The 57,671-nt window shown below is 36.6% G+C and carries 55 protein-coding genes, 1 tRNA gene and 1 pseudogene; 17 read left to right on the forward strand and 40 right to left on the reverse strand.

Annotated features, from left to right (window positions below; translation table 11 throughout):
- Positions 1-561: 561 nt before the first annotated feature.
- From H4K35_RS06845 to H4K35_RS06860, 4 genes are all read right to left on the reverse strand, one after another.
- Positions 562-888 carry a hypothetical protein gene (locus tag H4K35_RS06845; protein WP_182626642.1) on the reverse strand — a complete coding sequence of 109 codons (327 nt, stop codon included), beginning with the start codon at positions 886-888 and terminating at the stop codon, positions 562-564.
- A 430-nt stretch (positions 889-1,318) separates the two neighbouring features.
- Positions 1,319-2,161 (reverse strand): hypothetical protein, encoded by an 843-nt coding sequence (locus H4K35_RS06850; RefSeq protein WP_182626643.1) that lies wholly within the window; start codon positions 2,159-2,161, stop codon positions 1,319-1,321.
- 265 nt (positions 2,162-2,426) lie between these two features.
- Positions 2,427-2,909, reverse strand: coding sequence for an Imm30 family immunity protein (locus tag H4K35_RS06855; RefSeq protein WP_182626644.1), 483 nt, complete (start codon positions 2,907-2,909; stop codon positions 2,427-2,429).
- A 233-nt stretch (positions 2,910-3,142) separates the two neighbouring features.
- Entirely contained in the window at positions 3,143-3,511 is a 369-nt protein-coding gene (locus H4K35_RS06860; RefSeq protein ID WP_182626645.1) for a hypothetical protein, read from the reverse strand.
- 885 nt (positions 3,512-4,396) lie between these two features.
- Between H4K35_RS06860 and H4K35_RS06865 the strand changes: the two genes are divergently transcribed.
- From H4K35_RS06865 to H4K35_RS06880, 4 genes are all read left to right on the forward strand, one after another.
- Positions 4,397-4,522 carry a Fic/DOC family N-terminal domain-containing protein gene (locus H4K35_RS06865; protein WP_220497660.1) on the forward strand — a complete coding sequence of 42 codons (126 nt, stop codon included), beginning with the start codon at positions 4,397-4,399 and terminating at the stop codon, positions 4,520-4,522.
- A 465-nt stretch (positions 4,523-4,987) separates the two neighbouring features.
- On the forward strand, positions 4,988-5,410 hold the full coding sequence (locus tag H4K35_RS06870) for a hypothetical protein (RefSeq protein ID WP_182626646.1): 423 nt from the start codon (positions 4,988-4,990) through the stop codon (positions 5,408-5,410).
- Positions 5,411-5,714: 304 nt separating this feature from the next.
- The gene (locus tag H4K35_RS06875) at positions 5,715-6,086 is read left to right on the forward strand and encodes a hypothetical protein (protein WP_182626647.1); all 372 of its coding nucleotides are present in this window, start codon (positions 5,715-5,717) and stop codon (positions 6,084-6,086) included.
- An 83-nt stretch (positions 6,087-6,169) separates the two neighbouring features.
- The gene (locus H4K35_RS06880; RefSeq protein WP_182626648.1) at positions 6,170-7,060 is read left to right on the forward strand and encodes a hypothetical protein; all 891 of its coding nucleotides are present in this window, start codon (positions 6,170-6,172) and stop codon (positions 7,058-7,060) included.
- A 233-nt stretch (positions 7,061-7,293) separates the two neighbouring features.
- Here H4K35_RS06880 and H4K35_RS06885 read toward each other — a convergent pair whose 3' ends face one another.
- Entirely contained in the window at positions 7,294-7,737 is a 444-nt protein-coding gene (locus H4K35_RS06885) for a hypothetical protein (RefSeq protein WP_182626649.1), read from the reverse strand.
- Positions 7,738-7,812: 75 nt separating this feature from the next.
- Entirely contained in the window at positions 7,813-8,382 is a 570-nt protein-coding gene (locus tag H4K35_RS06890) for an erythromycin esterase family protein (protein ID WP_182626650.1), read from the reverse strand.
- 69 nt (positions 8,383-8,451) lie between these two features.
- On the opposite strand from H4K35_RS06890, the gene H4K35_RS06895 reads away from it, so the two are divergent.
- Positions 8,452-8,943 carry a hypothetical protein gene (locus H4K35_RS06895; RefSeq protein ID WP_182626651.1) on the forward strand — a complete coding sequence of 164 codons (492 nt, stop codon included), beginning with the start codon at positions 8,452-8,454 and terminating at the stop codon, positions 8,941-8,943.
- A 41-nt stretch (positions 8,944-8,984) separates the two neighbouring features.
- Here the strand turns inward: H4K35_RS06895 and H4K35_RS06900 are convergent, their stop codons facing one another.
- Complete coding sequence (locus tag H4K35_RS06900) at positions 8,985-9,419, reverse strand: DUF6591 domain-containing protein (protein ID WP_182626652.1); 435 nt, start codon at positions 9,417-9,419, stop codon at positions 8,985-8,987.
- A gap of 610 nt (positions 9,420-10,029) precedes the next feature.
- Between H4K35_RS06900 and H4K35_RS06905 the strand changes: the two genes are divergently transcribed.
- Both H4K35_RS06905 and H4K35_RS06910 read left to right on the forward strand, forming a co-directional pair.
- Complete coding sequence (locus H4K35_RS06905; protein WP_182626653.1) at positions 10,030-10,230, forward strand: hypothetical protein; 201 nt, start codon at positions 10,030-10,032, stop codon at positions 10,228-10,230.
- A gap of 2 nt (positions 10,231-10,232) precedes the next feature.
- Positions 10,233-10,709, forward strand: a complete 477-nt coding sequence (locus tag H4K35_RS06910; RefSeq protein ID WP_182626654.1) for a hypothetical protein — start codon at positions 10,233-10,235, stop codon at positions 10,707-10,709.
- On the opposite strand, the gene H4K35_RS06915 is transcribed toward H4K35_RS06910, so the two are convergent.
- From H4K35_RS06915 to H4K35_RS06945, 7 genes are all read right to left on the reverse strand, one after another.
- Positions 10,706-11,632, reverse strand: a complete 927-nt coding sequence (locus tag H4K35_RS06915; protein ID WP_182626655.1) for an IS1595 family transposase — start codon at positions 11,630-11,632, stop codon at positions 10,706-10,708. The two genes, H4K35_RS06910 and H4K35_RS06915, sit on opposite strands and share 4 nt — an antisense overlap.
- Before the next feature lie 148 nt (positions 11,633-11,780).
- Positions 11,781-12,518, reverse strand: coding sequence for a hypothetical protein (locus H4K35_RS06920; RefSeq protein ID WP_182626656.1), 738 nt, complete (start codon positions 12,516-12,518; stop codon positions 11,781-11,783).
- Between the two features lie 45 nt (positions 12,519-12,563).
- Positions 12,564-13,598 carry a S9 family peptidase gene (locus H4K35_RS06925; protein WP_182626657.1) on the reverse strand — a complete coding sequence of 345 codons (1,035 nt, stop codon included), beginning with the start codon at positions 13,596-13,598 and terminating at the stop codon, positions 12,564-12,566.
- Between the two features lie 585 nt (positions 13,599-14,183).
- A complete protein-coding gene (locus tag H4K35_RS06930; protein ID WP_182626658.1) occupies positions 14,184-14,435 on the reverse strand; it encodes a hypothetical protein in 252 nt (83 codons plus the stop codon).
- Between the two features lie 137 nt (positions 14,436-14,572).
- Positions 14,573-15,235: a HEAT repeat domain-containing protein gene (locus H4K35_RS06935; protein WP_182626659.1), complete on the reverse strand. Its 663-nt coding sequence runs from the start codon at positions 15,233-15,235 to the stop codon at positions 14,573-14,575.
- A gap of 235 nt (positions 15,236-15,470) precedes the next feature.
- Positions 15,471-15,803: a hypothetical protein gene (locus tag H4K35_RS06940; RefSeq protein WP_182626660.1), complete on the reverse strand. Its 333-nt coding sequence runs from the start codon at positions 15,801-15,803 to the stop codon at positions 15,471-15,473.
- Between the two features lie 446 nt (positions 15,804-16,249).
- Positions 16,250-16,681, reverse strand: coding sequence for a hypothetical protein (locus H4K35_RS06945; RefSeq protein ID WP_182626661.1), 432 nt, complete (start codon positions 16,679-16,681; stop codon positions 16,250-16,252).
- 306 nt (positions 16,682-16,987) lie between these two features.
- Here H4K35_RS06945 and H4K35_RS06950 point away from each other — a divergent pair, with 306 nt between their 5' ends.
- Both H4K35_RS06950 and H4K35_RS06955 read left to right on the forward strand, forming a co-directional pair.
- On the forward strand, positions 16,988-17,269 hold the full coding sequence (locus H4K35_RS06950) for a T9SS type A sorting domain-containing protein (RefSeq protein ID WP_182626662.1): 282 nt from the start codon (positions 16,988-16,990) through the stop codon (positions 17,267-17,269).
- A gap of 132 nt (positions 17,270-17,401) precedes the next feature.
- Entirely contained in the window at positions 17,402-19,312 is a 1,911-nt protein-coding gene (locus H4K35_RS06955) for a T9SS type A sorting domain-containing protein (RefSeq protein ID WP_182626663.1), read from the forward strand.
- Between the two features lie 448 nt (positions 19,313-19,760).
- Here the strand turns inward: H4K35_RS06955 and H4K35_RS06960 are convergent, their stop codons facing one another.
- From H4K35_RS06960 to folE, 6 genes are all read right to left on the reverse strand, one after another.
- On the reverse strand, positions 19,761-20,390 hold the full coding sequence (locus H4K35_RS06960) for a DUF6266 family protein (RefSeq protein WP_182626664.1): 630 nt from the start codon (positions 20,388-20,390) through the stop codon (positions 19,761-19,763).
- Between the two features lie 619 nt (positions 20,391-21,009).
- Positions 21,010-21,094: transfer RNA gene (locus tag H4K35_RS06965), tRNA-Ser, on the reverse strand.
- 193 nt (positions 21,095-21,287) lie between these two features.
- Positions 21,288-22,214: a prolipoprotein diacylglyceryl transferase gene (gene lgt, locus H4K35_RS06970; RefSeq protein WP_182626713.1), complete on the reverse strand. Its 927-nt coding sequence runs from the start codon at positions 22,212-22,214 to the stop codon at positions 21,288-21,290.
- Between the two features lie 76 nt (positions 22,215-22,290).
- On the reverse strand, positions 22,291-22,515 hold the full coding sequence (gene yidD / locus H4K35_RS06975; RefSeq protein WP_182626665.1) for a membrane protein insertion efficiency factor YidD: 225 nt from the start codon (positions 22,513-22,515) through the stop codon (positions 22,291-22,293).
- 54 nt (positions 22,516-22,569) lie between these two features.
- A complete protein-coding gene (gene cysS, locus H4K35_RS06980; protein ID WP_182626666.1) occupies positions 22,570-24,048 on the reverse strand; it encodes a cysteine--tRNA ligase in 1,479 nt (492 codons plus the stop codon).
- A 23-nt stretch (positions 24,049-24,071) separates the two neighbouring features.
- Positions 24,072-24,743 carry a GTP cyclohydrolase I FolE gene (folE, locus tag H4K35_RS06985; RefSeq protein ID WP_182626667.1) on the reverse strand — a complete coding sequence of 224 codons (672 nt, stop codon included), beginning with the start codon at positions 24,741-24,743 and terminating at the stop codon, positions 24,072-24,074.
- 510 nt (positions 24,744-25,253) lie between these two features.
- Here folE and H4K35_RS06990 point away from each other — a divergent pair.
- Entirely contained in the window at positions 25,254-25,658 is a 405-nt protein-coding gene (locus H4K35_RS06990; protein ID WP_182626668.1) for a DUF4377 domain-containing protein, read from the forward strand.
- 59 nt (positions 25,659-25,717) lie between these two features.
- Here H4K35_RS06990 and H4K35_RS06995 read toward each other — a convergent pair whose 3' ends face one another.
- The 7 genes and pseudogenes from H4K35_RS06995 to H4K35_RS07025 form a co-directional block, all read right to left on the reverse strand.
- Entirely contained in the window at positions 25,718-26,242 is a 525-nt protein-coding gene (locus H4K35_RS06995; RefSeq protein ID WP_220497662.1) for a GNAT family N-acetyltransferase, read from the reverse strand.
- Positions 26,243-26,338: 96 nt separating this feature from the next.
- On the reverse strand, positions 26,339-27,373 hold the full coding sequence (locus tag H4K35_RS07000; RefSeq protein WP_182626669.1) for an LLM class flavin-dependent oxidoreductase: 1,035 nt from the start codon (positions 27,371-27,373) through the stop codon (positions 26,339-26,341).
- Positions 27,374-27,496: 123 nt separating this feature from the next.
- Positions 27,497-28,378, reverse strand: coding sequence for a prolipoprotein diacylglyceryl transferase (gene lgt, locus H4K35_RS07005; RefSeq protein WP_182626670.1), 882 nt, complete (start codon positions 28,376-28,378; stop codon positions 27,497-27,499).
- A 166-nt stretch (positions 28,379-28,544) separates the two neighbouring features.
- A complete protein-coding gene (locus tag H4K35_RS07010; RefSeq protein WP_182626671.1) occupies positions 28,545-29,612 on the reverse strand; it encodes a hypothetical protein in 1,068 nt (355 codons plus the stop codon).
- A gap of 125 nt (positions 29,613-29,737) precedes the next feature.
- Positions 29,738-30,022 (reverse strand): GNAT family N-acetyltransferase, encoded by a 285-nt coding sequence (locus H4K35_RS07015; protein ID WP_182626715.1) that lies wholly within the window; start codon positions 30,020-30,022, stop codon positions 29,738-29,740.
- A gap of 15 nt (positions 30,023-30,037) precedes the next feature.
- Positions 30,038-30,430: pseudogene (locus H4K35_RS07020) on the reverse strand (OsmC family protein); the annotation flags it as partial.
- Positions 30,431-30,434: 4 nt separating this feature from the next.
- The gene (locus H4K35_RS07025; RefSeq protein WP_182626672.1) at positions 30,435-31,364 is read right to left on the reverse strand and encodes a pirin family protein; all 930 of its coding nucleotides are present in this window, start codon (positions 31,362-31,364) and stop codon (positions 30,435-30,437) included.
- Between the two features lie 264 nt (positions 31,365-31,628).
- Between H4K35_RS07025 and recG the strand changes: the two genes are divergently transcribed.
- Positions 31,629-33,731, forward strand: a complete 2,103-nt coding sequence (gene recG, locus H4K35_RS07030) for an ATP-dependent DNA helicase RecG (protein ID WP_182626673.1) — start codon at positions 31,629-31,631, stop codon at positions 33,729-33,731.
- A gap of 100 nt (positions 33,732-33,831) precedes the next feature.
- On the opposite strand, the gene H4K35_RS07035 is transcribed toward recG, so the two are convergent.
- Positions 33,832-34,584, reverse strand: coding sequence for an SDR family oxidoreductase (locus tag H4K35_RS07035; protein WP_220497663.1), 753 nt, complete (start codon positions 34,582-34,584; stop codon positions 33,832-33,834).
- A gap of 374 nt (positions 34,585-34,958) precedes the next feature.
- Between H4K35_RS07035 and H4K35_RS07040 the strand changes: the two genes are divergently transcribed.
- The 4 genes from H4K35_RS07040 (at position 34,959) to H4K35_RS07055 (ending at position 40,222) form a co-directional block, all read left to right on the forward strand.
- A complete protein-coding gene (locus H4K35_RS07040; protein ID WP_182626675.1) occupies positions 34,959-35,786 on the forward strand; it encodes a helix-turn-helix domain-containing protein in 828 nt (275 codons plus the stop codon).
- 160 nt (positions 35,787-35,946) lie between these two features.
- Complete coding sequence (locus H4K35_RS07045; RefSeq protein ID WP_182626676.1) at positions 35,947-36,426, forward strand: ecotin; 480 nt, start codon at positions 35,947-35,949, stop codon at positions 36,424-36,426.
- Between the two features lie 384 nt (positions 36,427-36,810).
- Entirely contained in the window at positions 36,811-38,169 is a 1,359-nt protein-coding gene (locus tag H4K35_RS07050) for a cell wall metabolism sensor histidine kinase WalK (protein WP_182626677.1), read from the forward strand.
- Positions 38,170-38,200: 31 nt separating this feature from the next.
- Entirely contained in the window at positions 38,201-40,222 is a 2,022-nt protein-coding gene (locus H4K35_RS07055; RefSeq protein WP_182626678.1) for an ATP-binding protein, read from the forward strand.
- An 82-nt stretch (positions 40,223-40,304) separates the two neighbouring features.
- Here H4K35_RS07055 and H4K35_RS07060 read toward each other — a convergent pair whose 3' ends face one another.
- Both H4K35_RS07060 and H4K35_RS07065 read right to left on the reverse strand, forming a co-directional pair.
- Positions 40,305-40,796 carry a 3'-5' exonuclease gene (locus tag H4K35_RS07060; protein WP_182626716.1) on the reverse strand — a complete coding sequence of 164 codons (492 nt, stop codon included), beginning with the start codon at positions 40,794-40,796 and terminating at the stop codon, positions 40,305-40,307.
- Positions 40,797-40,894: 98 nt separating this feature from the next.
- Positions 40,895-41,311 carry a CBS domain-containing protein gene (locus H4K35_RS07065; protein WP_182626679.1) on the reverse strand — a complete coding sequence of 139 codons (417 nt, stop codon included), beginning with the start codon at positions 41,309-41,311 and terminating at the stop codon, positions 40,895-40,897.
- Positions 41,312-41,647: 336 nt separating this feature from the next.
- Here H4K35_RS07065 and H4K35_RS07070 point away from each other — a divergent pair, with 336 nt between their 5' ends.
- A complete protein-coding gene (locus tag H4K35_RS07070; protein ID WP_182626680.1) occupies positions 41,648-41,884 on the forward strand; it encodes a VF530 family DNA-binding protein in 237 nt (78 codons plus the stop codon).
- 174 nt (positions 41,885-42,058) lie between these two features.
- Here H4K35_RS07070 and H4K35_RS07075 read toward each other — a convergent pair whose 3' ends face one another.
- The 3 genes from H4K35_RS07075 to H4K35_RS07085 form a co-directional block, all read right to left on the reverse strand.
- A complete protein-coding gene (locus H4K35_RS07075) occupies positions 42,059-43,807 on the reverse strand; it encodes a nuclease-related domain-containing DEAD/DEAH box helicase (RefSeq protein ID WP_182626681.1) in 1,749 nt (582 codons plus the stop codon).
- A gap of 140 nt (positions 43,808-43,947) precedes the next feature.
- Complete coding sequence (locus H4K35_RS07080) at positions 43,948-44,928, reverse strand: deoxyhypusine synthase family protein (RefSeq protein ID WP_182626682.1); 981 nt, start codon at positions 44,926-44,928, stop codon at positions 43,948-43,950.
- A 16-nt stretch (positions 44,929-44,944) separates the two neighbouring features.
- Positions 44,945-46,126 (reverse strand): calcium:proton antiporter, encoded by a 1,182-nt coding sequence (locus H4K35_RS07085; protein ID WP_182626683.1) that lies wholly within the window; start codon positions 46,124-46,126, stop codon positions 44,945-44,947.
- 220 nt (positions 46,127-46,346) lie between these two features.
- On the opposite strand from H4K35_RS07085, the gene H4K35_RS07090 reads away from it, so the two are divergent.
- Positions 46,347-47,072, forward strand: coding sequence for a hypothetical protein (locus tag H4K35_RS07090; RefSeq protein ID WP_182626684.1), 726 nt, complete (start codon positions 46,347-46,349; stop codon positions 47,070-47,072).
- Between the two features lie 155 nt (positions 47,073-47,227).
- Here H4K35_RS07090 and nagB read toward each other — a convergent pair whose 3' ends face one another.
- The 7 genes from nagB to H4K35_RS07125 all read right to left on the reverse strand — a co-directional run bounded on the left by nagB (position 47,228) and on the right by H4K35_RS07125 (position 57,667).
- Positions 47,228-48,004, reverse strand: coding sequence for a glucosamine-6-phosphate deaminase (gene nagB, locus H4K35_RS07095; RefSeq protein WP_220497664.1), 777 nt, complete (start codon positions 48,002-48,004; stop codon positions 47,228-47,230).
- A 301-nt stretch (positions 48,005-48,305) separates the two neighbouring features.
- Positions 48,306-48,800, reverse strand: coding sequence for a GNAT family N-acetyltransferase (locus tag H4K35_RS07100; RefSeq protein WP_182626685.1), 495 nt, complete (start codon positions 48,798-48,800; stop codon positions 48,306-48,308).
- Positions 48,801-48,918: 118 nt separating this feature from the next.
- Complete coding sequence (gene secDF / locus H4K35_RS07105) at positions 48,919-51,915, reverse strand: protein translocase subunit SecDF (protein ID WP_182626686.1); 2,997 nt, start codon at positions 51,913-51,915, stop codon at positions 48,919-48,921.
- 140 nt (positions 51,916-52,055) lie between these two features.
- Complete coding sequence (locus H4K35_RS07110; RefSeq protein ID WP_182626687.1) at positions 52,056-52,991, reverse strand: malate dehydrogenase; 936 nt, start codon at positions 52,989-52,991, stop codon at positions 52,056-52,058.
- Positions 52,992-53,071: 80 nt separating this feature from the next.
- Positions 53,072-55,012 (reverse strand): DNA topoisomerase (ATP-hydrolyzing) subunit B, encoded by a 1,941-nt coding sequence (gene gyrB, locus H4K35_RS07115; RefSeq protein WP_182626688.1) that lies wholly within the window; start codon positions 55,010-55,012, stop codon positions 53,072-53,074.
- 256 nt (positions 55,013-55,268) lie between these two features.
- Positions 55,269-55,718: a hypothetical protein gene (locus H4K35_RS07120; protein WP_182626689.1), complete on the reverse strand. Its 450-nt coding sequence runs from the start codon at positions 55,716-55,718 to the stop codon at positions 55,269-55,271.
- A 152-nt stretch (positions 55,719-55,870) separates the two neighbouring features.
- Positions 55,871-57,667: a TonB-dependent receptor gene (locus H4K35_RS07125; RefSeq protein ID WP_182626690.1), complete on the reverse strand. Its 1,797-nt coding sequence runs from the start codon at positions 57,665-57,667 to the stop codon at positions 55,871-55,873.
- Between the last annotated feature and the right edge of the window lie 4 nt (positions 57,668-57,671).

The raw sequence follows: 57,671 nt of genomic DNA on the forward strand, positions 1-57,671 counted from the left end.
ATAGCCAACTTTTGCGTCGTCTATTTATAGTACACTACCCTTAACCAGGTAACAATAGGAAAGATAGCAGATATGCACATCTACTGCTGTTTCACTTATTGGCTTAACTTCATCGTTGCATAGGCGATTCAAGAATCGAGCGGTTGTATAGCTCATTTGTGTTTTGCTTACTCCCACTCCAAACCTATGTTTTGAGTGGGAAAAGCAAACGGCAAACAATCATAATCTAACCATCAAAATGGATTGTTCAACCTTAAAAAAAATATAATCGACACACTGATCTCAACCCACATGGCCAAAAAATGTATACACTACCGATCTCGCTTGCTTTTTATTATAAATCACAAACTAGAAATAGCATAGAGGTCTTTATGAGTCAGTAGAAACAACACTTTCACTTTACATACGTCATTTGCCTTAGATGTTGCGCAAGCGTACAGTTTCTTTACCCTATTCCACAGCTCAATAAAAGATTGTTTTGGGAGACGCAATTCATTTTATTAAAGCCGTGGGATAGGCTTTTTATCTTTTTTTTCGATGAGACCGAGGCCTAGCCTTGGGCTAGAAGTTCAAAGGCCCCTTTGGCTTTGCTGAGGCTTCCTCTTTAGGTGTATTTTTAGCCTGTTGCCCTTGATGAACCAAACTGTCCCACCTCCACAATTGTTGGATAAACACAGCCGTGTTATAGGGTTTGGGGTTCTTTAGCAACGGTTGACCTTTATCCGCTCTTCCAATTGAGCTAGCGTCTTTTTCAACTACTTTTTTAGGTTGGTTTTTCCTTTCTACACTGCGTTTATTTCCCCCTTCTTTGCCTTTTGAAAACAGAGCGAGAAGAAGGAGAAAAAAAATGCCTATCGGCAAACTTAAAGATGCAAATAACCGCTTCATTTTCTTCTATTTCACCTGGATCTTATACTTTCTACAAGAAATAAGCTATCCTCACTCTTTCTTGTTTGACCTTCTATAATCGCCTTACTTTTTCTATATTTCAAATGTAATTAACTGTAATGTTAAATAAACGAACAATGCAGTTGAATTTTATCACCTAAAGAAAAAGAACGCTATTTTAACTTTTTTAAGCGAAAGTGGAATGCCTTTTGGCCTTGGATATCCTAATGAAATCCAGATGATTAGCTAAGCAGCTTTATCAATATTTATTATTTGATTACACTCATTGACTGTCTGGTAGTTTAAGTAGAAGTGTCTGCGTTTTTTAGTAAACCAGATTTCGATATATTGCTTACGCCAGTTCACTTTGTTCGGGTCAAAGACTTTATAATCCTTTTACACGATTTGGATACAGATCGTTTGATGATAGCTAAAAATCAACTTCTTCCCAGTCCTTGTCATCCATGGGTATTGTTTTACAATCAACAGTTTCTCCTGCTCTTTTCAAGCATAAGCGAATTTCCTGACGCTCCTTTTTCTTCAGTTTTAGTACGTAAAACCCTTCGTCATTAACCGCAGCTTCCTCCTTTTCTTCTCCTACAATTACGTTGTTATTCTGCTCACCCTTCACGTGACCAAAAACAACGAACTCTCCTGTTGTGAGGTATTGAGGTAGATAATCACCACTAAAGTTTTCCTCCAAATACGCCTTACTTGACTCTAAACTAATCCGCTGACAATTTTCTTCTGCCTGGCTGGAAATAGGATAAGGAAAACGCTCTGCTGTTTCTGCCCAGCTTTTTATTTGAAAACCATAGGGTTGAACCTTGTTCTTTCTAACAGCCAAGCGATCGCTAAACCAAGCGAACTCTTGATTGCTAATTAATTCTTTATCAAACAATGTTGTTATAAAAGGGGCATACTTACTTTGGATTTTTCCATCGGCATGTTGAATGATATAGTACAGCTGAGCTAATGAAGCATCCGTTAGTTCAATTTCCTGGGCTATATATCGATCTACAATAGGCAGTACGATACGTTGATTGTCTAGATCAATTTTCTCAGCCTTAGCAAAATGGTCTACTAATTCTTGATTGTTCCTATTTTCATTTGCCAATAAGGAATCCAATTCCACTCTGATTTGTTGATCCTTTTGATAAGATTTAGCAATAAGGCTATCATAGGTAGAAACTACCTTGGGTTGTGCAGTCATTTTGACCAAGATAAAGAATAGGAATACGGTATAGTGAAACGATTTAAGCGTAAACTTCATAGCTAGAGTGTAAAGGGTTTTCTACTTCGGTTTTTAGGATCAGAGAAATAGTCAGACAAGGAATCAAACTATTTTATTGGGTCCTTACTCAAATATACTTTTTTTTAACCGTTTATCGAAACATCTAGTTGGATTAAAACATATTAATTATCAAGTAGTTCTGGCACTTTAACAACAGTCCCCGTGGATAACCAAGGTAAGCTTTTATCTTACTTGGGAATCAAAAAATTCAAGGTTAGCCATGTATACTTTTATAAGAAAAAACTTAGTTTGAATGATCTAATGCACTTAATAGCAAGCGACAGGATGAACCAAATTTAGCTTCATTTCTTTGTATAATTCGCAAGAAAATAAGTCGTAATTCCTCCTTTAGTTCCTCCTTATGTTGTTGGCTAACAAGGCGCAATAAATCATCAAAACACGCCTCGCTATTGATCATTCGAAGAAAAATCAGTTCTTTCCATTCTTCAGCCTGTTCCTGAAACGAATCCATAGCGGCTAAAATAAGCTCAATATACTTGGAAAACCCTAAAGTGCTTGCATAAGATTCGATTGCATGGAGTACGCCATACATGACTTCTTCCTGTTCTGTTCGATCATCTAATACGCTTAGAAATAACGGGAGATGCTCTATTTTTTCTTGTTGATACAAGAGGGCTAAGGCTTCTTCAAATTGTTCCACTTCTTCCTCACTCGTCATTAATCTAGTGGTAAATAGCTGTAAGGCTAAGTCTTCCGTTGTTTTCATCGTTTTGTCTTATTTTTATTATGTTGACTCCTTGTCATTTGCCGTTTCGTTCTGTTTCAAAGTTACCTTTTTATACGTAACTTCCTCTACTAATTATATTCGAAAATCTAGTAGTTTGTTTTATTCGAAATACGTGGTATGATCTAAAAGTTCTGACAGCATTCCAAATAGGCCAAGTACTACCCTAAATTACACTTGATATGCATTCTTGACTAGTTAACTGTAGTCTGCTTCTAAAAGCAGCTGACTATGGAAGCTATTCCCTTGTCTTCTAAGGCTTTTACTATAGCTTCATCAGTTGAGAACAACGTCATTTTATTTAAATGAGGAAACTGATCGACATCAGAAAATGATTCAATTGTAAAAGCATCATCTTCACCATCCCAAAAAGGAGAAATAGTCCTATAAATTTCATTCCCTCCGTCTTGATTGATTTCGGTAACTAAACTCGCCCATTTTTTATGCGCTGGTAACACTTTAAAATAAGAGACAAGTTCTGGAATTGGCTCGTATCCTTCTTCATCTACGTCAATACTACTTTTCGCAGAGATACTACTTTCATTATTGATGTTATTTGATCTTTTTTTTACACCAATACCCACCAAAAATAAAAAAAGGCAAAACAATTTCAAGTCCAGCTAAACTGTAAAAAACAACTTTAAATCCTTCTACAACAGACATCGTAAAATTTGTTTTGGCAAACCCATACTGATCAAAATTTTCAATAAAGGCGTAAATAGAGAACAAATAAAGCACCAAAAGATGAGCAAATAAATAGTGAATAATGCCCAGCAAAAAAGGTTCTTTTATTCGATTAAAAAGAAAAAAACCACTTATAAACGTACTAAGTAACGGAATACAATACATGGGATTGGCTAGTGTATGGGGTAGCTCAACCCTATAAAAAAAATACAAGAAGATGAATATCGCTATCCAGGTATAAAAGGTTGAATAAGATGCATATTTAAGAGGTTTCTTGTAGTCCATAGTAGTCTAATGATTTCACTTTACAAGGTCATACAATAATACAAAAATTAAATATAACGACTATTAGAACGACAGCTCAACAATATTTTCAAAATGACTAGTTTCGAGAACAGAAAACTTCTTTATAAGTCGAGCTGCGCTCTAAATATCCGTACTTCTCTTTTCCTTTTTCTACCCTCAAAAACACCACCTTTCGGGTATAGAGATTAGCTGGAGATACGCATTTGAGTAGCAAGGGAGTCGAGTGGATTCAAAAATACATACCCAATAAAAAAGTGCTGTACTTATTGAGCAATCACGAGTATTATAAAGGTCTGATTATTGAATTATAGAAAGAGAAGCTGTTTACTATGCGATCGAATTAATTTTTAATCAATTAAAAGCTACTATCTCATTCCTTTACCCTAATTTTATAGTAATCTAAATGCACAACAGATAGTATAACTAATTATATAATTCCTGCATTACCTATAGCTACTGACTTATATACTAAAAAAGTATTGAAAAAAGGAATAGCAGCTAACAAAGCACTAGCTAAATTAAATGGAGTTTCTGAAACTATTCCCAATGAACAGATCATTTTGAATACGCTTTCCTTACAAGAAGCAAAGGTATTTTTATCATAAAAGGTATAAAACAAATCATGCAAACTTATAAAGAAATAAGTAGAACTGAATTGCCTAGAATACATTCACAGGATTTAATCAATAACCTATTTAAACATCAATATCTACCAAACTCCCCTATTTCCTCTAATAAAACTGTCAAACTTTTTCAGTTGATTTTCCTTTGAAAAAAGTGTGGTGTAAAAACATATAAATAGACGATGAACTCCTATGAATACTAGGATGGGATTTATTGCCTATGTCCTTACTCCAAATCATATTTATCTCAAACCAAGGTGTATATTCTAGTACACTCGGTTTTTTTAATTTAGGAATAAGTCCTCCTTAGACTCCCTCCCCTAACTACTAGCTATTCTAGGTGAGAAATCGTCAGTACATTTGATTTGTATCCCCTTATAGTTATCTTAATTATTTACTACATTAGCAACAGACGAATTCTATTACAATTAAACCTGACCAACGATAATGAAGAAAATAATTACATTCTCCTTCTTGCTAGCCTTGTCTAGTGTTTGCGCTCAAAGCATAACGTTCAAAGACCCTAATTTTCACAAAGCGTTACTTGATTTAGGTTTTGACACAAACAACAACGCTCAAATTGAATTGAAGGAGATTGAGCACATAGAAGAATTAAAACTTTCTGATAAAAACATTGAGTTTCTTGATGATCTTAAACACTTTAAAAACCTACGAATACTGTATGTAAACAGCAATCGAATTTCGGATATGAGTGTCTTAAATGGCAATGAAGTCATAGAGGAAATCTTCATTGGAGACAACCAACTAGGTCCACGATTAATCTTGGAAAACATGCCTAATTTAAAAGGTCTTTATGCTTTCAGGAATCAATTAAAAGAACTGAGATTTACAACCTCTTTCCTCATTTAACTTCTTTGTATATTCAAGGGAATCCAATGAAAAAACTCAATATAGAGTCTCTTGTCAATTTAAAAAGTCTGCAATTATTTGAATGTTATGATTTAAGACAAATCACAATAAATAAAAACACCTCGTTTGAACAATTTTTTCTCCATAAGATGAAGGTAAAAAATGTGGTATCTCAAAGTGAAACCACTTCTATTATCTATCTAGAAAAAGAGAAAGATGTGTATACCAAACCAAACAATGAGAATTTAAAAATATCCCCAGTCATCAAAATAAACTAAACAAACTTTGATAGGGTTAATAGAAAATGAAAAATGTTTACTTTCAATCACCGCGAGTTATAATACTTAGCATTTTTGCTGTTATTTTTGGTATATTGATCTGGTTTGTCTCTACAGATTATTATATCAAAAAAGAATATTTAATCTTTAGACAAACAGCTTTTAAAGCAACCGTACAAGATAAATTAGACAAAAATCCTACCAAAGCCAACACAATCTACCTACATAACGGTCCTGAATTAAGAATTCAAAGAACCTTATTTGATCAACTAACAATTGGCGACTCTGTGCTAAAGAAAACAGATTCGGATTCGATCTATTTTAAAACAGCTAATGGAATCATCATTGACGATTATAACCGTTTTCAAAGAGAAAAATATCAACATACACTAAAGTAGAATCTTTTGAAACACGTTCCGTTTTTAACTCTACTCCACAAATTTTAAATACCTTAGCACTATTCTAGCACAATCCAACTATCATGATCGATCCAAAACTAACCAAGATTCTATCTAAAGTTTATTTACATCAAAATACAGTAGCTTATGATAGTGATAAAAAGTTCTATACCTATCAACTACAACCCAATAATATAAAAGAAAAAGATCTTTCTTTATTGACTACTAGTGGGTATTCAATCAATCAAATTGAACATTATCAGCACAATCAAGTTGTACAGGATTTAAGAACAATCGTCAATCAAGAAGGATTAGAACACAAAATCTATCATTTATTTATCAAGGCTATTGGCACTGGACTTCACCGCGGCTTACAGCCCATCATTAGTTATGCCTACGCCAAGCATCTACCCGATCATATTTTCGAACCTTTTGAAGAAGACACTTTTCGAAGTCCTTGTAAAATATGTGGATTGCCCAAAGAAAACTGGGAGAATGATGGAAAGAACAGCCATGATTTATACATCGGCTATTGTCGTATTGGTGGTTATACAGAAATCCTTTTAGATTTAAGAGAAATCTCAACCTTAGCCCCAATTAAAGCGAATAAAAATGATATAGAGGTATTTAAAAATCTTATAGCCTGTATCGAGCAAGCCAATGAAAATGAAACACCTACAGATCTATTAAACCGAATTTCTAAAGCAAAGATACTCCCAAATAGCAACAATACCTCCCGAACTTGGTTGTTGCGTATTTTAGCTGCTTTGGGTATTTTACGCAATAAGCTCGTTGAGGATTACAGTATGCTCAATGGTTTTACGCCCTACCATCAATTACTTTCTTGGGAGAAACAACTCCATCAAGAAGCGCCAAATCACCGAACAGAAGTCAATTTCCCTCTTTCAGCTTGGCGTGGAAAATTGGGAGTTAACAAGGAAGTAGTTCATCTTATTTTGAATACAATGCAATAAATCTTAGTATTTGTCACATTCACTTTATCATGTTACTTCTGTTCGCATTCCAGCACTTTGATTTGAGCATTAAATGAAGGTTTTATTATTACATGATTACACCAAAGCCAAGGATAAAAACATCCCTTGGCTTTATTTGATTGAGCAATAAGTCTCATTCAGATTTCCTCCCTATCTACGAGCTATTTCAAGCGAGAAATCGTCGGTACATTTGATTTATTATCTATAAAACTTTATTCATCTTCACGATCAAAAACCCAACCTTTGAGTTTGTGTTTCTTATAAGCTTTACTAAAATCTTGATCTACCCAAATACCATCTTTATAACTAATTTTATCCTGATCTATATGATTTAAAATATGTAATAGTTTATATTCCGTTTCAACGAAAACATGATTTGAATATATTGAAGCATCTAATAATTCAAAGGTATTTGGATAATGCACGTGAAGTAAATCTATTACTTTTTGATTAATTAAATATATATTTACCTTGTCTGTTGGAATACAGTCCCATTTCTTTTCAATTGTATCAAAATCTAAAAAATCTATACGCATAGTTAGCTCTAACGGATCAGGTTTCATGAAAAACACATAGTGTAATGGATTTCCTTCACATAAAAGCATTCCATACATTTTATTTGGGTAATTATTATTTAAGGTTATTCTATATTTCATACTTATTTTATCACAAAATTACAGGATGAAGTAGATGATACAACGGTATTAATTCGTTCGATATCAACCTATCTCCTACCAGACTTGATACTCAGCCATTTTTAAAGGCTCATTCGTTTTAATGTAAAAAACGCCATCAAATACATTTAACCATTGCCCTGGCTTAGTGTCATAACCTAATATCATAGCATCGAAACTTTTTTCTTCAAAAAACGGTTTTTTCACCTTTATTTCATTAAAATCTAAGTATCCAAATGGCGTGTTTTGTTTATCTAAGTAATACTCTAATGAGTTGACTTTAGTTGTAATTGAAAAAGGTTCACTTCCTTGTACTATCCCTTTAACTTCACCAATTGAAGAGGTAAATGCTATGCTATATATTTTATCCGGAAAGGCCTCGAGTAAATACTCAGTAAATAATTTGAATCCTTTATACAAATCGCGATTATCTTCTTTATAAACAACCTTTTGAATTTGCTTCGCTCCATGAAAGTTAGCAATCCAAACAATAATTTTCGCACTAGGATTATTCTTTTTATGCCAAATAACATTATTAGCCATATACTTGTCTCTGATATTTACAAAAACATTTTCATTGTCAAAACCACCTAAAAAATAAAAATATTTAATGACTATCGGTAACATTATACCAAATTAAAATATTAATCATTATATAAGTTGTTTAATTGAATAAAATATAAAACAATCTATATAATGGATATAAACAAAATAAAAAGATACTTACACAAAACAAAAATTGTTATATACAAGTTTTTAGGTAAATTTATACCTTACTTTAAAAAACAATATATATATATGGCTTTAGAAGTTTTGCAAGATAAAATCAAAAATGAAATAAGTTCAGTATTAAAAAATGAATTTAATGGAGGTTTCATAATAGAAGAAATTAATGGTAATTACATTGATTCTAAGTATGAAAATATATTTCTAGATAGTGCTTCTAGCGTACGTTATAAAACAAATGATTATGTAGAATCATCACAATTATGTTTTGTTATGAATATGAAACATAATATTAATCTACCTATAAAAGTTAGTGTTATTTACTTAGATGATGATTTTGAAGTAAAATTTAGTGTTCATGAAGTTGGAACAAATGTTTTTGATGATTGTATGAAAGTTGAAAAAATATTAAAAGATAAAAAGCATATAATAAATAATGCTTTTAAAACATATAAACAATAAATATTAAAAACCCACTCCTTTATTGAGGTGGGTTTTGTGTTTTATTGAAGTTCAGCCATTGCCATATTGACCTTGTTCACCATTTTTATCATTCTATTCATTTGGCTTGTTGACATTTCAGATTTTACATTATCCATCTTATTGCCTAAATCTTCACCTTTAGACATAAGATTTGGTAAATCTTCAAACATACTCATATCGTTATTCTTGGCTTTCTTTAAATAACTTATGTAATCATTCATATAGCTTTCATAGCTATCAAGCAAATCATCAATATCTTTAGAACTTACCTTATTTATATTAGATGTTGTTTCTTCCTCTTGCTCAAAGTAATCAGATTCTTCAGATTCATCTGAATCATTAGAATCATATTGATTAATTTCTTCTTCTATTTTTGATTCATTATTCTTATTACAGCTAATAAATACAAGTGATGATATTGATAATAGACCTACAATAATTAGTTTTTTGTTCATCTTCTAAAATTTAATGTTTATTTAAATAAATCGTATTCAGTTATACACCACATATTAAGTGATGGTGCATTAATTCGGGTGAACAAAAAAGGTATTAAGGAGGTATCTTTAATCGGATAACATTAAAGAACAACAATTTTCAATCTAAGTATTGTTGTACTTAATAGATGATGATTTGTGTAGTTCTCTAATGTAGTAAGTAATTGTTTTCATTTTTTGTGGTATTTTAGGTTTATAAAATGTAAAAAAGAAGCGTGGACATTGCAAACACACTAAACCTAGGAATACCACTCCCTAAAAAAGCAATGAATACAAGCCACGCCATATCGGCATACTCTCATATACATTATTTGCTTTCTTTTATTCGAGGTGGTATTTCGGTTTAGCAATAATGCAATTAAGCACGTTTATTCTTTTCGTAAAAAAGCAAAGATAAAACTTATATTATAAAAATAAAACAGCCTAGATTATTTTTGAATCTAGGCTGTTTATTTGGATTTTTAGTTGTTAAGTTACTTATACATATATTAATTAAAATCAATATGCTATATTCTATTATACCATATTAAATTAATTCAATATATTTGTAAGTATTATAATAGTCATTATTATGGAAAAATATACACATAAAGTAACATCTTCTAATATTAAAAGAGCTAATGAAAAATTGGCAACAAATGGTGTAAGAGAAGAAACTCTAAATAATTTCTCAGGGAAGTTACAAGTTAAGATTTATGTTAGTGGAGTTGTTAAAACAAGAGAGATAACAAAAGAAAATATTAGCAATGCTTATAAACTTGCATTATTGTAATAGTGAGAAACTACAACCATATTTATAAAAAATTAGTTAATAGTGATACTGATTTAATTGGACATATAGCATATTCCTTATATAAAAGAAGTAAAATAGATTATATAGAAAAAAACAAGGAAAATGGACAAAATTTATCTGATGAGGATTTAAAGCATTTTAACGAAATTTCATCTTCTGAAAGTTATATTGATGGGTATAAATTAAAGTCGAATTTAATATTACAAAGCTTTATTAATACAATTTTGGAGGAAGAAATTAAAACCATCAAAAATGAAACTGTAAATCAACAAACAGAAATTCTTAAAGATGTGGTTACTACTCTTGTTCCTAAAAATATGAAAACAATATTTTTGGGATTGATAAGTTCCTTTTTATTTGCCTTAGTAATTGCCGCAATCGCTTTTATTATGCAGTTCTCTAATTCAACAATTTCAGTTAAGATTCAAGAAAATGCAACAGAAATTAAAAAAGACTAATACCAAGTATTTTTAACTGAACATAATAGTAATTCATCGAATATATCCACTTCATTTCTTCTATTGAATTTAAAGCAATATTCACTAAGATAGTTTTGTGTGTAATCTCTACCGATAGAGTGGTGAATACCTAAGAATAATCTTTTTGCGTTTGATATTGTTTTGTGTACCCAAGGTAGTACTTTATCAGATTTTAGATTCTTAGTATTGATTGAAGTATGACTTTTAACTAGACCTTTTAATTTGCTGTAATGCCTACCATCATCAGTAATTAAATAGGTCTTTTTTGTTTCTACTGCTTTTTCTAGTTCTTTGCTCAACGTATTGTGTTTGTAATCTTCAATATGAACCATTTTAAGGCGTTTTACAATACGATTGGCTTTGTGTTGATTAGTTTGATTAGGATTTAATTCTGATTCAACCATAACCAATACTTTTGAATTTCTCTGACTACCAACACCACGTTTTAATTCTTGCTTTTCTTTGCGTTCTTCTTTGTTGGGAACTGTTACAAAGAATCCTTCATCTAATTCAATTGAACCTTCTAGTTTATATTCTTCATCAGCTTTACACATAACTCGCCTAATCTTGTGCATCATTGACCAAATTGGCTCGTAAAACTTGTGATTTAGTTGTCTTTGTATTTCAAGTGATGAAAATGATTTTTTAGTAGAAGTAGCAAACATAAAAGCAATGTACCAATATTGGAAAGGTAGTTTTGAATTTTCCATCACAGTACCGCTTTTTAATGATGTTCTAAAACCACATTGTTTGCATTTGTAGTATTGGATTGTAGATAACCAATAGTGATGTTCACCTTTACACTTTTTACAAATTACACCTACTTTATCTCTATGATTTTTGAAGTGTATTCTACAAGATTCTTCATTTGGGAATTTTTTAAAGAACTCAAAAATATTCATTTTTTATAAATTCGATATACCTAATTTCGCAATAGATGTATCATTAACAAATCATATTAAGTTACGAATAATTAACGAGTTATGCAAGTTTATAGACAACAAAAACCGATTGAAAACACTACATTTACAATCGGTTTTTGTTGTTAAATTATCTTGGTATAAAGTTGACGATAGTCATTAAATATTTCATTCCCTCAATACCAGCATATATAGTTTGAACAGTATGCTTAAAGAAATTATCGTGGGTAGTATCAATTATAGAATTTTCAATTAATTTTATAGTCTCTAGTACAAAATCAATTTCTTCAATTGTTACATTTTCAACATCTAAATCATATATTTTGAGTAAACTATTTTCAAATTTGTCGATTTGAGTATCATCTAGCTGAAGCTTTTTCATTTCTTGTAATAAGAACTCATTACTTGGATGACTTTCTAACCCTAAAAACTTCCATTTTAGCTTTTCATTATGTAAGATGTCTCGAACTAACCCTTCTGTTTGCTTCACATCTCCCCAAAATGGCTTCCATTTACTTAAATCTCTAGACTGAGGAAAATCCTTTCTATCATTATTTTTTAATTCTAAATCAACAAATCCCGCACCTTCTAAAGCTAGGGTATTAAATCCTTTTTCTTTCATCAAATATTGAACAAGTTCCGCTTTAACCTCATAGGTTTTACCATCTCCGTGCCCCGCTTCTCCTAAGATAACTATTTCGCTATCCCCAATGCGCTGGGCTATTTCTTCAAACGAAGCTTGATCCACTTGCTCAAATGGAATCATATAAGAGGCTATTTGCTTTTCGACAGTTGCCTCTTGACAGCTGGACAACAAGGCAGCGATAGCAAGTAAAAGCACTGTAATTGTTTTGAACATCAGTAACATAAATGATTTGATTAATACTAAATTAAATTATAGAAGATTGGTGTCCTATTGTCTTTTAATCCAATCTACGATTTGTTGTTTCGGTTGTTGGTGAATGTCATACGGCTTGCTTTCCCCATCCGAGAAAAAGTGGTTTTCACCCTCTACTACTATCGCAGCTATCGCAGGATTCGCGAGGCTATTTAAGCGATTGATATTCGCTATAGGATCGACAATCACATCCTCCGAACCAATCATATAAAAGACAGGGATGTTGGTGTTTTTCAATACATCAATGCGGTCTTTTTCCACTAAATCACGCTCCACATGGCCAATTAAAAAACGAAAACGAGTAGCATATCTTTTCTTTGTATAACCGAGTTTCTTTGTCTCTTTATCAAACATTTTCCAAAAGCTTTTTTCTTTGTGATTGGCGAGGTAAAAATCAGCTAAGGCCGAGCATACGTTCTCTTTTTCTTCGCGTGTATCGTAGAGAAAGTAATCATTAAATACATTTTCACTGTGTTGTAATTGATAGAGAAATAGTTGTTTACCTGTAACAACGGGAGCAGCAAAAAGCACTAAAAAATCGGGATTAATCTTGTGTTGTAAGGCTTCCATAACTGCTATGCCCCCTAGACTATGCCCAATAAGTCCCACTTTTTTACCCTGTAGGTCTGGATGTTTCTTTAGCATGTTAAACGCACTAGCCAACTCTTCTCCCATTATTGTCGCCGAGTAGGACATATTACCTCCTTTTCCTTTAGAATTTCCCATTTCGCGTTCATCATATCGAAACACAGCAATGCGATTATCCAATAAAGCTTCCGCTAAAGGACTATGGGTATTGCGGGTATTATAGCCCGTTCCGGGTTTAATAATCACCACTTGATCAAAACCATCTTTGGGAAGAATTAAACTCCCTTCAAAAGATACACTGTCCACTTTTTGTCTATAATCAAAGGCAGGCACATTAAAATTGATTGTGGAAAAAGCATAGTTGTCCTTTTTAGTGATAAAGGATTCGTATGGAGTTTTTACATTTTGTCCAAAACAAAGGGTCGTTAATAAAAGGAAAGCCCCGAGATATCTCATCTTCATTGTTACTTATTTTATTTGATTTGTATATATTTCACTCAATAGGGAAATAAACTTAGTTAATTACATCTTAACAAGTAACAAGGTTATGTTTATTTTAACTTATTATTTTCTTTTTATTCACCTCATAAGGCAACTAAATGTAAGTAAAGAAACAAACTAACAAGCCAGCAAATAGGCGATTTCTCCGCTTTTTTTTTTGTTTGTTTTGCTCTAGTTCATGATGGTTTGAAATTACAGTAGTATAATCTAAAGTTTATGAAAGCACTCCAAAAGACACTGTACCAAAAACTGTGTAAGTGAAAAACATCTGTTTAGATTAAGCATTAGGGAAATCTGTTAGCAACTTGATTTTCCCTTATTCGAAAGCAAATATTCTAAGATTTTTGAGCTATAGCGAACAATCCCAACCTTGGGAAGGCACACGCATTAAAGCGTTGAGTTGAAATCTGTAGGAAATTACCGTGTATAAAAATGGAAGAGTACCATATACAAAGGTTGTCGATGAATGGACCTAGGATCGTATATTCATCCACTCATAACAACAAGCAAACAATGAATACGTATGGTAAGCCCAAAATAAGAAGCTTATTGCTGTGGATTTATACTGCCATGTTCATTAAAAGTATATTCAACCTCTCCTGTTTCATCTGAAATTACATAAAAAAACTCATGTATATCCCCAAACAGTTCAAACACACCAATTGCAATCCATGCTTTTTCTCCAACAACATTAAACTTTGGATTAAATTGGGCCCGTACAATGGTATGCTTAAGCGAGGGATATCGCTGTTGATATTGTTTTGCTATTTGAATAGCTTCTACCTCTGTTAATCTCATGTTGTGCTACCTTATTTAAAATCGTGTATTTTGACTAATTTTCTCGCTACAATACAGTAATTCAGCAGTAAAATCAAGCAAAAACAGTAAACCATGATTGATACGCAGCCTTACTATACAAAGAAAGGATTCAACGCCTATTCCGCATATACTTTCTTACCTTTGCTAACTTTTTCAATTAGATTATGTCTTTTTCCTAAATACTCATCTTTAAAACACTCTTCTATAAAACTACTAATTTCAGGGTCTTTTCTATCCCACTTAGACATTGCAGATAACAAATACTCTCTTGGGTCAAAAACTCCAACCTTATGTTGTTCTTTTATAAGCGTTTGTTTTAAATTAACTGCATCTATAAGTTTATAAATATCTTTTATTTCAGGGACAACATCATCAAATGCCAACGATTTTAATGCTCCATTAAGTACTGATAAATTACCTTCTTTTAATAATTCCAAAATAGGAATTATATCATTTTTATTTTCCCTTTTTATTCTTGTAAATGCTAAAGTTGCCTCATTAGTTATCATGTCATGTATTATATTATTTTCTATGATACTAGATAACTCTTGAAGAACATTCTCATACTTAATTTTACCTAAAGCTTTTATCATGATACACTGGGTTTCCCAAGCTTTTAAATTCTTACTTTCTTTCAGATAAGCCTGATATAAGACGTCTCCAAGCTCAACTACTTCAAACTCTCCTATCAATTTAGCAGCTTTTCTTCTTTCAGGTGCTTTGGAAGATTCTAATAATAATTTTAAATCTTCAATACTTTCTTTTAAAACTTTTGCCATAGATCTCCTTTATTTTTTCTAAACATACTGTCATTAATACCTATCTCGGGTATGTTTTGTTAGCCCTATTACTATTACTATTACTATTACTATTACTATTCCACTTCTCCACAGGCATAATTTAGCCGATCACCCCATGTAGTCTTTTGTTATTTTCTAAATCAAATGCTGTAAAATCCATTAATTTATTATTCCTCCCATTGGTGCAACTCCTAAACTAAACCCTCCTTCTACTTTATTCTCTTACGTAAATATCGTCCTGGGGTGATGCAGGGTTATATAGTATATTAACTGTACTTCCTTCTGTTAATTTTGCATCTAATTTTCGTCTATACATATTCACCTCAGTACTATCACTGAGTCTTACTCTAAGGTCATAAGTAGGTTGCTTACTCCCATATCTAGTAACTGTAAGGGCATGTACTTTTTTAACTATTGCAGTAGTTTCTTGATACCCTTTTACTTTCTGGGCTAACTCATCTTGACTAGATGTAAAATCAAAAAATGTAATGCCTAAAGTAACTAACACACAAAGTACTAATACGATTAACTGTGTTTTTCCATTCATCTCTATAATAATTCTAGTTCAGTATTTTCACTCTTTTCTTGTTCTTTTCATTCTCTTTTCATTCTCTTTTCCACTAATCTGTCCATAGTCCAGCATACTCTTGTTGCTAAAAATTGTATGTTTAAGCGCTCATTACCGCTGTAAAATCTCTAACAAAATTTACTACTTAGATTGTACTTTACTCCCTTGAAGATGTGTTTCTCCACTTGAGCTGGGTACAATTTTAAGCAGATTCTAAACCAATTCCATTTTTACTTGATCCCTCTACTACATTTTTCGCAATTGGTGTAACACAAATACCGGTTCCAATTAAAGAAGATGAGCTTGTGAGGCGATCCGTATATTTGGCAGTAAGAGGAGCAACTAAAAAATAGTAGTTCATCTTGATATTCCTGACCCCAGTTTATCTTTCAATTTGTGTGATTCCGTTTTTAATAAGCAGTCCACTAAATACTTTCTTTAACCTGTAATTCACTCAAACTTTTAATTATATCTTGTATTTGATTCTCCGTAAAAGAATATATGTTTGGTCGTGTTTTAACTATAGTTTTTCCATTTTGAATCAAACTAAATGTATTAAACTTACCAGAGCTTGTGACCACATTTTGATATCGATATTCTAATTCCTCTACTTTATAAGTATTTTTAAACACTTTACCTAATCTTGCAAAACTATAACTAACTGTTTTGTTCCTTGAGTCGATAACAAACTCAATATCAGAGTAAATAAAATTTGAAACAGCTAGCAGCCCTAGAACTACTATAGTTAAGATAATAACAGCTAGGGCTTTCATGTCTATAAAATATCCGATAACTGAAATACCTATCACAAGAAAGAGCATTACAGAAGAATCTAATTTAGCTTTATAAATTTGCATGATTTATTATTTAACTTCTTTACCAAAATCAACATCACCTTTCTCTTTGGTTCATCGCTCTCCCCCATTCTCATACATCATGTTTGCTTTAAGACGATTGGAAAATAAAACACCTAATTCTTCTTCGATTTGTTGAATATAGTTCGGTTCAATAGGAAATGACATACTACTTACTTTTTAATGCATACTTCTTTACTCACTTGTAAATATACCAAAGTATTTTTGATGGGACTCTTTCTATTCTAAAGTTAAATTAGATTTTCATTCTGTTTCTATGGGCAATTTATCATCAGTGGACAAAATTGTATGTTTACGGTACCAATAAAATTAGACGCAACAGAGAGAGGGGCCTCAGCTCTTGAGCTTCCTTCTTTATCTCTTTTACCTAATCCCACAACTACTGTAACTACTGTAGTTTACAATATTGGTAGCTCAAACGATAATGCACAATATCTAGTAGTTTACGATCTTCTAGGTGTAGAGCGATACAGACAAAAAATAAATGTAAAAAAGACGGAGATTGTTCTTGAAGTTAGCCATCTAGCCAAAGGGACTTATCTCATAAGTCTGGAAGCTGATGGAAAATGAATCGCTACTGAAAAATTAATTAAAAAATAAAAATTAACTCCTTAAAAGTGCTAAAGTTTAGACTTTAGCACTTTTTTTTATCTTTTATTTTAAATATATTTAACATTAAAATAACAATTAAACTAGGCTTCTATGAAACAAAAACTACATATAAAAAGAATCCATTTTATCCTAGGAAGTCTTTTAGTGCTACTACTTCCTTACTCCATTATTGCCCAAGACTACAATTGGAAATGGGCTTTTAAAGGAGGTGCACACAAAGGAGGATATGGCGTTAGATATCGCGATGAGCAAATCCACGACATCAAAGTAGGTACAGATAATAACTACTACTTTTTAGCAACTATAGCTGGCAAACTAGAGGCTAACCTAAATAATGTTCCTCTTTCTGTATACAATCACTCCCCTACAATTGGAGGAGGATCCAATGACATTTTATTATTTTCCACCACCTGTGAGGGAGAGATTCGATGGAGCCAAGTCATTGGAGGAGGTACAGAAGACTATAGCTTTAATTTAGTACTCGATCAACAAAACAATGTCTATATTGCCGCTAATGTACGAAACGACTATATCACAGCAGATGGTTCCCCCGTTCACTTTAGCCCGACGGATTCCATTCCTTATCCTGATTCCTATCTAAATCCACAAAATCAAGATGGATACAAAACTTCCTACCTCGCCAAATACAATAGCGAAGGGGATTTTATCAAAAAAGTAGCCCTTCAAGGTCCTGTAAATTATTATACCTTTCCTTCCAACACTTACAATCTAACCCTAACTGAAAACGGACAACTGCATTTTATTGTTGGGTTAAGACAAGGCATTCATCTTGATGGGCATGTGACCATTGAACCTTATGAAGGACTTTATTTTAACAATTACCTGGCTCAATATGATTTAGACTTAAACTATATACACAGTTTTAAACTCCCCATAGCCCCCGAAACTGATCTCCTCAGTAAAGCTAGTTATTTGAAATTTATTCACGACAAAGCAAACCACCAATACCTAATTTCAGCCGTTCGGGGGGAAGCTGTTGGCGATGTAAAACCCTTAAACTATGGGGGAAAAGATTTTGTAGAGCGCACCTTCATCTTAGCCATTGACGATCAAACAGGAGCTGAAAAATGGAGAAGAGAATTTCGTTCTCCACCAGAGCCTCAATACCCCTATCCTTCAGCCAATAGTATTTTTAATATGGTCTTAGATGAAAACTCCAATATCTATATTGCAGGAAGACTTTCCTCTAGAGAAGCTGAGACTATTCAAATACTCGATCCAACCAACCCATCCATCCCTACTTTCTCTTATACGCCAGGGGTAAACGGATCTATTCCCATGATTGCCAAACTCAACAGTCAAGGAACCGTGCAATGGATGCAAGCAACAACCGCTTTAAATGAAGATGCAGGTGCTCCAGGCCCAATTGAAGCAAAGGGAATTGCAATTAATGGTAATGAAGTTGCACTAGCTACACAGGCAACCAATGAATTTTGGGGAAATTTTGAAATTAGAAGACCTTTTGGGCATCGCTCTGACCCCATCTTGGTCCGCTTTGATAAACAAACGGGAGAAGTCATTGCCGTGAATGAGGTTCCTGGTTCTGAAGGGAGCTACCACAGCTTAACTGCTGTTGCAGCTGATCAGGATGGAAATTATATCGTGGGGGGATTTTTCTTAGGCAATCTGTTTTGGGATAACGATTGGGGCATAACCCCTATTATAACGACTGGAGAAGCTGATTTCTTTGTCGCCAAACTTGAAGCCAACCCTTGTGGATCAAGTAACCTCAGTACCGAGAAATTCAACAAACCAACTTTTAGTATTTACCCTAACCCAGCCAAAGGAATCGTCTATATAGACACACAAGAACAATTGAATCAATACTTTGTCTATGATTTGACAGGCAAACAAGTACTATACGGTAACCTTGAATCCGAAAATAAAATCAACCTAGAAGGCTTGCAAAAAGGAATGTACTTTCTTCAAATAACAACGACAAATGGTAAATATGAAACTGTAAAAATAGTCAAGCAGTAATCAACCTATTTTTAACTAAACCCGATCGCGCGGATTTTCAATCCGTACGTTAGTTTTCAATCGTGAGATAAAAATATTTATTTAAATCTATAGAACAATGTCAACAAAATATAAAGGCACGGATTGGCGCGAAATCAGAATATAAAAAGAGGGTGACCTTTTGGGTCACCCTCTACTTCTATACTCTTGTTTTTCAAGCTAATATACAATTTTTTGTTACAATTGTTCGTGAATTTCATATAAGCTAGTGTGCTTCTTTTGTAACAAAGTAGTTCGCAACTTCAATTTTAGTAAAGCCACTATTGATTATCTTAGCCTATAATCCTTACGGTGAACGTGGTCATCAACATTCTACCACAACAATTGAATGCGCTCGATATCCTCAACATTTGTATAGAGGAACATCGCATTTGTAATCCTTAACTATACATGCGATGTTTTGCATTGTTTAAAATTCCCCTAAAAATACACTTGTACTACATTCTACAAGGTCAACATCTGTCAAGAAAATCCAAATTCCATAGCCAGTATCTTCAAAACTAGCAGGAAGTTGAACCTTACACTCACCGGCACCACGTTCTGCTACCTGCTCTAAAATAAACATGGATTGCGTTGCCTTTCGATAGAGGACCACAGTTAGTACATCTGTTTTATTTACAGAACCAAAAACTAAATTTGCACTCCACGTTAGAGTAAGCTCCTTGTTCACAATGGCTACAGTATCCACAAAGATATTCTGCAAAATTCCCTTGCTTATTACAACCTTACTCAAGTTGATAACAAACCCATCTTCTACTTGATTTACTGCTTCTTGAAGATGATACGCTAAAGCTAAATTTACAGTAGACTTTAATTTTTGAGCAGACCCAAAATGGCGTTTAATTAAACCGTTGAGTGGTCGTAAAAAATTTGACACTAACTTAAATTTTTGACGATGACTCAACTGCCCAGCCGTTGGATTTTTACTACTCTTTTTTGGCGCATTGCGAATGATATTTTGACCCTTTACGCTTAATCCCACAAGTGTTCCTACTTTACCGCTAAAACCACCTGTTAATCCATTTTTCATTTTTCCCATAGTTTTGCATTTTAAATGATTAATACTTTTTTATGAGTTCTACCTAGTAGCTAGCTTTACTATGGCTCTCAATACAAAACTAAAAAAGCACAAAAAGAAGGACAATACTCCCTTCCGTATTCTTCCACATATTGTACAAAAAAGGAGTAATTGTCCGTTCTTGTTTAAATTACACAAAAACACAACAAGCTGTATTTCAGTATTTTAAATAATATAGAAAAATAGTTGTAAAGGGTTTGTAAGGGGATCGTTAGCATTTACAAGGGTTTTAGGCCTTTTTACCTTACAAACCCTTTACAAACCCTTTACAAACCCCTTACAAACCCTTAACTATCTACCCATGCGCTCACACTTTACCAATCCGTCAATCAACCTTTGTTGCAACAACCAAGCATTGGAGTGCTTGGTGTCAGTGCAAGATACACCCCTTCCCGCCTCTGGGACATAGTAGGAAGATTTTCCCATTTTCAGTACAAATAAATGGGAACAACGTTTAGCTGGATGTCAATTCACCTGCATAAAATAAAAATTCATTTCAAAAGGAAAAAGGGGGTTCATCTCCCAAACAGGGAATATAAACACAAAGAAAACCGATAACTCTCGTTATCGGTTTTCTTAGCGGAGAAAGAGGGATTCGAACCCCCGGACCTGTTACAGTCAACAGTTTTCAAGACTGCCGCAATCGACCACTCTGCCATTTCTCCAGTAGTCTGCTTTACTTCTGTATTGCGAGTGCAAATATAGCGCATTTACTGACTTTGACAAACAATAAGACAATATTTTTTTATATTTTTTACAGCTAAAACCCTAAGTCTTTTAGAGCAAATCAATTACATCCTAAAAAAAATCGCACTCTTTTTTCAAAGCAGTGCGATTCTATATCAAATGGCGCTTGTACTACGCGTAAATTCTCTTTTTTGCCGTTGCCCACAGGTAAACACCTGCTAGGATAAACGGAATACTCAACCACTGCCCTGTCGACAATAATCCTAAAGTTTCTTCAAATCCGCCTTGACTTCCTTTTACAAACTCCACGATAAAGCGAACCATCCAGAGCAAAACTAAAAAGACCCCAAAAATATAGCCTCCGTATTTTCGGGCCTCTGTTTTCCAGTACATAAAATACAGAATAAGGAAAACAATCACATAGCCAAATGCTTCATATAATTGAGTGGGATGCTTAGGTAAAACTGCTGCTAATGCTTCTGCAAATTGCGGATTATGTTGAATGGCCTCATAGGCTGCATTCGGATTGTTTAAGCCCGTAATTTCCATCGCTTTTCCCGCTGAATACTCATCGCGAATAAAGCGAACACCAAAAGCACTAGTTGTCACATGACCTACGATTTCTGAGTTGAAAAAGTTCCCTAAACGAACGAATATTCCCCCTAGGGTTACTGGAATCACTACGCGGTCCAAAATCCACAGAATCGGCTTCTGAATGATGTTTTTGCTGTAAAAATACATGGTTAGAATAATACCAATCGCAGCACCGTGACTCGCTAACCCACTGAATCCAACAATTTCAAATTTTGGCGAAAAGCGAACGGGTAATATAATTTCGAGTAAATGATCTTTAAAGTAATCCCAATCATAGAAAAACACATGACCCAAACGAGCCCCAATCAAGGTCGCTAATACGGTATATATAAATAATTTATCGAGTTTCTCTACGCTTAATCCTTCGCGGTCGTAGATCTTTTTCATCACGAACCAACCTAAACCAAAAGCTACTACAAACATTAAGCTATAGTAACGCAATTGCATAAAACCTAAATCAAAACCTTCTGAAGGATTCCAAATCATACTATTCGAGTTTGTTATATTATTATTGCGGAATTCCGCTTTAGTGAATACGTAAAAATAGAAAAATTATTTCACAATCTGAGACAAAAATACACTAAGGTACTGGATCATATCCCTTGCCTCCCCATGGTCCACATCGAAGGATGCGCTTAACAGCCAACCAACCTCCTTTTAGCAAGCCGTGTTTCTGCAATGCCTCTACAGTATAGTGCGAGCAGGTCGGCGTATAACGACAGGTCGGCGGAAAGAAAGGCGAAATGCCCCCCTGATAAAAACGCACCAGCAAGATAAATGGCGCTATGAGTATTTTTCGAAACATAATGTGAAGGTAATAAAAAAAAGCTATAAGAGAATCCCTATAGCTTTTATTGTATTATAAAGAAAAGGATGTCCCTTCTTTTCCGTCTTTTAGTTGAATATTTAACTTGGCAAGCTCGTCTCGGATGTGATCCGACATCGCGAAATCTTTATTCGCCCTAGCTTCATTTCGCATTGAAATCAACATATTTACAACGCCTTCTAACTTATCGTTATTTGCCGCCATAACACTTGTTGATTCTAATCCCAATACATCAAATACAAAAGCGTGCATCAAGGAGGTAAACAAAGCCAAATCAGCAGCAGTAATCTGCTCTTTGCCTTCTTTAATAACATTGACGATGCGCACACCTTCAAATAGATGAGCAATCAAAATCGGACTGTTAAAGTCGTCATTCATCGCATCATAACACTGTTGTTTCCACGCTTGTATATCGACAGTTGATTGAGCAGAAACTGGTAATTCTTGTACGTGCTTTACCGCTTCCATCAATCGGTTAAATCCACGTTCAGACGCCAAAATCGCCTCATCAGAGAAATCCAATACGCTGCGATAATGCGCTTGTAACATAAAGAAGCGCACCACTGCTGGGGCAAATGCCTTACTTAGTACGGCATTTTCTCCTGAAAACAACTCATTCGGCAGGATGTTATTTCCCGTTGATTTAGCCATTTTCTTTCCGTTAAGCGTCAACATATTGGCGTGCATCCAAAAGTTTACTGGTGTATTACCCGTACATGCTTCGTTTTGTGCAATCTCACATTCGTGGTGTGGGAATTTTAAATCCATTCCTCCGCCGTGAATATCGAAGTGATTCCCCAAATACTTAGTGCTCATTGCCGTACACTCCAAGTGCCATCCTGGAAATCCATCACCCCAAGGGGAAGGCCAACGCATGATGTGCTCCGGCTCTGCTTTTTTCCAAAGGGCAAAATCCAACGGATTGCGCTTGTCGGATTGTCCGTCTAAATCTCGGGTATTCGACAGTAAATCTTCAATCTTACGTCCACTTAAAATCCCATAGTGATGTTGGGTATTGTACTTCTCTACATCGAAATAAACAGATCCGTTTACTTCATATGCAAAACCATTGGCGATAATTCCTTCAATAATAGCAATTTGCTCAATGATATGCCCCGTTGCTGTAGGCTCAATACTCGGTGGTAAATTGTTGAATTGCTTGAGGATATTGTGGAAGTTCACCGTATATTTCTGTACGATTTCCATCGGTTCAATTTGCTCAATACGCGCGCGTTTCGCAATTTTATCCTCCCCCTCATCAGCATCGTCCACCATGTGACCAACATCCGTAATATTACGCACATAGCGCACTTGGTATCCTAAATGTTTTAAATAGCGGAATACCAAGTCAAAAGAAATAAAAGTTCTACAGTTTCCCAAATGCACATAGTTGTAAACCGTTGGTCCACAAACATACATTCCTACTTTACCAGCGTGAATCGGTACGAAAACTTCTTTTTCCCCTGAAAGAGAGTTGTAAACTTTTAATTGTTGTTCTTGATATAATGCCATAGTAATGATTTAATGTTATACGATTAGAATTGTGTATCTAATTTAATATAATCTAAGAATTCTTTTCTCACACTTTCTTCTTTGAAACGCCCACCGAATTCAGCCGTAACTGTACTACTTTCGATGTCCTTAATTCCACGTGAATTTACACATAAATGCTTCGCATCCATCACACAGGCAACATCTTCTGTATTCAATACGCGTTTTAATTCATTTACAATCTGAATCGTTAAACGCTCTTGTACTTGTGGTCGCTTTGCATAAAAATCAACGATGCGGTTCATTTTCGATAAACCAACAACCGTACCATTAGAAATATAAGCTACGTGAGCACGTCCAACGATAGGCAATAAGTGATGTTCACAAGTAGAATATACCACAATATTCTTCTCTACTAACATTTCATTGTACTTGTACTTGTTGTCAAACGTAGATGAACTTGGTTTTTTCGCTGGATTTAAACCTCCAAAAATCTCTTTAACAAACATCTTCGCTACGCGATTAGGCGTCCCTTTTAAACTGTCATCTGTTAAATCTAACCCCAACGTGTTTAAAATGCTCTCAACGTCTTTCTTAATTAATTCGATCTTTTCTTCGTCTGTGCGATCAAACGCATCACTTCTTAATGGAGTCGCATCGCTAGAAGCAATGTGGTTATCTCCCATATCGTCATGAAATTTTTCGTCTAAACTCATTATCTAGATTTTAATACGGTTTTTAGTTTTAAAATAAACGCAAATATAAGTAATTAAACTAATATTTTAGTAGGGAAAGTACTTTAATTGATTACGTAAACATCTCGTTAAATCCTTGTCAATTGGGAAAAGAGATAGAACATATAGAAGTAAAAAACGAGTGATTCCCCATCATTCCCTCCTACCTTACCTACTCTTTTTTTACTTGCCATATATCTCCTCCTTCCTTAATTAACCTCTCTCTTTCTTATTTGTTGCAAAACATCCTAAAACAACAAGCATACACACTGATAATCAACGCCTCATAAATTACAAAAGGACATTTGTTCGTAAGTTCTTCGACTGTTCTCTGAGTTTATAAGGGATAAAGACTCATTTAGCGAAGAAAACTCGAAGGAGACTCGAACAAAACCCAAAAAAAACCTCAATAAACCCTCACCTCCCTTTTAACAAAAAAAACACGGGTATCCCGGTAAAAAACCGTATTTTTACATAAAAATTTTAATTACCATGAAAAAAACACTTTTAATTGCCAGTTTAGCAGGAATGTTCGCTTTTGCTAGTTGCCAAGGCACAAAAGAACAAAAAAAAGACGCTGTTGAAGAAGTAAGTGTAGAAGAAACACTAAATACAACAGAAGCTCCTGAAACAAAAGAAGCTGAAGACATTGTAACCATGTTCATTGGCCCTAAACAAGTAGATTGTACAGGCGTTGGTCCAATGAAGTGTTTACAAGTAAAAGAAACAGAAGATGGCGAGTGGACCTTGTTCTACACTTCTATCGAAGGTTTTCAATACGAAGAAGGATACAACTACAAATTGGAAGTACGCAGAGAAGATGTTCCAAACCCACCTGCTGATGCGCCTTCCATTCGCTATATCTTAGTAAAAGAAATCTCAAAAACCAAAGCATAGGTTAATAAAAGTAAAGAGCGCTTGTAGCGCTCTTTGCTTTTGTATATGTTGATCACAAACTAAATCACATAAAGACGATGGTCTAAAAGAGGATGCTCCTTCGGAACTAAAGGGTGGTTAAAATTCTTTACATAGGTCATACCACATTTGATCATCACCTGCTCAGAGGGGGTATTGGATACCGTTGTAAAGGCATATACCTGATCGAGTTTCAGTTGATTTTTAGCAAAATCCAAACACGCCTTGGCGCCTTCTGTTGCATAGCCTTTGTTCCAAAACTCTGGTAATAAACGCCAGGCAATTTCTATTGCAGGAGCAAAGTCAACGTCAAATTCAAAGCGATTTAATCCGATAAACCCAATAAACTGTTGACTTGCCTTCTCCTCTACGGCAAAAACACCATAGCCATTTTCCGCAATAAGACGCTGAAACTTGACAAAGCTAGCTTGTGCTTCTGCTGTGGTCTTTGCTTCTAAAAAATAACGCATAACTAGGGGATCTTGAAACAAACGGATAAAATCAGCTTCATCTGTCGGTTTATACTGCCTCAACACTAGGCGTTCTGTTTCTATATATATCATCATCTTATGGGTTTAAAACGGAAAAAGAGATTGAATACCTCAATCTCTTTCAACCAAATAATCTATAAAAAACAAAATTAACTATTTACGCCTGTATTTTTACTGTTTTAGTGCTTTTTTTACAGCAGGGGCTACTTTTGTACCCAATAATTCAATGGACTTCATCATCGTTTGATGATCAGGTGCCCCTAAATCCATGTGCATCAACCAACGCGTTAAACCAAACATCTCTTGATGATACAAGATTTTATCAATGACTTGGTTGGCATCTCCAATAAATAAAGCTCCGTCTTTACTTCTACCGCCTTCATATTGCTCATAGGTATAGGGTTGCCATCCTCTAGATGCTCCAATGCGGTCCATTTGTCCTTTGTATAAATCAAAATATGCTTTGGACAGTTGATTGCCGTCTGCTCCTAGTAAACCATGTGAATGCGTAGCTATTTGCATCGCATTAGGATCGTGTCCTGCTGCAAGATACTCCGCTTTGTAATAGTCGAAGAAAGGCTTGTATTGTTCAGGCATACCTCCAATAATTGCAAAGACCAAAGGCAAGCCTAATTTAGCGGCACGCAAAACCGATTCAGGTGTTCCTCCAGCTGCAATCCAAACAGCCATGGGTTTTTCTGCTCGTGGAAATACTTGTTGCCCCTGTAAAGACGCGCGGTGTTTACCCGTCCAGGTCAGTGGTTCTTCCGTTGCATTAATATTCAATAAGAGGTTTAATTTTTCTGTAAACAATTCGTTATAATCCTCCAAATTATACCCAAATAGAGGAAATGACTCTATAAAACTCCCGCGTCCCACCGTGATCTCTGCTCTTCCTTTTGACAGTAAATCAATCGTTGAAAATGATTGATACACACGAACAGGATCGTTAGAACTCAAAACCGTTACAGCACTAGTTAACTTGATATGTTGGGTCACACTAGCTGCAGCTGCCAAAATAATATCCGGTGTTGAGACCGCATAATCCGGACGGTGGTGCTCTCCAATTCCGAAAACATCCAAGCCTACTTCATCCATCAGTTTTATTTCTTCTATCAATTCGCCTAAACGCTGTTGTGGAGCTTGATATGTATTGGTCTGTTTATTCAGACGCAAATCTCCAAACATACTGATTCCTATTTCCATAACTTCTTGTTTTTAAGTACAGTATAAAGTTACAACATCTAATCCATTAGAGGGCTTAACCTACATTAAGTAACGTGCACAAAAAAACCTTTTAACAGGGGTTAAAAGGTTTTTGATGTAGTCTTATTCTTCCGTTCTCGCCTCAGTATTTGTAGAAGCATTTTCTTCATTTATTCTTAAATTCGAATGGTCTTTGGGCTGTCTCAGACTCCAAACAACTAACAAAAGTCCAACAACCATAAAAGGGATACTCAAAATTTGCCCCATATTCAGTACCATACCCTCTTCGAAAGCCACTTGATTCTCCTTGAAATACTCCAAAATAAAGCGAGCCGTAAACATCAAAATCAGAAAGAGTCCAAAGAGCAAGCCTTTGTATGTTGCATATTTCTTTTGATATAAAACATAGAGTAAAATAGTTACCGTTAAATAGGCAAAAGCTTCATACAATTGAGTGGGATGTCGCGCTAAATTGTCATCGCGTAAAAATACAACACCAAAAATACTAGCTGTGGGTTTGCCGTAAATTTCCGAATTCATAAAATTTCCAAATCGGATGAAGGCACCAGTAATAGGAATCGCAATCACTAGTCGATCGAGTAATTGCAAGAGATTGACCTTGTATTTTCTACAGAACAAAGCTAAACTTAGCAGTACACCAATCGCCCCACCATGACTTGCTAACCCCATAAATCCTACAAAGTGATAGCTCCCATCTACCTGGGCAATCGGCAAGATAATCTCTAGCGGATGTTGAGCGTAATAGTCAAAATCATAAAATAAACAATGTCCTAATCGAGCTCCTACAACAGTTCCTATCGCAATATAAATCAGTAGTTTATCCAAATATTTAATTGCAATCTGCTCATTGGTGAAAAGGCGCTTCATCAGTTGATAGCTCAAAATCATACCAACTGCAAATAACACACCGTAATAACGAATGGCAAAATCGCCGATTCTAAAAATCTCTGGATCTACATTCCACGTAGCTAAACTTATACTCATAGTTTTCTTATATCTCTACTTTTTACTCAAGTTTCCAAAAGTAGAGGAATTGACAGAAAAAACAGAAAAGTTAACGGTTTTTTGTGAAGAAAATAAACGATCGACAAGTGACCTTGTCATGGATAATAGGTACAAAAAACAAAGCGTACAAAAAACAAAGCGTCAACTACACAACCTCGTGTTGCAACACATAAATCTTCTGGTATTTTTCCTTTCTAGATTTGCGTGGATGGAAGACGATTCCTATTTTATTTTCTGTGATTGGACTAATCGACGAAACGGCTAAATCATTTGTTTCCAGCGAAAAAACCTCACCTGAGAGCAAGTTTTTATAGCCACTTTTATTTTTGTTGTACACTAATTCCACCAATTGATCCTGACGGATAACTAGCCAACCATTGCCGTGTTCTGTAGTAAATTGTATAGCACTTGTTTGCTCATTTAGGTGTTGTGGATGCCATGTACCGAAGAATTCATCGCCCAAGTTGTATAAATCTCCATAGAGACAATTGCCTTCTTCGTCGATTTCAACCAAGCCAATTTCTCCATTTTCTTCACACAACAAATACGATTTTGTATCGAAAGACAGCGACAGTGCTTCGTGTACAAACGGAAAGTCAAACTCCAATACACGACTGCGTATTTCTTGGCCGCTTTCGTTAATTTGGCGGTGTAACCACCCTGATTCCACCTCTGTAATAAGATGAATTTCATTGTTTTGCACACAAACCTTATTCCCTTTGGGCATAGGTACTGTAATTTGTTTTCCGCCTAAAATATCATTTTCTTGAAAGGTAAGACAAGTCATCACGTCTTGTTTGCTTTCCTTCCAGATGTCAACCTCATAAAAAATGGTAGATGCCTTGGTACAGCCTACAAATCGTCCAGCCAAATCTTTATCAAAACAGAAATGTCCTGTTTTTTCACGTTTAAAAACGGGGAGAATTTCACGAGATGCTGTTTCATCTTTATCCCCCATAACAGCCACAAAATTAGTTGCTAGAGGATTTAAGAACAACGTAGGTAACACCCCTTCTGACTCGACAATTTCTCGTCGATTGCCCTCTTCATCGATCAAGGTATAAACCAATTCAAATGTCGTAGGGTCTTCCGCATCTGTACATACGTAGTTTGCTACTAATAAGCCCTTCTTAGACCAACAACTCCCCATTGCTTGAATAGCAAAAGGCACTTCAATCGTTGAACATAAACCAAATGATGTTTTTTCATTCATAAAGCAATATTTATAGCAGTTAAACTTAGTGCAAAGGTAAAAAAACTTAGCAGACAAAGGAGCCTCTTGCCTCCTAATTTTGTCTACTAAGTCTTTTCGATCAATTATTTGTATTTCTTCCTCGCTTATGCACGAATATCAGACAGCTCTTCATGTCTGTCAAACATTGCTTTAACAAAAGGGCACAACGGCATTACTTTTACTTTTTTCTCACGGGCAAATGGGATTACGCCCTCGTGTAGCAACTTTCCTCCTACGCCTTGGCCTTTAAATGCTTCATCTACATGGGTGGCATCGACAATAATCATCGACTCGCCAGCCACGCTATAAGTCATTTCTCCTGCTTTTTTTCCGTCAATCCAAGCGGTAAACGCGCCTTTGGTTGGGGTTTGTTCGTGTTTTATTTCCATGTGTGCTTCGTTTTTTATGGCTGTTGCAATTGCAACATTACCGGTTATTATTCGGTGAACTGGACATTTTTCTGCTATTGTCAAGAGGCGTTTTTTCTGATCCTCATCTAAAGTCCCTCCTACGAACTCAATGTTGCGTTTAAAGTTGGCTACTTTATTGGGTTTATCATCTTCCATCTCAACAGTGACTACAATTTTATCCACACTCCATTTTTTCATATCCATATACATGCGCAGCGTAGCTGCTGTACACGTAGCCAGCGATGAGGCCAATAATTCAAACGGGTTTAAACCCGTATCCCCTCCTCCTAAATCAAGAGGTTCATCGCTAATGATCCTGTGTTTTCCCGCTTTTACTTCGGTTTGATATAAAGTGGTGCCTAATGTAGCAATTACTCTTACTTCCATAGTTTTATTTTGATGAATCTACTGTTTTGTTTCTAAAATTTTTCATTCCGTCTGGAAATGGAACATAGGTGGTGTCATCTCCTTCGATTAGTGGAAAAGCCTCGTGATTTTGATCAATCCAATCTTGTTTTGCTTTTTCGAGGCGATCTACATCATGCGAAACAAAGTTCCATAGAATGTAGCGCTCTTCTGGCAATGGCTCTCCTCCAAAGATATATACGGTTGTATAGGCAGCCATTTCAAATTCACACAGCGTACTGTCATTGGCAATTAAAATGTTCTTATTACCATAGGTATGCTCCCCGCTTTTTACTTCCCCTTCGAGAATGTATAAAGCTGATTCTCCGAATAAGCCTGCGCCAATATTAATTTTTGCTGCATCTTTAGACTTGATTTCTATATAGTATAAAGGGCTGTGTACGGGAACAGGTGACTCATATCCTAAGGCTTTTCCTGCAATAAGCTTATAGTCTACCCCATTTTCTTGCCAACTTGGCAATTCCTTTGCCTCTATATGTACGAATGACGGTTCAATTTCTTCCAACCCTTTGGGCAAGGCGATCCAAATTTGTAAGCCATGCATCACCATATCCGGTCGTTCTTGGCGAACATTGACAGGCATACGCTCAGAATGAACGACACCGCGACCCGCCGTCATCCAATTCACCGCACCTGGCGTAATCTCTACGTGACTTCCCAAACTATCTCGGTGCATAATCGACCCCTCAAAGAGATAGGTTAATGTGGATAAACCAATATGAGGATGTGGGTCAACATCTAAATTATCGTGATCTTTAACTGCTACTGGACCCATATGATCAATAAAAGCAAAGGGACCTACCGTACGCTTTTGGCGGAAAGGAAGCAATCTTCCCACAAGAAAATTACCAATACTCGCAGCTCTTTCTTCAATAACTAAATCTACATTTGACATAATCTATCTGGTTTTATACGTTTATTTTTCTTTACAGGTAAAAATACAACTGTTTTACCCTCTTTTACTTAATCTACCTTAAGTCTTTCTCTAAATTACAACTTTTTAACCGGTAAACCTCAGCTACTCCTCTTTTCCTACCTAGTGCAGAATGAATACAAGGCAAATGCGTTGCAAAATTGCGAAGCATTCTCTCAAAAACCCCTTGACCTATTCCCTCAAAAACCCGTATCTTAGGACTTTTAATTTGATTTGATTTCAACCATGTACAATAACTTACTTGACACACCGATTGAATACTTGAAAGGGGTTGGTCCTCAGCGCGGTGACTTACTCAAAAAAGAACTAGGTATTTTTAAGTACAGTGATTTACTACATCTATATCCAAATCGATATATTGATCGCACGCGTTATTACAAGATCAATGAACTGACAACTACCTTAGCAGAAGTACAGCTAATCGGTAAAATCATCCACCTAAAAACGGTCGAACAAAAAAGGGGAACTCGCTTAGTTGCGACCTTTACAGACGGGACAGGTCAATTGGAGATTGTATGGTTTCAAGGATTCAAGTGGATCAAAGAAAATATAAAACTCAACGCTCCTTACGTTATTTTTGGTAAGCTGAATCATTTCAACTACACCTACTCTATGCCTCACCCAGAAATGGAAACCCTAGAGGAACACCAAAATAACTTGGCGTCAACCATGCAAGCGGTCTATCCCTCCACAGAAAAATTGGGCAGTCGTATCACCAATAAAGCAATGAATAAACTCATGCACCAATTGGTACAGGAAACCTATCCTTTATTTCGCGATTCACTACCCGAAGCCATGCGCAGTAAATTGGGGTTAATGCCGATGAATCAAGCCATGGTTAACATACACTTCCCCAAAAACCCCAACGAGCTCAACAAAGCTCAGTTTCGCTTAAAATTCGAAGAGTTGTTCTACATTCAAATGCAACTCTTGATTAAAAATATTGCGCGTAAGGGCAAGATTAAAGGCTTTCCTTTTACACAAGTGGGCGATTATTTCAATGCGTTTTACAACCATCACCTGCCCTTTCCTTTGACCAATGCCCAAAAAAGGGTGATTAAAGAAATCCGCAATGACGTAGGAGCGCCTGCACAGATGAATCGCTTGCTACAAGGGGATGTTGGCTCAGGAAAAACCATCGTTGCTTTTATTAGTACACTATTCGCTTTAGACAATGGTTTTCAGGCGTGTATCGTAGCGCCAACTGAAATCTTAGCCACCCAACACTTTATCGGTATTTCTGAACTGGCGGCTCCCTTGGGCATACAGGTGAAATTACTTACGGGTTCTACTAAAACAGCAGAACGTCGAGTGATTCATCACGACTTAGAAGAGGGAAGTTTGCACATTCTCATCGGTACACATGCCCTTTTTGAAGACAAAGTAATCTTTAAGAATTTGGGCTTAGCCATTATTGACGAACAGCATCGATTTGGGGTGGAACAACGCTCTAAACTTTGGAAGAAAAACACCATCCCCCCTCATATTTTGGTGATGACCGCTACACCTATTCCCCGTACCTTAGCCATGAGCCTGTACGGCGATTTGGACATCTCGGTGATTGATGAGCTTCCTCCGGGTCGAAAACCCATTCAAACCATGCACTATTTCGAGGGAAAACGCCTTGCCGTGTGGCACTTCATCAAGCAAGAAATTGCCAAAGGCCGACAAGTCTATATTGTTTATCCTCTAATTGAAGAAAGCGAAACCCTGGACTATAAAAACTTAATGGAGGGCTACGAGGGAATATCACGAGATTTCCCCCTTCCGCAATACAGTGTAAGTATCGTACACGGCCAAATGACTCCTGCCGAAAAAGACAGAGAAATGGATCGCTTCGCCAAAGGAGAAACCAATATTATGGTGGCTACAACGGTGATTGAAGTGGGGGTAAATGTGCCCAATGCCTCGGTGATGATTATTGAAAGCGCAGAGCGATTTGGACTATCTCAATTACACCAATTACGAGGTCGCGTAGGACGAGGAGCAGAACAGAGTTTCTGTATCCTGATGACAGGAGATAAATTGAGTAATGACAGTAAAATACGCATGGAAACCATGTGCCGCACCAATGATGGTTTTGAGATCTCAGAAGTCGACCTCAAACTTCGTGGCCCTGGTAATATTATGGGTACGCAACAAAGTGGAACACTCCCCCTAAAAATTGCTGATATCGTACAGGATCAGGAGATTTTACATTACGCCAGACATCAAGCCATACAATTACTCAAAGAAGACCCCACATTGGAACACCCAGAGAACAATAAGATTAAAGAGAAATTACATCGATTGAATCAAAATACTAGTATTTGGAATTATATCAGCTAAGCTATATACGCCACGTAGACTTCCATATAATCTTATAAAAACACAAAGTACAAATGCGGCGTGCATTTGTACTTTGGTATTTATATTGGTCTGGTATACCTTAGAATCCAGCTAACTGTCCACCATCTAAAATTAGCGATTGTCCTACAATAAATTCACTTTCGTCTGAACACAACCACAACACTGCCGCCGCGATTTCCTCTACACGACCAAATCGCCCAATAGGTAGGTTGGCTTTTAAGGCGTCCATACTTCCGTCTTTATTATAGCGCTTAATCATTTCTGTTTCAACTACACTCGGACAAATTGCGTTGACGCGTATTCCTTTAGCTGCGTAGTCTAACGCTGCTGTTTTTGTTAAACCGATGACCCCGTGTTTTGCTGCACCATAACTAGCACCTCCAGTGAATCCAGTTACTCCTGCAATGGATGCTGTATTGACAATAGATCCGCTCCCATTTTTCAACAGTAGTGGCAATTGGTACTTCATACACAAAAACACACCGGTTAAATCAATATTTACAACGCGTTTAAATTCTTCTTCGTCCACTTCATGTAGCGGTTCTACTTTGTTCTCTACTCCTGCATTGTTGAAAGCAAAATCTAGCTTCCCATATTTTGCAATAGTTTGGTTTAAAGCTTCTTGAATACTCTTTGAATCCGTTACGTCAACCGTTACAGCGAGTACTTTTCCTCCTTCATCTTCAATCAACTTTGCCGTTTCTTGATTGGCTTTTTCGGAAATATCTGTGGCAACAACACTTGCACCTTCTCTAGCGAATGCCAAAGCTGTTTCACGTCCGATACCTCCTCCTGCTCCTGTAATAAATACAACTTTGTTTTCAAATCTCATTTTTTGGCTATTTTTCATAACATTACAATTTATATTATTCGATTATTATACTACATTATTTATGCCAAAATGGTAAGTATTGGCTATAAATGCGATCTTTTTCTAAACTCTTTATATTTTTTTACGCAACTTGCGTACTTTTTTCTGACTCTATCTCAGGGAAACCACGGTGTAGTGGCATTTTACTTTGCTGTTCTATCTGCTTCAAAAGGCAAAAAATGAAGAATGCACGCCTCTGAAATAGCTAGTAATAGTACGGCTACATCTACTTATTCTGCCGTGTTATACAAACATAGTTCTATTTATAGGAAATAATCCTACACCAATAACGCTAATAATGTCAAATATTACGTATTTTTAACACAAAATACGCTATGTTTAAAAAAATAGATGAGAAAAAAGCAGTCATCCTCTACCAAGCGAATGCGTCTTTATCGGTTCCTCCATACTTTCGCATCCATTATCACCTGCATTTGTATTGCAACAAAGGGAGTATGCACTTTGTATTCAACAAGCAGCAATACCACTGTCGGCAAGGAGAATTTGCTTTTTGGCTAGCGGAGCAATCCATTGAGTTCTTGACGTTTTCGGCAGATTTCAACGCCACAATCTTATTGATTTCCAGAACTTTGGTCCTAGAAAACACCCCAAGCGTTAACCGCAAAATAAAAAGCATCCTATACGCCAAAGAATACCCTATCCTTCACCCTTCCGCCCAAGACGAAAAGAGGATTATCTCGAGTTTTAAAACGCTATATGCTAAATCATTAGATACCACGCATCACTTTTATCAGGAAGTATTAAATCTTCATATGCAACTATTTTTGTTGGAAATGTGGCATATTTTTGAGGGAGAATTAGGCAAACAAGAAAGCAATTTTCAAAGTGGCACACACTATATTCGATTTATTGAACTAGTTGAAAAACACTGTATCACACAAAGAAGCGTGCAGTTTTACAGCGATAGGTTATGTATTACAGCTAAACACCTGAATCATATCTGTACGGTAAACACAGGGATCACCGCCTCTGAATGGATTAAACGCTATACTGAAGATTTAATCACGAAACTATTGAATGACAAAACCCTAACTATTTCTGAAATCGCTGACAAAATGGAATTTTCGAGTCGATCTTTTTTTACTCGCTACGTAAAAAAACTACTCGGCTTAACGCCAAGTCAGTACAGAAAACGCTTTTAACAGTGGATATACAAGCAGCGTATTTTACATTTTGAACACCTAATTCAGTATGGATATTCACTTCTTTTACCGCTCAAACTTTAATCTTTTATTAAAACTATACTTATATTCCTCGAAAGATGTAACTTTAACCAAGCAATTTTTTAAAAAAATAAATAGCATGAAAAAAGCAATTGGATTATTGGTTGTGTTTTTAGGTCTTACTACAGGAGCTTTAGCACAAAAAGTGGATGTATCTATTTTTCCAAAACCAGAAAAAGGATATAAACAAATGGTTATTGAAGTACCACATTCAAAACTAGATAACTCCAAGAAGATTGAGTTTACTGTAGGTAAAATGATGGAAGTCGATGGTTGTAACCACTACGGATTAATGGGAACATTAGAGAAAAAAGACTTACAAGGTTGGGGGTATGACTACTATGTATTTGAATCGAAAGGAGATGTAGCTGCTACCCAAATGGGGTGTCCTGATGCTCCAAAACGCCATTTATACGTATCAAGTCAACCTGAAACAACGCGTTACAACGGAAGAATGCCAATCGTAATCTATGTACCTGAAGACTATGAAGTTCGCTTTAAAATATTCGTTGCGGATCAGGATGAATACGAAGCACAAGAAGTGCGCTGGAAAAAATAAAGACATCATTAGGCTGTTATCCACAGCTTGACAAAGGAATAAAGTAGACCACATATACAACAGTATAGTGGTCTTTTTTTTGGTAATTTCATTTTCCTCCTATTGATTTGCTTGCTTAGTAACGAAAAAACAACCGTTATTGTTTGGGATGTATTCTACTGCAAGCGGTTCTCCTTCCCCTATTTATATCTTAAATTTTTGCTCATACGAAAAAACATTTGCAAATAACAAGGCAGACTTCCTTTCTTTATTCTAAATAATAAAATACCTTTATGGGCGCAATATGTCGTTTTGCTAAGCAAAGAGTAGTCCAGGGTCAAGGAAAAAGCCATGGCCTCCGCAAATGAAACCATCAACCAAGATCACTTGTAAAAACTAGTTGTAATGAAAATTCGCACCCGCTTATCTCTTCAATTCATTGGTTTATTTGCCATTCTACTTTCTATTGTACTTATTGCGATTTACGTCGTAGTGGCGAATCACTGGCAAAAAAACTTTTTCAAGCAATTGGAAGATCGAGCTTATATAGTGGGACACAACTATTTAGCCGAAGACAACTTTACTTTTACCGAGTTTCAAGAAGTTTTGCGCAAATTTCCCCGCACACTTCCCAAAGAACAAATACGCATTTACACCCTTGACTTTAATCCAATTTTCATTGCTGAAGAAGACCTAAAGTGGAACAAAGATATTCTACAAGCCGTCGTCGATGAAAACAAAGTGTGGTTTAAACAAGGAGATGAATATGTTTTTGGAGTCTTGTATAAGGATAATTCTGGCAATTATATTGTCATGGCAAAGGCCGTTGATCAAACGGGACTCGATGCCTTAAAACAGTTGCGCTCCATCATGTTGATTAGCTTATTGATTGCACTATTCATCACCTTTATGCTCTCACGCCTGTTTGCAGAATCGTTTTTACACCCCATCAAAAATATCATTAATCACGTTCAATCTAGAAATGTAGATACTTTAGCAGAGCCTCTTTCTACTGCTGAGATGTCTAAAGATGAAATACGATCGTTGAGCGAAGCTATTAATACCTTATTCGAGCGCTTACACGAATCCTTTGAAAACCAAAAGGCTTTTATTGCTCACGCCTCACACGAACTTAAAACACCGATAGCAGCAATTCTAGGGACAGCTGAAATTGCTTTAACCCAAGACCGCTCCCAAAAGGAGTATAAAGAAACGCTTCAGTCCATCATTCAAGATACAATTTACACCGATCAAATTATAAACAACCTGCTGACATTAGCAAAGTTAGATCAAAACAACCACAACTTCTCCACGCTTGATTTTGAGCACTTTTGGTGGCAAACCACTGATAGCTTACTGATACACCACAAAGATTTAAAGCTAAATTTTGTGGTTAAAACTGCGGAAGAACTGCATAAGCTCCACATAAAGGGCAATCAACAACTGTTGAGTTTAGCCCTATCCAATGTAATTCTAAATGCCGATAAATTCTCTTTTAATCAACCAGTTGATCTCATTCTTGATACTACGTCTACCGCTATTATCATCCAAATCAAAGATTATGGCATAGGTATTACAGCAGAAGACTTGGAAAAACTAACCTTGCCTTTCTATCGATCTTCCAATGCTTTGCCTATTCAAGGAACAGGATTAGGCTTATCTTTAGCCTGGAAGATAATCAATCTCCACCATGGACATTTGATTATTGAGTCTCAATTGGGACAGTATACCCAAGTGACCATTCAATTGCCTAAGGAACTGTAAACAACAACAACAACAACAACAACAATTTTATATGACTTATAAGAAGCGACTGTACTCACTATATTTACTTGTATCGTCTTTACTGCTACTAAGCAGTAGCTGTCAGCATAAGCAGAGCCAACACCAGACCGATTTAGACAATCTTTATGCCTTTAAGCGAACAACTGTTCAAAAGGACAGCATTTCAAAAAAATACGAAGCTGCTGTAGCAGCACTACTTCAGTCAAAAGATCAACCACGCGAAGAGGTTGACCGCTTGCTCGATCGCATGCGTTGGAGCAGTAATACCAACGCGTTCTTTGCGCTTTCAGATCTTGCCGAAAAACAGGCTGTAAAACAAAAAGACTATACGCGTTTGGCTGATATTTACGAAAACATTGCCGTTTTTTATCACGACAATCAACAACTCGATAGCGTATATGCGTATTACTTAAAGGCAGAGCGCTTTTATGGAAAAAGCGGGGATAGTTTGGGCCTAGCTGAAAACATCTATTACCAAGCCAGATTGTTGTATGAAGTAGGATTCCACAAAGAGTCAGAAAACAAGTTATATCAAGCACTCAAGCTACTTAAAAAAACACCTGATCACCCGATTCACATTGAGGCTAATCAGTTGAAGACCTTTTATACAACAGATCTTTTCAACAATCCTCAAGCCCTTCAGACGATGCTAGAGACCTATGAAACGCTGAAAAAAGACGAAGGTCGCTATGCAACTTTACCAGAAAAAAAGTACAATATGGCGATGTCTAACTTATTGGGTAATATAGCGTTGTATTACGAAGAGCTCAATCAATTAGAAAAGGCAGAAACCTTTGCTCTACAAGCCCTTGAATACTATCACAAAAGTAGTGCACCCAAACAACTATTTGCCCACCTTCATACGACCTATCACCTCACCCGTTATCAACAAGGTAAAGAAGAGGATATTATTGCCCGTCTATTAGAATCATACGAGATATACAACAAGCTCAATCACCCGTTTTACTCCGTGGATATTTGTGGTCATATTGCCGATATCTACTTGGACTTAGGCCAACGCTCAGCATCGTTACACTGGTTAAAAAAAGCGTACGACTTGACCGATGAAAACAATTTGTACACCAAAAAGAAAGCGATTCTACAAAAGCTCCTACTCTTCCACGCAGATCAACAAACGGCAGAACTAATCAAAGAATTTGTCGACCTCTCTGCCCTATTAGAGGATACTCATTTGGAAACCAAAGGGAAATTTGCCAAAATTGAATACAATTCATTCTTGTTGGAACAAGAAAATGAAACTTTAAAGCAAAAAATATACCTAATCTACCTCAGCGCATTTATTGTTATCGGCAGTTTGCTGTTTTTCTTACTTTGGTTTAGACTAAAATCCAAGAATAGGGAACTGATTCACACCAATAGCGAAAAATCTAAAAACGAGCGAATTTTAAACTTGCTAATTGAAAATAATACGATTGAGAATGACACCATATTAAAAGAGCGAAATCGAATTGCTAAAGACTTACACGATGGGGTAATCAACAGCATATTCACTTTGCGTTTCAATACTCAATTACTCGAAATACCCAATAAAACACTAAAGAGTATGTTGGTCGATGAATTGGTAAATTTAGAAAATACCATTCGAGAGATTTCACATTCCTTTTCACAGAAAAATCGATTCCAAAACAAGTCGTTTGAGAATTTATTAAGTGAATTAGTGAACAAACAAAAGAATAAAAACAAAACCGTTTTTTCTTTTTCTATTGAAAACCAATTGTGTTTAGAACAACTAACTACCCTTCAAAAAGTTAATATTTATCAGATTATTCAAGAAGCTTTTCAAAATGTCAACAAGCACGCCCAGGCGAGCAGCTGTCAGTTAAGGGTATATACAGATGCCTATCACCTTTATTTTGAAGTTAAAGACAATGGTTTAGGAATTGGGAAGTCGATCCATCGCGGGATAGGTTTAACGAATATGAAAGAACGAGCAGAGCTCATTGACGCAGTTTTACAAATCCACTCTAATCCCAAACAAGGAACGACAATTTTGTTGCAATTAGACAACTAATTTGTCTATATCTCGTTGATTGGTAGGTACATGAATAGATTCAAGTATAGTGGCGTCTGCCAACATACTTGAATCTATTCAACTAAAACACGTGCAAAGCGATGTGTGCACAAGCTTCAGCATCAGCTAGCGCATGGTGGTGGTTGTCCAATTTGAATCCCAAATATTGGGATACCGTATCGAGCTTGTGATTGGGTAATGACGGAAATAGACGCTTAGATGTGCGAAAAGTACAATAAAACGGATTTTGGTGAACTGGCAAATTGTAGCTCGCTAACACGGCTTTGAGGCAACTTTGATCAAAAGCACTATTGTGCGCAACTAGAGGCAAGTCTTTAATGCGGTCGAGCAAATACTCCCACAATTCAGGAAATTCTGCTGCTTGAGCTGTATCCTTTTGCGTTAAGCCGTGCACTTTGGTATTCCAATAGCTATAAAAATTGGGCGTCGGTTTTATTAATTCGTAGTATTTATCAACGATTTGTCTGTCTTCAACAAAGACCAATCCAACACTACAGACACTACTTCTATGCTGATTGGCAGTTTCAAAGTCTAAAGCAACAAAAGAATTCATTTTCACTTATCTTGGTTTAGGTACAAAGGTACAGTTTTGAACAAAAAAAAGCCTTTTATTCAGAGAATAAAAGGCTAAAAAGCAAAACTCATCTACCATTAATACTGTGCGATTAAATAATTAATGAGGTCTGTCGTTGTAACAATTCCAACCAAGGTTTTGTTTTTATCTACCACGGGTAAGGAGTGGAATTGTTGGTTAACTAATAATTCGGCTACTTCTTTAATTGTTGTTTCATCGTCTACTACGATGGGGTTAGCGGTCATAATATCTTCTAATTGATAAGCGTCATAAATCGCGTTAATCGCTTCAGCATCCATTTCTGCCGTACTATATCCGATTTTTAAAATATCATTGCTCGAAATAATCCCCACCAGCTGCTCACCTTCTACTACGGGAATATGTCGAATCTTATAATCGGTAAATAGTTGATTTACTTCGCTTATTTTTTTTGTAGGAGGTACGGCGATTAATACCTTTGTCATAATTTGTGATACGGGCACTCTTTGTTTCATAGCTTTCTATTTTGTTTAGTTAAAGTTCCGCTTCTTTTTTTTGTAAAGAGATGATACATAACAGCTTTATACACAAAATATTTTCGTATCTTATAGTACTGTAGCCATTTTATCCTAAACCAATTAAGGAAGAGCAATACCGATGCCCTCTTGTTATAGTTTGGAAGGATTCACGCCAAATCGCTGCTTAAAGGCATGGGAAAAGTGAGCAACGGTTTACAAACTTACTTCAAAAGCTCAGTGCTGTTAAATGATTCTTATTATTTACTTCGAATGACAAGGTGTGTGCCCTTACACCCCGAGAATAAACAGTATCTTTGCATAAAAACAGGTTTTATGGAGACGTCAAAAGATCCTTTACACGGGAAGAAGCTCGCGGATATTTTAGAAGAATTAGTAGATTACTATCAAGGTTTTGAAGGCTTGAGCAAAGAGATCAATATTCGATGTTTCACCCATGATCCCAGTATAAACTCCTCCTTGAAGTTTTTGAGAAAAACCCCATGGGCAAGAGAAAAAACGGAAAGCTTATACCTGTATGTACTCCGCCAGAAAGCGAAAAAAAAGTCCTAGGACATACGATTCCTCTAGCCTAAGATGCAATAGGGCCTAGTTCCACCTCCAATATGAGGATATGGGCTTGTTCTACCTGTTGTTTTCTCTTTTTTACTAATTCTGCTACACTCCTGTGGTTTTGTTTAGTAGAAGTACAAAAGTACTTTTTTCAGTTTCAACTGCGCAAACTCCTTATTCCTCCTCGTGTTCTTGGTAGGTATGCAATTGCCAGATGCTCAGGTTATCAATGGCGCGCGTGCACCCCACATACCATTCAAAAGGAGTAAATTGATCGGGTTTATCGACAATTAAGATCACATTTTTTCGTTCTAAGCCCTTGTATTTCAGGGCGGTTGTATATTGCAATACCGAAGGTGTTAAGGTCAGTTTATCTGGTGTGAGTTCTTCCATTTGCAAATCGACAATCAGATCAGCTACGTTATTTCTGCGTTGCCATACTTTACTCTGTACCAAAACGATCACGTCCTCCGCTGTTAACGAAGAACTCGGATCAGTAATATTATCAATAATAGTGACCATTGCGTTTTTCAATTCTTCTACCTCCTCAAAAGAGCGCAATTCAATTTCGTCGTATTCTTGTTGATGTATCGTTATTTCCTCCCACTCTTCTGGCGATTCTTGGATGTGTTCTGCAATTTGGCGGATTTGCGATTTTTGGGCGCTACGCCTTATTTTATGCAGTTTGAAATGGGTAAAATAGTCTTTCAAAAAATAGGCGTATTCCGTCACATCCCGTCCAAATAAAGAGAAACTTTGATCTAAGTCATACAACAACATCACGTTTCCTTGGGTTAATCCTTGCCCATCTCCGCAGAGTTTATCGATTAATAAGGCTAAATTTCGATCCAAGAGATCTTGTGCTTCGTCAATAATCATATAATCGTAATCGGGCAGCTGATTTTGTTCTTCTAGGTGCTCTAGGGTTTCCTTTACGAGTTTTGCACAAGACAAGGGTTTTAAGTAGTATATTTCTTTTTCACTCACATGGGGATGATAGTTGGCAATAAGCTGTTTGAACGTCATGCATTCGATGCGAACGTTGCGCTCTTTGAATCGCTGTTGATTGTAGGCACATAGCAAGGCATTCCAACAAAGATAGATTCCCTCTCGTTCCACTTGCATCTCCGCATAAGCCATGGCCATCGTGGTTTTTCCCGTTCCTGGAGATCCTTCAATCATCAATCGCGGATTCTCTGCCAAAGAATACAAATAATCCAAGTTTCTCTCTTTCAACCACAAATAGGAATTTCGAGACGCGAATACATTGGTGTCTTGTACTTTAGGGCTAAAGGTGTTAACGATATAGCTCAAGTCATTGGCTTTTAATTTCTTAAATGCAATCGGATGTACGCTTTGTAATTTCTCACGTGTATAGTCATAAATATGCAGGAGAAAGCGTTCAATATTGTGATACTCGTTTTTACGCGTATAATCACTGTATATCAGGTTCTTGTCATAAATAGTATTTTCGATCGCTATTTTAGTTGTAGGAAAGGCAACGGCTTCACAGAATTGCACGTGTTTAAAATTCGGAAACACCTTATTCATTAGCGTATACTTATAGCCTTTTACTTGCTCAAATGGATTTTGAGGCAGCCATTTCATATGGTCGCCATCTTTAAAACAGAAGCGTCCTTGATCCACGACTACGTTGCCCCCTTTGACTTCCAGGACAATAATGCCAAATCTTGAAACGATAATGAAGTCAAGTTCTGCGTCTGCTTTTGCCCGTTGAATTCTCGTATTATCGTGAAAAGGCAAGCGCAAGCTATACCACACATACCAATCGTGCTCGCTTTCGCTAAGGGATTGAACTAAATCGCCATAAATTAAAAATTCCCCATAGGGTACTTTATTGCCATTGATGATGAGTTGCTCGAGTTCATCGAGAGGATATTCAGGATAAATCTTTAAAGCCATGATTTTTATCTCCTTTAACGTGGAGAACTAATGTACCCCTTTTTTCGTGATAATCGCTTAATCTAACCTAGAAAAAGAAGCCTGAAAAACAAAAAAACCAGTAGCTCGACCACAAGGCAAACTACTGGTAAAGAATTAAATTATTTGCCTAATATCCAAGCAAATATAAGCGGAGCAACAATTGTTGCATCTGATTCGATCACATAACTAGGTGTATCAACATCGAGTTTTCCCCATGTTATTTTTTCATTGGGGATACAACCCGAATACGATCCATAGGAAGTAGTTGAATCAGTAATTTGACAGTAGTATCTCCATTTTAATACGTTGTCTTTTTCCAAGTCTTGTGTGAGCATTGGCGCTACAAACATCGAGAAATCTCCGGCAATTCCCCCTCCGATTTGGAAGAATCCAATGCCTTGGTCCACGGCATTTGCTTCGTAAAAATCCGCAAGCCAAACCATGTATTCAATACCACTTTTTACTGTAGAGGCTTGCAGTTCTTTCTTGATCACATAAGACGCGAAAATATTCCCCATGGTTGAATCTTCCCATCCGGGCACTACAATGGGCAAATTACGCTCTGCAGCGGCTAACATCCACGAGTTCTTCGGGTCTATTTCATAATCTTGTTCCAAGACACCACTCAACAGCAATTGGTACATGTATTCGTGTGGAAAATAACGCTCGCCATTTGCTTGAGCATCCTTCCATATTTTTTCAATGTGATGTTGAATTTTGCGGAAAGCTTCTTCTTCAGGAATACAAGTATCCGTTACGCGGTTATACTTATTTTGAAGTAAGTCTAGCTCATCTTGTGGGGTTAAATCGCGATAATTAGGTATTCTCTTATATTGCGAATGTGCCACTAAGTTCATAATATCCTCTTCCAAGTTGGCTCCCGTACAGCTGATGATATCCACTTTTCCTTGTCGAATCATTTCAGCTAGGGAAATACCTAACTCAGCGGTACTCATAGCACCTGCCAATGAGATTAACATTTTTCCTCCAGCTGCTAAATGCGCCTCATATCCTTTGGCAGCATCTATGGTTGAAGCGGCATTAAAATGTAAGAAATTACTTTCCAAAAATTGTGAAACAGGTCCTTTTTTGTGTTCCATTTTACGTTTTTATATATTAAGGATTAAAAATCAACAGTATAAAGACAGCAAATAGCACCAAATGCATCATCCCCATAATAGGCGTTGTACGCTTGCCTATAAAGGTCATCAAGCTCAACAGCAAGGTGATAATAAACAGAATTGTTTCTGTGGGAGTCATTCCAAAAAGCACGGTTTTACCAGTGATCAATCCAACGAGTAAGACTGATGGAATCGTCAACCCTACAGTAGAAACAAATGCACCATGACAAAGGTTTATTGCGCGTTGAAATTCGTTGTTTAAGGCCGCTTTTACAGCCGTCATTGATTCTGGGGTAAACACGATAATTGCAATCAATACGCCCCCTAATAATGGAGGTAGATTAGCCGCTTTAATCCCGTAATCCACCACCACAGCCATGTTGTGCGACAACAAGACAATCGGCAAAATCATACCCAATAAAATCAAAGTGCGAATGACTATTTCCCTTTTATTACTAGACGGAACTCCCTCATGCCCTGCTGTTGCTTCCCTTTGAATCACCTCATGGCGCTGAGAAAAAAGAATCTCCATGCTTCCCGTTTTAGGTTGTATATACAAATGCCTGTACCCCTTCATCTGAAACAAGAGAAATACACCATACAACACAATTACAAATCCCGCCAAAACAATAGCTTGTGTCGTAGTAAATGCACCACCACCTGCTCCTTGAATAAAATTAGGCAGTAACAACCCTATTCCACCAAGCATAATAATCATTCCTAAATACGATAAGGTACCCTGTGCATTGTACTCTTGCTCACCAAATTTCAGCCCTCCCAACAAAATACACAATCCAATGACTAAATTCATTATAATCATCATCACCGAAAAAATCGAATCCTTTCCGATAGTAGGATTTTCACCAGGGCCTAGCATCACCGCAGCAATTAAAATCACTTCAATGGAAACAATGGAAAGCGTCAAAATGAGCGTTCCATAGGGTTCCCCTAGTTTATGTGCCAATTCATCTGCTTCCTTAACCACGCCAAAAGCAGCACCAATTATTGTAAATAGTAAAACTAAAAATGTGCCTAACGCAATTGTTCCCGTTATGGAATCTCCTAGGAGCCTTTGTCCGAAGACCATAAATAAAATCACGATTAACCAAACCGCAACTAATCTAATTCTTGTGCGTGTTGGAAAAATTTGCGATAAAGCGAAGGTTTTCTCTGTCATTGTTTTTCAATCTTTTAGGTTAAAATAACGGGACAAAAGTACAGGTTGTCGCAGACAATCTATTTATCCTATGATAAATAATTCGGGAATAGGAAAGTATCTACAGCGTTCGTTACACAAAATTCGAAGTTCATTACAAGATCTCTTCGATTACTTACAATGGGCCCAGCCAACGCGTCCTATTTTTCATCTTTGTATATCGTTTTAAAGTATAGAAAAAATGGCAACTACCAATCATACAAACTCTATTTGGAACACTCCACCGCCTAAAAGGCGTTTTTGGGACATCTTCTTTTTTTGGAAAGCGCCTGCCAAACAAAAGGCAAAAATTCCAACCCCCAACCACATTACTAAACGATGTAAAGGACTAGAACTCCATGGCAAGAAAATCAAGACCATACTGTACTCAACTGATTTAGCCTTAATAGAAAATAACGATGCAGATGCGCTACTAGCGGTTTATCCTTTTACTCCTTCATTGCACATCATTAAAACGTTGATTGCATTTTCAAACAAACCTGTTATTTGTGGTATTGGTGGAGGAATGACTCAAGGTGATTTTGCTATTGAAATCGCCATAGAGGCACAGAAATGTGGTGCGGCAGCGGTGATTGTAAACCAACCTTTTAAAAATGAGGACATTGCTATACTCAAACAGCACCTCACTATTCCCATCATATCCAGCATATCTACCTTAAATTTTGATTTTGAGGCACGTATGCAAGCGGGAGTTAGTTGTTTTAATATCACGGGAGGTGGCAATACCATTCAAATAGTAGAATACTTACAGCAACACTATCCCGATTTTCCGGTAATTTCTACGGGAGGTAAGACCTATGATTCCCTACAAAACATTGTGAATAAAAAAGTTAGCGCAGTTATATTAACTCCGCCTTCCAATGCGGAACTCTTCCGGTCTATCATGGATAACTATCGAAAAACCTAGAATAACAGCTGTAAATTCCCGCTCTATTGCTCGGCTTAGACTTAGGTAGGGAAAGGAGTCAAGGTGCTGGATTAGAACCATAAAAAAAGCGATGCAGTACAATGCATCGCTCTTTTAATTAACTGTGAATCAGTTTATTTCTACACTAGCTTTACCTATAGCAAAGCGGCTGCTTTTTGATCTAGAATATACTCTACCTGCTCTAATTGTTGTAAAAACGTAGCAGGTACTGCTGCAGAAATTTCGCCTTTCAAAGCCTTTTCTATGATTTCTGCTTTTCGTTCACTTAGTGCCAACAAGAATATTTGCTTGGCTTGCATGATGGTTTGAATTCCCATGGTAATAGCCTGCGTAGGAACATTATCTAACCCGCCAAAGTCATCCGAAGCATCAGTTCTTGTGATGTCGTTTAATTGAACCAATCTCGTCAACGAATCTTTCAGTGAACCTGGTTCGTTAAATCCGATGTGTCCACTTCTGCCAATTCCCAATAATTGCATGTCTAAACCACCAAAATCTTGGATCTTTTTTTCATACAATTCACAATATGCCTGAATTCCTTCTAGGGATAAAGTTCCATCGGGAATGTGAATGTGATGTGCAGGAATATCGAGGTGATTAAAGAGATTTTGTTTCATGAAAGTCACATAACTCTGCTCTTCTACAGGATGCATCGGATAATATTCATCTAGGTTGAAGGTCACTACATTTTGAAAGCTTAACCCTTCATTTTGATGTAAACGCACGAGCTCTTTATACACCCCTTTTGGTGTAGATCCCGTGGCTAATCCCAAGATTGCAAGGTCTCCCACCTCTTGTTTTCTCTTTATTATTTGCGCAATTTTATCAGCAACGTATAACGATGCAGCATCTGCACTCGGGTATACTTTTATAGCCTGTTGTAAAGAATTTTCTAGCACTTTATTTTTCAATTCATTTATCTTGTATAACTTCTACAATGACCCAAACAGATTGTACAAGGCTAACAACTCTTTTACGCTCTATTTCTTGTTGAATTTACACGGTTAATTATAACTTATCCATTCAAAGACTTCCTAGATTATTTCCTTTCTATTTCGTCGATTTTCTTTTTCTTGTATCAAAAATACAAAATTTAAAAATACTTAACGCATTTTTTTTGCATTCCCTTATAAACAAAGGGATAAAGCCTTAATTTTAAGTTAAGTTTAGCGCGTAAATTCCAACTTAAGAACATAAAAATCTGCGTCTTATCTAATAGCCTTCTTTTTTAGACTCCAAAACCAAAAATATACCTTCCCAGTCTTTTTCTTCCAATTCTACGGTATTTGGGTCATACGCGGTTGTAATTTTACGCCAAAAAGCCAATGCAGGCGTATTATTCGCCATAACTCCAATCTTCCACTTACCTTGGTGCTTATCCAAAATTCTCCTTGCTGCTTGACTTCCTACTCCTTCTCTTCTATACTTTTTCAATACAAAGTATTCTACAAGCTCCCAAACAGGTTCTTTCGTTTGGGTTAACACAGTAGAGCGCACCAAAGCGAAACCCGCTAAAACACCCTTTATTTTGATAAAATAAGCCTGTCGATCGTGTTCTACGAAATAGTAATCCAGGTAAGGGTAATCATACAACCCCATTACATCGACATCCTCTGGATCAAATACCGTAAAGTCATATTTATACAATTGCATCAAATTGCGCAATACTTGCTTTTCTTCTAAAGCGACTGTTTCAATCGTAAGCATCTTTTTTAATTTTCATAATCTCGTCTAAAGTAACTAAAAAAACGACAAGGGATACAAACAAAAAGAGGAAGTAGTCGACCTACTTCCTCTTTTATATTCTATGTGTGATACACGTAAATTAAGCTTGTTCGCCTGCAAGTTCTTCTTCTTGCGCTTCACGGTGTAATCTTTCAATTTCCTCTTTGTCTTTTCTTGGCATTGTATCAACTAATACAGGTGTAGCTAAGAATAAAGATGAATAAGTACCTACAATAATACCGATTAACATAGCGAAGATGAATCCGCGGATTGAATCTCCACCAAAGATGAACATGATTAACAATACAAAGATTAAAGTTAACGAAGTATTGATTGTTCTCGATAAGGTAGTATTTACTGAATCGTTTACGATCTTATTGAAATCTCCTTTTGTTTTACCAGCGATAAACTCACGCACACGGTCAAATACAATTACGGTATCGTTCATCGAGTACCCAATTACTGTAAGAATTGCAGCAATAAAGTGTTGGTCGATTTCCATGTGCCAAGGCATAAATTTGTATGTTAAAGAGTATACTCCCAATACAAAGATTACGTCGTGTGCCACAGAAACGATAGCACCTAAAGAGTATTGCCATTTGCGGAATGAAATCACCAAGTAAACGAAGATGGCAGCCATAGAACCTAAAACGGCCCAATAAGCATTTTGTTTTACGTCTTTCGCAACACTTGGTCCGATTTTAGACGCTTGGATAACTCCGTATACTTTTCCTTCTGTTGCATTGACGAACTCTTGGTAAGTGATCTCTTTCTCGTAATACGGTTTCAATCCTTTATACAGCAATTCGTTTACTTCTTGGTCAACTGCAGCACCTTCTTCTTCTACTTTGTACTTAGTAGTAATTTTCAATTGCTCTTTATTACCAAAAACTTTTGCTTCTACGTTTACACCAAAAATGTCGCCTAATTTTTCACTCACGTCATTTGCTGAAACTTCTTTGTCGAATTTCACTTGGAAGGTTCTACCACCAACGAAATCTGTACCTTCATCAAATCCGTTGATAAAGAATGAAGCAAAAGAAACAACAACAATAACAGCCGATAAACCGTAGGTTGCTTTCTTCATTTTCAAGAAGTCAAAGTTGAAGTTAGTAAACCAGTTTTTAGTGATATTCGTTGAGAACATTAAGCTTCTACCTGCTTTCACGTCTCTATCCATAAAGATGCGAGCGATGAAGATTGAGGTAAACAACGAAGTAGCGATACCAATTAACAACGTAGTAGCGAATCCTTTGATAGGTCCTGATCCGAAAGCGAATAAGATAACCCCTGTTAGGATATGCGTTACGTTTGCATCAACGATTGGGCGCATAGCACCTTTCCAACTATAGGATTCTTTGATCGTATCGGCTAAATTCATTCCCTTTCGCAAACACTCTTTGGCTCGTTCGGAAATAATAATGTTGGCATCCACTGCAGTACCCATTGTCAATACGATACCGGCAATACCAGGTAAAGTCAACACAGCACCTAAACTAGCTAAAATACCAAACATGAATAATAAGTTAGCTAACAACGCGATGTTTGCATACCAACCTGCTCTTCCATAGTAGAAGGCCATCCACAACCAAACAACGATTAAACCAGCGATTGCTGATAGCATACCAGCGTCAATTGCTTGTTGTCCTAATGATGGTCCTACAATTTCTGATTGTACAATATCTGCACCTGCTGGTAATTTACCTGCACGTAAGATATTCGCTAAGTCTTTTGCGTCAGCTACAGTAAAATCACCAGAGATTGATGATCTACCACCAGTAATTGGTCCGTTAGTAACCCCTGGAGCAGAATAAACAACATTATCTAAAACAATAGCGATATTTGAGCGCTCTGTAAATGCTTTTCCTGTTAATTCTTCCCAGATTTTTGCTCCTTTTGGACTCATCGACATGCCCACAACTGGACGGCCGAAGTTATCATACTCGTCTTGTGCACCTGTTATCACGCTTCCACTCAAAGGAGGAACTCCCTCGCGGTTGGTTTTTAACGCGTACATTTCTACGACATCTGGTGCTTTTTTGCTTGGTTTACCCCATACAAAACGCGCGTATTTTTGATCAGCTGGCAATAAGTTTTTAACGTCTTGACGTTTTAATAACGCATTTACCTTTACTGTATCTTTCGTCTGAACATAACCTAAAACAGGGCTTCCTTGCTGTCCAATTCCAACAAATAAGCTGAATAATGGACCTAACTCTTGCGTTTGAGCTTCTGTATCCTCTGCTTTAATTCCACCTAATAATGCATCAACATCAGTTTTTGTTGAATCTTGTGCTTGTTCGATTTCTTTTGTTTCAGGTTTAGCCGCTTTTTCCGTTGACTTCAAGTACTCATTCGCAGAAGCTAAATAATTACCGATTTCTTCAACTTTATACGTTTCCCAAAACTCTAACTGAGCAGTACTTTGTAAAAGATTCTTGATACGATCTACATCTTTTGCACCTGGCAATTCAACTAAAATACGCCCTGTATCACCAAGCATTTGAATATTGGGTTGTGAAACACCAAATTTGTCAATACGCTCTCTGAATACGCGGTACGCACTCTCAATAGATTCCTTTACTTTTTTGTCTAAGATAGCCTTTACTTGGTTATCTGACATTCCTACTGTAATCTCACTTAAATTTCTGTTTGCAAAAATATCTCCCGAAGCTAATTTTACACTGCCTTTAGATTCTTTTTCGAATGCAGTATAAAACGCGTCAAGGTAACTTTGATTACCTTGTCTCAATGCCTCTGCCTCTGCCAATGCTTTATTAAACACAGCATTTTTAGAATTATTTGCTAAACCTTTAAGAATGTCTTTGATCGAGATTTGTAACGTTACGTTAATTCCTCCCTCTAAATCCAATCCTTTGTTGATTTGTTTAGCTCTTACTTCATTAAATGTCTGTCCTAAAAAAACTGTTTGATTGCCAATTGAGTCTAAATACTGTAATTCTTTTTCCGAATCACCATTAGCAAAAGCTTTCGCTTTGTCCTCATAATGGCCTGTAACAAAGGTGAAAGACAACTGGTAGATACTTACCAGAGCAAAAATTATTGCAAAAAATTTAACAAGTCCCTTGTTTTGCATTATTACTAAAAATTAATTAATTATTTTTTTAAAACGAGCAAATATAAAATATGATGCTAGATTAACCAATTCTTTTGGCAAGTTTATCGCTAAAAAAACGAGGATTTCCCCTTCTATTTGCTCGACGTCTTATAATAATTTTATGAAAGTATGTGGTGAAGTTCTTTATTCACCTCTTTTATAGCTTCCGCACTCTTACTAAATTCTTCTTTTTCTTCTTTATTTAGAGCGATATCAACAATTTCCTCTACCCCATTTTTTCCGATGATACACGGAACTCCGATAAAGATATTTTGTTCACCGTATTCGCCCTCTAACAAAGTAGAACATGGAATTAATTTCTTTCTGTCGTGCAAAATGCTGTCTACTAATTGTGCCACAGCAGCTCCAGGAGCATACCAAGCAGAAGTTCCCAATAGTTTTGTCAACGTTGCTCCACCAACCATGGTTTGCTTCACTACTTCTTGTTGATCTTCCACAGTCAACAGTTGGGTAACAGGAATCCCCTTATAGGTAGCCAAGCGAATTAACGGGATCATGGTTGTATCTCCGTGTCCTCCAATAACCATTCCTTCAATATCTGCCACAGGTTTGTCCAACTTTTGGCTCAAGAAATACTTGAAACGAGCGGAGTCTAAGGCTCCTCCCATTCCGATAATTCTATTCTTAGGCAATCCCGAAATTTTCAAGGCTGCCAAAGCCATCGTGTCCATAGGGTTAGTCACAATTACAAAAATAGCGTTTGGAGAAACGGTCAACGCATTTTCCATCACACTCTTTACAATAGCTGTATTCGTTCCAATTAATTCTTCGCGAGTCATGCCCGGTTTTCTGGGAATCCCAGAAGTAATCACAACTACATCACTGTTTACTGTACGTGCATACTGTTTTGTTACTCCTTTAACAACGGTGTCAAAACCAGAATTTGCAGCACATTGCATGATGTCCATCGCTTTACCTTCAGCTAATCCTTCAGTAATATCTACTAGGACTACTTCACTAGCGATTTGCCTAAATGCGATAACTTCAGCGCATGTTGCACCAACGTTACCTGCTCCAATTACAGATACTTTCATAATTAAATGGCTTTTAAGTTTACGTTAAACAAAAAAAGGTCAATGCAAGAGGCTTGACCTTTTCTACTAGATATTTTTAATTAAGCGTCGATTTTCGCATAGGTTGCGTTCTTCTCAATAAACTCTCTACGCGGTGGAACTTCATCTCCCATCAGCATAGAAAACACTAAATCTGCTTCTTTTAAATCGTCTATTTTTACTTGTCTTAAGATACGGTGTTCTGGATTCATTGTCGTTTCCCACAATTGTTCCGCATTCATCTCTCCAAGACCTTTGTATCGTTGTACGCTTGATCCACTGCCCATTTCTTCTAATAAGGCAATGCGTTCTTCATCACTCCAAGCATAGACTTTGCGTTGTCCTTTCTTCACCATAAACAAAGGTGGCGTAGCAATGAACACGTGTCCATTTTCAATTAACCCTCGCATATAGCGGAAGAAGAAAGTCAAAATAAGCGTTGCAATGTGGCTACCGTCCACGTCGGCATCACACATGATCACTACTTTGTGGTAACGCAATTTCTCAAGGTTCAAGGCTTTACTGTCTTCTTCGGTTCCAATGGTTACTCCTAAAGCGGTAAAGATATTTTTAATCTCCTCACTTTCAAACACTTTGTGTCCCATTGCCTTTTCAACGTTCAAGATTTTACCGCGAAGTGGTAAAATCGCTTGGAAGTTTCTATCGCGTCCTTGTTTGGCAGTTCCACCCGCCGAGTCTCCCTCGACAAGGAATACCTCACATTTTGCTGGATCTTGTTCAGAACAATCCGATAACTTCCCTGGAAGTCCTCCTCCAGTCATTACCGTTTTGCGCTGTACCATCTCACGAGCTTTCTTCGCTGCATGTCTAGCTTGAGCAGCTAAAATTACTTTCTGCACGATGATCTTCGCATCATTTGGATTCTCTTCCAAATAGTTCTCTAACATCTCAGAAACCGCCTGGCTCACAGGAGATACTACCTCTCTATTCCCCAGTTTTGTTTTCGTCTGTCCTTCGAACTGTGGCTCCATGACTTTTACCGAAATAATTGCCGTCAATCCTTCGCGGAAATCATCCCCACTAATTTCGAATTTCAACTTATCTAACAATCCAGAAGCATCTGCATATTTCTTAAGCGTACGAGTTAATCCCATACGGAACCCTTGTAAATGCGTACCTCCTTCGTGTGTATTAATATTGTTTACGTAGGAATAGATATTTTCTGAATAGGTGTCGTTGTAAATCAAAGCAACCTCCACAGGCACATCGCCTTTGTCAGATTCCATCCATATCACTTCGTTGATAATTGGCGTACGGTTACCGTCCAAGAATTTGATAAATTCTTTCAACCCTTCTTTGGAGAAAAACTCTTCTTTTTTCACCTCTCCTTTTTCATCTACCTCACGGGCATCTGTCAACGTAATTTTTAAGCCTTTATTTAAAAAGGCTAATTCGCGTAAACGAGAAGCTAAGGTATCATACGAATACTCTAGTGTTTGAGTAAAAATAGTTGGATCTGGTCGGAAGGTAACTGTTGTCCCTCTTTTATCAGTTTCACCAACAACTTTTACTGGATATAAAGCTTTTCCCTTTGAGTATTCTTGTTCGTAGATTTTTCCATCGCGAAAAACAGTTGCTTTCAATAAATCCGACAAGGCGTTCACACACGATACACCTACCCCGTGTAATCCTCCCGAAACTTTATAAGAATCTTTATCGAACTTACCTCCTGCTCCAATTTTGGTCATTACGACCTCTAAAGCTGATACCCCCTCTTTTTTGTGCATATCAACTGGAATACCACGACCGTTGTCTTCAACAGAAATGGAATTATCCTCGTTAATAATTACATTGATCGTATCACAATGCCCCGCTAATGCCTCATCAATAGAGTTATCTACTACTTCATATACAAGGTGGTGTAATCCGCGCACTCCTACATCTCCAATATACATGGAAGGACGCATTCTTACGTGCTCCATTCCTTCTAGTGCCTGAATACTATCGGCTGAATAATTTCCCTTATTTACTTCTTGGCTCATAATAATTTTCTAAAATAAGTAACGTACAAATATAGCTTTTTTAAAACAATTTATCAACTTCTCCACGCCTATTCTCCTTGTTTTTGCCTTTTAATTTAAACATTTTTGAATGGCGAAAGAAGAATTTCAAATTACAATATAAATCTGTCTTTTCACAAAATTGAAACGCTTTTCTTTTATATTGTTTTTAACACCAAAAAAAACAGGTGTAAACTTTCGCTTACACCTGTTTTCATCTATATAAATTACTTGTTCTCTATTCTAAAAAGTTAACGGTAAAATCACAATTATTAAAAGAAAATGAATCGTGTAATTTACGTCCTAAAAGCGCTTTTGCAATAGGCGCATCCATAGACACCCCCAATACAGCTCTATCCGCTATAGTAACCTTTGGCAACGCAGCCGCCAAAAACAAATATACCGTATTGACTTTTACAATGCTTCCAAATTCTACTACATCAGAATTCTTGTTTTCGTCAATTCGCTTCACCACCTCTCTCAAATCAAGGCTTTCTCTGATTTTCTTCACTATGTTTTCCTGCTCTAAATGCATCATAGACAAAGCCGTTTCGTGTTTATCCCCTGCAGAACTTTTCGCATCGGTTTGAGCGTCTTCTGCTAAATCTTCTACAATACCGCGAAGCGCGTCTATTTTATCATCTAAGCGCTGCAAAAATGTAGCCTTTAGTTCTTGTTTTAGTGTCATTTCCAATTTCTTAAAATACCTTATAGGATCCCTTTTGTTGTTTGCTGACAAAAATAGTCCAATTAAGTATCAAAAAAAATTAAAACGCAGGAATAAAACTGCTTTTAACCAAAAAAAAGTGACTTTTAACAGTAATTAAGTTGTAATTATTCTCAAAAATCGAATTTATAAATAGCACCCGCCATTATCTGCACACCCTGCGATCTAAAACTTCCCCATTGGTTGTACTTTTGATCTAACACATTATTCCCTTTTAAAAATACAGTCCAATTTTTTGTAGGTCTATACCCCATCTTTAAACTTAGATCAGCAAATCCATCCAGTGTTTTTGTCGTTTCCACTGACCCAATTGCTGTCGTGTGCATATCGTCTTGGTTTACCAACAAATCTTTGCGTTCACCAATGTATTGTAAATCCATTCCCGCAAACCATTGATCGGTAAAATTGATTAAAGCATCAGCTCCAACTTTAATGGAAGGCAACCCCCACGCTTCTCTCGTATTTGAATCGTAGTGATTGTACTCCCCGCGAATACCCAATAACACGGTGTTGTCTATATCAAAGCGCAATTCTCCAAACACACTAAAGGTTTCAACCTCTGCATAGGCAACATCCATCGCATTGCCATACAAATAGTCTAGTCGATTTACGTTAGAAGAAAAAGGCGTAGATCTAAACAAAGCCTTGTCATTTTCTTTGGTGTAAGACCCCTTAATATTGTAGGAAATCGTGTGATCGAGTTTTCCTTTCATCCCCACATAGAAATCATAGGACTTATCCGTAGGACGCAATCCTGCTTCTGGAGATACAAATGGATTTTGATCGACAAAATCCTTAAACGTATTTTGCGTTAATCCCCCGTCAATTCCCGCATATGCAATCACGAGATTAGGCACTAAATTATAAGACGCCTTCACTTGGGGGTAGAAGTAAAAATTGTTGTCTGAGGTTCCGCCAATCTTTCCATTGTTGTAGTACAACCCAACACCTAATTGAAGAAAGTAATCCTCTCCCTGAAGCACAACGCTAGGTTCAGCTCCAAAATTAAAGTGCTCATCTGTTCCTTTATACGTGACAATTGCCTCGTTATTGTAATCTGCTATTCCGCCTTCATTCAAAAAGTCTTGTCTTTTGTATTTTGAACTCACATAATCAACAGCGATGTCCAACTTACCAAAAAAACCTTCGCCAAAAGCAGTTTCAATTCTCGGTTTAAACACAAAGTGATTCTCAGCGCGATTAAAATCATCGCTAAACGAATTGAAATAAACGTCCACTCCTTTTATTGGCAGGTCTTCAAAAGTAACAGAACCGTCTACATAAAAGGACTTATACTTTTGCTTTGAGTTAATACTCGCCACTGTATTTCTAGGAAAGTCAAATTCTTCTTGCGGCAAACCATACCAATTTACGGTTTGATAAGAACCTCCCACTTCGGTATTCCATCCGATTTTTTTCTTTTGTCCTGAGAAGTTAATGCCCCCTGTTGTTTTGGAAAAATCATCATCTAGCAGTAGATTTTTTATTCCTCCTTGAGAAGAGAAATGACGAAGAAACCCCGCGATATAGCTATCGGGATCAACTTGTCCACTTACAAATAATTCTCCGTGTATATTGGTATAGTTCCCCCCTGCAAACAAAGCGTAATTATCAAAGCGCTCTAAATTGCGTTTGGCTTCGACTTTTGCCGCTTCTCCTTTAGCAGGAACGAAGGTTGAAGCAACGGGAAAAGACGTAATCGTATACACCACCTCTTTCTTTTTTCCCTTGACTTCCTCGTCCAAATTAGGCATTTCTCTCACTTTAAACGCCTCCGAAACTGTCGCGTCATATCGTCTTACAACATCGACAACTTCTGTTCCTAAATCACTTTTATTCTTATCTTGAGCAACCGCTGTACCAACAAATAAAACACTTGATACAAAGGTTAATATATTGATCTTCTTCATAATT

It is taken from the genome of Myroides sp. NP-2, from assembly GCF_014145665.1.
In the GTDB taxonomy this organism is placed as follows: Bacteria; Bacteroidota; Bacteroidia; order Flavobacteriales; family Flavobacteriaceae; genus Flavobacterium.

Bases quoted from the DNA above. Each gene is read 5' to 3' on its own strand.
- H4K35_RS06875 (WP_182626647.1), top strand. From the start codon at position 5,715: ATGAAAAATGTTTACTTTCAATCACCGCGAGTTATAATACTTAGCATT.
- H4K35_RS07100 (WP_182626685.1), bottom strand. From the start codon at position 48,800: ATGCTTACGATTGAAACAGTCGCTTTAGAAGAAAAGCAAGTATTGCGC.
- H4K35_RS06995 (WP_220497662.1), bottom strand. From the start codon at position 26,242: ATGATGATATATATAGAAACAGAACGCCTAGTGTTGAGGCAGTATAAA.
- H4K35_RS07025 (WP_182626672.1), bottom strand. From the start codon at position 31,364: ATGTCAAATGTAGATTTAGTTATTGAAGAAAGAGCTGCGAGTATTGGT.
- H4K35_RS06945 (WP_182626661.1), bottom strand. From the start codon at position 16,681: ATGCAAATTTATAAAGCTAAATTAGATTCTTCTGTAATGCTCTTTCTT.
- H4K35_RS06870 (WP_182626646.1), top strand. From the start codon at position 4,988: ATGAAGAAAATAATTACATTCTCCTTCTTGCTAGCCTTGTCTAGTGTT.
- folE (WP_182626667.1), bottom strand. From the start codon at position 24,743: ATGAGTTTAGACGAAAAATTTCATGACGATATGGGAGATAACCACATT.
- H4K35_RS06845 (WP_182626642.1), bottom strand. From the start codon at position 888: ATGAAGCGGTTATTTGCATCTTTAAGTTTGCCGATAGGCATTTTTTTT.
- H4K35_RS07080 (WP_182626682.1), bottom strand. From the start codon at position 44,928: ATGGAACACAAAAAAGGACCTGTTTCACAATTTTTGGAAAGTAATTTC.
- H4K35_RS06930 (WP_182626658.1), bottom strand. From the start codon at position 14,435: ATGAGATTAACAGAGGTAGAAGCTATTCAAATAGCAAAACAATATCAA.
- cysS (WP_182626666.1), bottom strand. From the start codon at position 24,048: ATGGCATTATATCAAGAACAACAATTAAAAGTTTACAACTCTCTTTCA.
- H4K35_RS07120 (WP_182626689.1), bottom strand. From the start codon at position 55,718: ATGACACTAAAACAAGAACTAAAGGCTACATTTTTGCAGCGCTTAGAT.
- yidD (WP_182626665.1), bottom strand. From the start codon at position 22,515: ATGTTTCGAAAAATACTCATAGCGCCATTTATCTTGCTGGTGCGTTTT.
- H4K35_RS06855 (WP_182626644.1), bottom strand. From the start codon at position 2,909: ATGAAAACAACGGAAGACTTAGCCTTACAGCTATTTACCACTAGATTA.
- H4K35_RS06900 (WP_182626652.1), bottom strand. From the start codon at position 9,419: ATGAACAAAAAACTAATTATTGTAGGTCTATTATCAATATCATCACTT.
- H4K35_RS07070 (WP_182626680.1), top strand. From the start codon at position 41,648: ATGGAGACGTCAAAAGATCCTTTACACGGGAAGAAGCTCGCGGATATT.
- H4K35_RS07085 (WP_182626683.1), bottom strand. From the start codon at position 46,126: ATGACAGAGAAAACCTTCGCTTTATCGCAAATTTTTCCAACACGCACA.
- H4K35_RS07125 (WP_182626690.1), bottom strand. From the start codon at position 57,667: ATGAAGAAGATCAATATATTAACCTTTGTATCAAGTGTTTTATTTGTT.
- H4K35_RS07000 (WP_182626669.1), bottom strand. From the start codon at position 27,373: ATGGAAATAGGAATCAGTATGTTTGGAGATTTGCGTCTGAATAAACAG.
- H4K35_RS06905 (WP_182626653.1), top strand. From the start codon at position 10,030: ATGGAAAAATATACACATAAAGTAACATCTTCTAATATTAAAAGAGCT.
- recG (WP_182626673.1), top strand. From the start codon at position 31,629: ATGTACAATAACTTACTTGACACACCGATTGAATACTTGAAAGGGGTT.
- H4K35_RS06940 (WP_182626660.1), bottom strand. From the start codon at position 15,803: ATGAATGGAAAAACACAGTTAATCGTATTAGTACTTTGTGTGTTAGTT.
- H4K35_RS06915 (WP_182626655.1), bottom strand. From the start codon at position 11,632: ATGAATATTTTTGAGTTCTTTAAAAAATTCCCAAATGAAGAATCTTGT.
- H4K35_RS07040 (WP_182626675.1), top strand. From the start codon at position 34,959: ATGTTTAAAAAAATAGATGAGAAAAAAGCAGTCATCCTCTACCAAGCG.
- H4K35_RS06890 (WP_182626650.1), bottom strand. From the start codon at position 8,382: ATGTTACCGATAGTCATTAAATATTTTTATTTTTTAGGTGGTTTTGAC.
- H4K35_RS07050 (WP_182626677.1), top strand. From the start codon at position 36,811: ATGAAAATTCGCACCCGCTTATCTCTTCAATTCATTGGTTTATTTGCC.
- H4K35_RS06885 (WP_182626649.1), bottom strand. From the start codon at position 7,737: ATGAAATATAGAATAACCTTAAATAATAATTACCCAAATAAAATGTAT.
- H4K35_RS07065 (WP_182626679.1), bottom strand. From the start codon at position 41,311: ATGAAACAAAGAGTGCCCGTATCACAAATTATGACAAAGGTATTAATC.
- H4K35_RS07015 (WP_182626715.1), bottom strand. From the start codon at position 30,022: ATGGAAATAAAACACGAACAAACCCCAACCAAAGGCGCGTTTACCGCT.
- H4K35_RS07035 (WP_220497663.1), bottom strand. From the start codon at position 34,584: ATGAGATTTGAAAACAAAGTTGTATTTATTACAGGAGCAGGAGGAGGT.
- H4K35_RS06920 (WP_182626656.1), bottom strand. From the start codon at position 12,518: ATGTTACTGATGTTCAAAACAATTACAGTGCTTTTACTTGCTATCGCT.
- lgt (WP_182626670.1), bottom strand. From the start codon at position 28,378: ATGAGTATAAGTTTAGCTACGTGGAATGTAGATCCAGAGATTTTTAGA.
- H4K35_RS06895 (WP_182626651.1), top strand. From the start codon at position 8,452: ATGGATATAAACAAAATAAAAAGATACTTACACAAAACAAAAATTGTT.
- H4K35_RS07110 (WP_182626687.1), bottom strand. From the start codon at position 52,991: ATGAAAGTATCTGTAATTGGAGCAGGTAACGTTGGTGCAACATGCGCT.
- H4K35_RS06960 (WP_182626664.1), bottom strand. From the start codon at position 20,390: ATGGGAAAAATGAAAAATGGATTAACAGGTGGTTTTAGCGGTAAAGTA.
- H4K35_RS07045 (WP_182626676.1), top strand. From the start codon at position 35,947: ATGAAAAAAGCAATTGGATTATTGGTTGTGTTTTTAGGTCTTACTACA.
- secDF (WP_182626686.1), bottom strand. From the start codon at position 51,915: ATGCAAAACAAGGGACTTGTTAAATTTTTTGCAATAATTTTTGCTCTG.
- H4K35_RS07055 (WP_182626678.1), top strand. From the start codon at position 38,201: ATGACTTATAAGAAGCGACTGTACTCACTATATTTACTTGTATCGTCT.
- gyrB (WP_182626688.1), bottom strand. From the start codon at position 55,012: ATGAGCCAAGAAGTAAATAAGGGAAATTATTCAGCCGATAGTATTCAG.
- H4K35_RS07075 (WP_182626681.1), bottom strand. From the start codon at position 43,807: ATGGCTTTAAAGATTTATCCTGAATATCCTCTCGATGAACTCGAGCAA.
- H4K35_RS06880 (WP_182626648.1), top strand. From the start codon at position 6,170: ATGATCGATCCAAAACTAACCAAGATTCTATCTAAAGTTTATTTACAT.
- H4K35_RS06935 (WP_182626659.1), bottom strand. From the start codon at position 15,235: ATGGCAAAAGTTTTAAAAGAAAGTATTGAAGATTTAAAATTATTATTA.
- H4K35_RS06925 (WP_182626657.1), bottom strand. From the start codon at position 13,598: ATGAAGATGAGATATCTCGGGGCTTTCCTTTTATTAACGACCCTTTGT.
- H4K35_RS06850 (WP_182626643.1), bottom strand. From the start codon at position 2,161: ATGAAGTTTACGCTTAAATCGTTTCACTATACCGTATTCCTATTCTTT.
- H4K35_RS06950 (WP_182626662.1), top strand. From the start codon at position 16,988: ATGTTTACGGTACCAATAAAATTAGACGCAACAGAGAGAGGGGCCTCA.
- H4K35_RS06955 (WP_182626663.1), top strand. From the start codon at position 17,402: ATGAAACAAAAACTACATATAAAAAGAATCCATTTTATCCTAGGAAGT.
- H4K35_RS07010 (WP_182626671.1), bottom strand. From the start codon at position 29,612: ATGAATGAAAAAACATCATTTGGTTTATGTTCAACGATTGAAGTGCCT.
- H4K35_RS07090 (WP_182626684.1), top strand. From the start codon at position 46,347: ATGGCAACTACCAATCATACAAACTCTATTTGGAACACTCCACCGCCT.
- H4K35_RS07060 (WP_182626716.1), bottom strand. From the start codon at position 40,796: ATGAATTCTTTTGTTGCTTTAGACTTTGAAACTGCCAATCAGCATAGA.
- H4K35_RS06990 (WP_182626668.1), top strand. From the start codon at position 25,254: ATGAAAAAAACACTTTTAATTGCCAGTTTAGCAGGAATGTTCGCTTTT.